The organism is Mesorhizobium sp. M1403, from assembly GCF_040317695.1.
In the GTDB taxonomy this organism is placed as follows: domain Bacteria; phylum Pseudomonadota; class Alphaproteobacteria; order Rhizobiales; family Rhizobiaceae; genus Mesorhizobium.
The window spans coordinates 278,567-335,132 of sequence record NZ_JAMYKY010000002.1 but is presented as its reverse complement, the minus strand read 5'-3'; the positions used below and the strand labels follow the sequence as shown (position 1 = coordinate 335,132).

At 60.5% G+C, this 56,566-nt stretch carries 53 protein-coding genes, 1 tRNA gene and 4 pseudogenes (2 of these 58 cut by a window edge); 24 read left to right on the top strand and 34 right to left on the bottom strand.

Translation table 11 applies throughout. The features are described from left to right. The 4 genes from NKH01_RS06320 to NKH01_RS06305 form a co-directional block, all read right to left on the bottom strand. A protein-coding gene (locus NKH01_RS06320) for a UDP-glucuronic acid decarboxylase family protein (RefSeq protein ID WP_353019576.1) crosses the window boundary here: on the bottom strand, positions 1-65 show its beginning. 889 nt of this gene lie to the left of the window's left edge; only the first 65 of its 954 coding nucleotides appear in the window; the start codon lies at positions 63-65; the stop codon falls past the left edge of the window. Between the two features lie 109 nt (positions 66-174). Beyond that, on the bottom strand, positions 175-933 hold the full coding sequence (locus NKH01_RS06315; protein ID WP_353019829.1) for a glycosyltransferase family 2 protein: 759 nt from the start codon (positions 931-933) through the stop codon (positions 175-177). 18 nt (positions 934-951) lie between these two features. Then, the gene (gene gmd / locus NKH01_RS06310) at positions 952-2,046 is read right to left on the bottom strand and encodes a GDP-mannose 4,6-dehydratase (protein WP_353019573.1); all 1,095 of its coding nucleotides are present in this window, start codon (positions 2,044-2,046) and stop codon (positions 952-954) included. Positions 2,047-2,278: 232 nt separating this feature from the next. Further along, entirely contained in the window at positions 2,279-3,445 is a 1,167-nt protein-coding gene (locus NKH01_RS06305; RefSeq protein ID WP_353019571.1) for a sugar transferase, read from the bottom strand. A 1,555-nt stretch (positions 3,446-5,000) separates the two neighbouring features. On the opposite strand from NKH01_RS06305, the gene NKH01_RS06300 reads away from it, so the two are divergent. After that, on the top strand, positions 5,001-5,204 hold the full coding sequence (locus NKH01_RS06300; protein ID WP_353019568.1) for a hypothetical protein: 204 nt from the start codon (positions 5,001-5,003) through the stop codon (positions 5,202-5,204). 329 nt (positions 5,205-5,533) lie between these two features. On the opposite strand, the gene NKH01_RS06295 is transcribed toward NKH01_RS06300, so the two are convergent. From NKH01_RS06295 to NKH01_RS06285, 3 genes are all read right to left on the bottom strand, one after another. Then, positions 5,534-6,853 carry a UDP-glucose dehydrogenase family protein gene (locus NKH01_RS06295; RefSeq protein WP_353019566.1) on the bottom strand — a complete coding sequence of 440 codons (1,320 nt, stop codon included), beginning with the start codon at positions 6,851-6,853 and terminating at the stop codon, positions 5,534-5,536. Between the two features lie 143 nt (positions 6,854-6,996). Then, positions 6,997-7,539: a transcription termination/antitermination protein NusG gene (gene nusG, locus NKH01_RS06290; protein WP_353019564.1), complete on the bottom strand. Its 543-nt coding sequence runs from the start codon at positions 7,537-7,539 to the stop codon at positions 6,997-6,999. Positions 7,540-7,940: 401 nt separating this feature from the next. After that, positions 7,941-8,531, bottom strand: a complete 591-nt coding sequence (locus tag NKH01_RS06285) for a biotin transporter BioY (protein ID WP_353019562.1) — start codon at positions 8,529-8,531, stop codon at positions 7,941-7,943. A gap of 114 nt (positions 8,532-8,645) precedes the next feature. On the opposite strand from NKH01_RS06285, the gene NKH01_RS06280 reads away from it, so the two are divergent. After that, positions 8,646-9,554 carry an MBL fold metallo-hydrolase gene (locus tag NKH01_RS06280; RefSeq protein WP_352917117.1) on the top strand — a complete coding sequence of 303 codons (909 nt, stop codon included), beginning with the start codon at positions 8,646-8,648 and terminating at the stop codon, positions 9,552-9,554. A gap of 13 nt (positions 9,555-9,567) precedes the next feature. Here the strand turns inward: NKH01_RS06280 and NKH01_RS06275 are convergent, their stop codons facing one another. Together NKH01_RS06275 and NKH01_RS06270 are read right to left on the bottom strand one after the other, a co-directional pair. Continuing rightward, positions 9,568-10,353, bottom strand: a complete 786-nt coding sequence (locus NKH01_RS06275) for a DUF1499 domain-containing protein (protein WP_353019560.1) — start codon at positions 10,351-10,353, stop codon at positions 9,568-9,570. Between the two features lie 83 nt (positions 10,354-10,436). Further along, positions 10,437-12,065, bottom strand: a complete 1,629-nt coding sequence (locus NKH01_RS06270) for a fatty-acid--CoA ligase (RefSeq protein WP_352917113.1) — start codon at positions 12,063-12,065, stop codon at positions 10,437-10,439. A 178-nt stretch (positions 12,066-12,243) separates the two neighbouring features. On the opposite strand from NKH01_RS06270, the gene NKH01_RS06265 reads away from it, so the two are divergent. Both NKH01_RS06265 and NKH01_RS06260 read left to right on the top strand, forming a co-directional pair. After that, a complete protein-coding gene (locus NKH01_RS06265) occupies positions 12,244-12,630 on the top strand; it encodes a hypothetical protein (protein WP_352549027.1) in 387 nt (128 codons plus the stop codon). Between the two features lie 125 nt (positions 12,631-12,755). Further along, entirely contained in the window at positions 12,756-13,145 is a 390-nt protein-coding gene (locus NKH01_RS06260; protein ID WP_353019558.1) for a DUF427 domain-containing protein, read from the top strand. Here NKH01_RS06260 and NKH01_RS06255 read toward each other — a convergent pair whose 3' ends face one another. The 7 genes from NKH01_RS06255 to ppdK form a co-directional block, all read right to left on the bottom strand. Next, positions 13,146-13,883, bottom strand: coding sequence for a polysaccharide deacetylase family protein (locus tag NKH01_RS06255; protein WP_353019556.1), 738 nt, complete (start codon positions 13,881-13,883; stop codon positions 13,146-13,148). Between the two features lie 140 nt (positions 13,884-14,023). After that, positions 14,024-14,530, bottom strand: coding sequence for a glycosyltransferase family 9 protein (locus NKH01_RS06250; RefSeq protein ID WP_353019554.1), 507 nt, complete (start codon positions 14,528-14,530; stop codon positions 14,024-14,026). Beyond that, a complete protein-coding gene (locus NKH01_RS06245) occupies positions 14,415-15,116 on the bottom strand; it encodes a glycosyltransferase family 9 protein (protein ID WP_352917105.1) in 702 nt (233 codons plus the stop codon). Before NKH01_RS06245 ends, NKH01_RS06250 begins: the two co-directional genes overlap by 116 nt. Positions 15,117-15,601: 485 nt before the next feature. Then, positions 15,602-15,775 carry a hypothetical protein gene (locus NKH01_RS06240; protein ID WP_353019552.1) on the bottom strand — a complete coding sequence of 58 codons (174 nt, stop codon included), beginning with the start codon at positions 15,773-15,775 and terminating at the stop codon, positions 15,602-15,604. 167 nt (positions 15,776-15,942) lie between these two features. Then, positions 15,943-16,110, bottom strand: a complete 168-nt coding sequence (locus NKH01_RS06235; RefSeq protein ID WP_352465313.1) for a hypothetical protein — start codon at positions 16,108-16,110, stop codon at positions 15,943-15,945. A gap of 497 nt (positions 16,111-16,607) precedes the next feature. Next, entirely contained in the window at positions 16,608-16,793 is a 186-nt protein-coding gene (locus NKH01_RS06230; RefSeq protein ID WP_353019550.1) for a hypothetical protein, read from the bottom strand. Between the two features lie 202 nt (positions 16,794-16,995). Further along, on the bottom strand, positions 16,996-19,671 hold the full coding sequence (ppdK, locus tag NKH01_RS06225; RefSeq protein WP_353019547.1) for a pyruvate, phosphate dikinase: 2,676 nt from the start codon (positions 19,669-19,671) through the stop codon (positions 16,996-16,998). 186 nt (positions 19,672-19,857) lie between these two features. Here ppdK and NKH01_RS06220 point away from each other — a divergent pair. Both NKH01_RS06220 and NKH01_RS06215 read left to right on the top strand, forming a co-directional pair. Further along, a pseudogene (locus NKH01_RS06220) lies at positions 19,858-20,199 on the top strand (VOC family protein). Positions 20,200-20,322: 123 nt separating this feature from the next. Continuing rightward, a tRNA-Gln gene (locus NKH01_RS06215) sits at positions 20,323-20,397 on the top strand. A gap of 204 nt (positions 20,398-20,601) precedes the next feature. Here the strand turns inward: NKH01_RS06215 and NKH01_RS06210 are convergent. After that, positions 20,602-20,805 (bottom strand): integrase core domain-containing protein, encoded by a 204-nt coding sequence (locus NKH01_RS06210; protein WP_353019544.1) that lies wholly within the window; start codon positions 20,803-20,805, stop codon positions 20,602-20,604. A 173-nt stretch (positions 20,806-20,978) separates the two neighbouring features. Here NKH01_RS06210 and NKH01_RS06205 point away from each other — a divergent pair, with 173 nt between their 5' ends. From NKH01_RS06205 to NKH01_RS06190, 4 genes and pseudogenes are all read left to right on the top strand, one after another. Further along, positions 20,979-21,317, top strand: a complete 339-nt coding sequence (locus NKH01_RS06205; protein ID WP_353019542.1) for a VanZ family protein — start codon at positions 20,979-20,981, stop codon at positions 21,315-21,317. 95 nt (positions 21,318-21,412) lie between these two features. After that, a pseudogene (locus tag NKH01_RS06200) lies at positions 21,413-21,874 on the top strand (SIS domain-containing protein); the annotation flags it as partial. 40 nt (positions 21,875-21,914) lie between these two features. Continuing rightward, entirely contained in the window at positions 21,915-22,643 is a 729-nt protein-coding gene (locus tag NKH01_RS06195; protein WP_353019540.1) for a hypothetical protein, read from the top strand. Between the two features lie 591 nt (positions 22,644-23,234). Next, positions 23,235-23,450, top strand: a complete 216-nt coding sequence (locus NKH01_RS06190; protein ID WP_353019538.1) for a hypothetical protein — start codon at positions 23,235-23,237, stop codon at positions 23,448-23,450. A gap of 21 nt (positions 23,451-23,471) precedes the next feature. Here the strand turns inward: NKH01_RS06190 and NKH01_RS06185 are convergent, their stop codons facing one another. Then, positions 23,472-24,293, bottom strand: a complete 822-nt coding sequence (locus NKH01_RS06185) for an FkbM family methyltransferase (RefSeq protein ID WP_353019535.1) — start codon at positions 24,291-24,293, stop codon at positions 23,472-23,474. 812 nt (positions 24,294-25,105) lie between these two features. Here NKH01_RS06185 and NKH01_RS06180 point away from each other — a divergent pair. Beyond that, positions 25,106-27,295, top strand: coding sequence for a calcium-binding protein (locus NKH01_RS06180; RefSeq protein ID WP_353019532.1), 2,190 nt, complete (start codon positions 25,106-25,108; stop codon positions 27,293-27,295). 112 nt (positions 27,296-27,407) lie between these two features. Here the strand turns inward: NKH01_RS06180 and NKH01_RS06175 are convergent, their stop codons facing one another. Continuing rightward, positions 27,408-28,061: a hypothetical protein gene (locus NKH01_RS06175; protein ID WP_353019529.1), complete on the bottom strand. Its 654-nt coding sequence runs from the start codon at positions 28,059-28,061 to the stop codon at positions 27,408-27,410. 45 nt (positions 28,062-28,106) lie between these two features. Here NKH01_RS06175 and NKH01_RS06170 point away from each other — a divergent pair, with 45 nt between their 5' ends. Next, entirely contained in the window at positions 28,107-28,457 is a 351-nt protein-coding gene (locus tag NKH01_RS06170; RefSeq protein ID WP_353019526.1) for a helix-turn-helix transcriptional regulator, read from the top strand. A 720-nt stretch (positions 28,458-29,177) separates the two neighbouring features. Here NKH01_RS06170 and NKH01_RS06165 read toward each other — a convergent pair. Beyond that, complete coding sequence (locus NKH01_RS06165) at positions 29,178-31,148, bottom strand: acyltransferase family protein (RefSeq protein ID WP_353019524.1); 1,971 nt, start codon at positions 31,146-31,148, stop codon at positions 29,178-29,180. 51 nt (positions 31,149-31,199) lie between these two features. Next, positions 31,200-31,322: a hypothetical protein gene (locus NKH01_RS06160; RefSeq protein WP_353019522.1), complete on the bottom strand. Its 123-nt coding sequence runs from the start codon at positions 31,320-31,322 to the stop codon at positions 31,200-31,202. A gap of 34 nt (positions 31,323-31,356) precedes the next feature. Here NKH01_RS06160 and NKH01_RS06155 point away from each other — a divergent pair, with 34 nt between their 5' ends. From NKH01_RS06155 to NKH01_RS06120, 8 genes and pseudogenes are all read left to right on the top strand, one after another. Further along, on the top strand, positions 31,357-31,641 hold the full coding sequence (locus NKH01_RS06155) for an N-acetylmuramidase domain-containing protein (protein ID WP_353019521.1): 285 nt from the start codon (positions 31,357-31,359) through the stop codon (positions 31,639-31,641). Between the two features lie 529 nt (positions 31,642-32,170). Then, on the top strand, positions 32,171-33,358 hold the full coding sequence (locus NKH01_RS06150) for a magnesium transporter (protein WP_353019519.1): 1,188 nt from the start codon (positions 32,171-32,173) through the stop codon (positions 33,356-33,358). Positions 33,359-33,850: 492 nt separating this feature from the next. Next, the gene (locus tag NKH01_RS06145; RefSeq protein ID WP_353019517.1) at positions 33,851-35,122 is read left to right on the top strand and encodes a tetratricopeptide repeat protein; all 1,272 of its coding nucleotides are present in this window, start codon (positions 33,851-33,853) and stop codon (positions 35,120-35,122) included. 11 nt (positions 35,123-35,133) lie between these two features. Next, positions 35,134-35,946 carry a FecR family protein gene (locus NKH01_RS06140; RefSeq protein WP_353019515.1) on the top strand — a complete coding sequence of 271 codons (813 nt, stop codon included), beginning with the start codon at positions 35,134-35,136 and terminating at the stop codon, positions 35,944-35,946. Positions 35,947-35,961: 15 nt separating this feature from the next. Then, positions 35,962-38,007 (top strand): CHASE2 domain-containing protein, encoded by a 2,046-nt coding sequence (locus NKH01_RS06135; RefSeq protein WP_353019513.1) that lies wholly within the window; start codon positions 35,962-35,964, stop codon positions 38,005-38,007. Positions 38,008-38,755: 748 nt separating this feature from the next. Then, positions 38,756-39,001, top strand: coding sequence for a type II toxin-antitoxin system VapB family antitoxin (locus NKH01_RS06130; protein WP_023722247.1), 246 nt, complete (start codon positions 38,756-38,758; stop codon positions 38,999-39,001). After that, complete coding sequence (locus NKH01_RS06125; protein ID WP_352451707.1) at positions 39,001-39,429, top strand: type II toxin-antitoxin system VapC family toxin; 429 nt, start codon at positions 39,001-39,003, stop codon at positions 39,427-39,429. The genes NKH01_RS06130 and NKH01_RS06125 overlap by 1 nt, the downstream gene beginning before the upstream one ends. Positions 39,430-39,586: 157 nt before the next feature. Further along, positions 39,587-40,252 (top strand): annotated as a pseudogene (locus tag NKH01_RS06120) (IS5 family transposase); the annotation flags it as partial. Positions 40,253-40,276: 24 nt separating this feature from the next. Here NKH01_RS06120 and NKH01_RS06115 read toward each other — a convergent pair. The 7 genes from NKH01_RS06115 to NKH01_RS06085 are packed head-to-tail and all read right to left on the bottom strand — an operon-like array spanning position 40,277 to position 46,539. Next, positions 40,277-41,068 (bottom strand): sugar isomerase domain-containing protein, encoded by a 792-nt coding sequence (locus tag NKH01_RS06115; protein WP_353019511.1) that lies wholly within the window; start codon positions 41,066-41,068, stop codon positions 40,277-40,279. Between the two features lie 36 nt (positions 41,069-41,104). Next, positions 41,105-41,875: a GntR family transcriptional regulator gene (locus tag NKH01_RS06110; protein ID WP_353019509.1), complete on the bottom strand. Its 771-nt coding sequence runs from the start codon at positions 41,873-41,875 to the stop codon at positions 41,105-41,107. Then, positions 41,872-42,747 (bottom strand): ROK family protein, encoded by an 876-nt coding sequence (locus NKH01_RS06105; RefSeq protein ID WP_353019508.1) that lies wholly within the window; start codon positions 42,745-42,747, stop codon positions 41,872-41,874. Before NKH01_RS06105 ends, NKH01_RS06110 begins: the two co-directional genes overlap by 4 nt. Then, a complete protein-coding gene (locus NKH01_RS06100) occupies positions 42,744-43,481 on the bottom strand; it encodes a PIG-L deacetylase family protein (RefSeq protein WP_353019507.1) in 738 nt (245 codons plus the stop codon). The genes NKH01_RS06105 and NKH01_RS06100 overlap by 4 nt, the downstream gene beginning before the upstream one ends. Continuing rightward, positions 43,478-44,311: a carbohydrate ABC transporter permease gene (locus NKH01_RS06095; protein WP_353019828.1), complete on the bottom strand. Its 834-nt coding sequence runs from the start codon at positions 44,309-44,311 to the stop codon at positions 43,478-43,480. The genes NKH01_RS06100 and NKH01_RS06095 overlap by 4 nt, the downstream gene beginning before the upstream one ends. A gap of 2 nt (positions 44,312-44,313) precedes the next feature. Then, positions 44,314-45,246, bottom strand: a complete 933-nt coding sequence (locus NKH01_RS06090; RefSeq protein WP_353019505.1) for a carbohydrate ABC transporter permease — start codon at positions 45,244-45,246, stop codon at positions 44,314-44,316. A gap of 27 nt (positions 45,247-45,273) precedes the next feature. After that, entirely contained in the window at positions 45,274-46,539 is a 1,266-nt protein-coding gene (locus tag NKH01_RS06085) for an extracellular solute-binding protein (RefSeq protein WP_353019503.1), read from the bottom strand. 327 nt (positions 46,540-46,866) lie between these two features. Here NKH01_RS06085 and NKH01_RS06080 point away from each other — a divergent pair, with 327 nt between their 5' ends. From NKH01_RS06080 to NKH01_RS06065, 4 genes are all read left to right on the top strand, one after another. Further along, positions 46,867-48,159, top strand: a complete 1,293-nt coding sequence (locus tag NKH01_RS06080; RefSeq protein ID WP_353019501.1) for an ABC transporter substrate-binding protein — start codon at positions 46,867-46,869, stop codon at positions 48,157-48,159. 43 nt (positions 48,160-48,202) lie between these two features. Continuing rightward, a complete protein-coding gene (locus NKH01_RS06075) occupies positions 48,203-49,093 on the top strand; it encodes a carbohydrate ABC transporter permease (RefSeq protein ID WP_352813366.1) in 891 nt (296 codons plus the stop codon). After that, on the top strand, positions 49,090-49,962 hold the full coding sequence (locus NKH01_RS06070) for a carbohydrate ABC transporter permease (protein WP_353019499.1): 873 nt from the start codon (positions 49,090-49,092) through the stop codon (positions 49,960-49,962). Before NKH01_RS06075 ends, NKH01_RS06070 begins: the two co-directional genes overlap by 4 nt. 167 nt (positions 49,963-50,129) lie before the next feature. Then, a complete protein-coding gene (locus tag NKH01_RS06065) occupies positions 50,130-50,810 on the top strand; it encodes a hypothetical protein (RefSeq protein ID WP_353019498.1) in 681 nt (226 codons plus the stop codon). 40 nt (positions 50,811-50,850) lie between these two features. Here NKH01_RS06065 and NKH01_RS06060 read toward each other — a convergent pair. The 6 genes and pseudogenes from NKH01_RS06060 to NKH01_RS06035 form a co-directional block, all read right to left on the bottom strand. Next, positions 50,851-51,461: pseudogene (locus NKH01_RS06060) on the bottom strand (DUF6088 family protein); the annotation flags it as partial. Positions 51,462-51,765: 304 nt separating this feature from the next. Beyond that, positions 51,766-52,644, bottom strand: coding sequence for an SMP-30/gluconolactonase/LRE family protein (locus NKH01_RS06055; RefSeq protein ID WP_353019496.1), 879 nt, complete (start codon positions 52,642-52,644; stop codon positions 51,766-51,768). A 35-nt stretch (positions 52,645-52,679) separates the two neighbouring features. Continuing rightward, positions 52,680-53,642 (bottom strand): 3,5-dioxohexanoate:acetyl-CoA acetone transferase, encoded by a 963-nt coding sequence (kce, locus tag NKH01_RS06050; RefSeq protein WP_352885141.1) that lies wholly within the window; start codon positions 53,640-53,642, stop codon positions 52,680-52,682. Next, a complete protein-coding gene (locus tag NKH01_RS06045) occupies positions 53,639-54,586 on the bottom strand; it encodes a 3-hydroxyacyl-CoA dehydrogenase (RefSeq protein ID WP_352846283.1) in 948 nt (315 codons plus the stop codon). Before NKH01_RS06045 ends, kce begins: the two co-directional genes overlap by 4 nt. 10 nt (positions 54,587-54,596) lie before the next feature. Beyond that, entirely contained in the window at positions 54,597-55,403 is an 807-nt protein-coding gene (locus NKH01_RS06040) for an SDR family oxidoreductase (protein ID WP_353019492.1), read from the bottom strand. 13 nt (positions 55,404-55,416) lie between these two features. After that, positions 55,417-56,566 carry the 3' portion of an ABC transporter permease subunit gene (locus NKH01_RS06035; RefSeq protein ID WP_353019490.1) on the bottom strand. The gene runs 923 nt beyond the window's last position, so the window shows 1,150 of its 2,073 coding nt (coding positions 924-2,073); its start codon lies off the right edge, out of view; its stop codon occupies positions 55,417-55,419.

The following is a 56,566-nucleotide window of genomic DNA, read 5'->3' as shown; positions in this document are numbered from 1 at the left end:
GACCCCAGAAAACCGGCGCCACCGGTCACCAGAATGCGTTTTCGGCTATCATAAATACGGGCCATTGTGCCTTACTCGCTGAGGTAACATAATGCTGAAGCAACCCGGCTCAGCTCGGTCCGCCCATCGTGTCCGGCAGATAAAACCATGATGCGCGTTGACGCCACTGAAGGGCTACGGTCCCATTCGTGCTGCAATGAACTGACCGACCTTCCGAGCCGGCTTCGCGACCAGCGCATAGTCGACCGGACCGGAACCGAGCCATTTGCGCCTCGAATGCAAGGCTTCGATGTTGTGAGCTAGGTGAGACCGAATGCCCTTGGTGCTCTCACCGCCTTGCATCATGTCGATCATGACCTGATCGATGACAACGGATCGGAATCCAAACAACTCGATGGCACGGAGCATCCAGTCGTAGTCAGATGCGACTTTCAGTTCAAGGTCGAAGTCGCCCACAGTGTCCGCGACTGTGCGCGTCACATAGAATGTGGGGTGAGCTGGCATCCATCCGGTCCGAAAGCCTTTCGAAGGCTTTGGAGTCGCTCGCCATCGACGCACGACGCGCTTGGTCAAATGATTTTCAACAAAATCCAGATTCCCATGCGCAACATCACCTTCTTGCAATGCCTTTGAGATTCTGCTCAGCGCGAAGGGATCATGATAGCAATCGTCCGAATTCAGGACTCCGACTGCGTCTCCGGTGTACAGGCGCAGTCCCTTGTTCAGGGCATCATACATGCCCCGATCAGGTTCACTCACCAGACGCATCTGTTCCTGTGGATAGGAACGGACAATACTCAATGTTTCATCCGATGACGCGCCATCGACCACGATCAGCTCCTTGCTTTCGTGGCTCTGGGAAAAAAAGCTGTCAAGCGTATGCCTGATTGTCGCTGCGGAGTTCCAGCAAACGGTCAGGACCGAGATCTTCATTTCAGGCAAGCGCAGGGCCTACTGTGCTGCTATCCGAATACGATCTTCGTCCAAACGGCGATGCTGGAATTCTTGTCTAACCGCTTCCAGGTCCGACGCCACCATCTCCTGCACCATGGCCGCCAGGGATGTGGTGGCTTTCCAGCCGAGAATTCTTTCAGCTTTCGAGGGGTCACCGAGCAGAAGCTCGACCTCTGTCGGCCTGAAATATCGCGGGTCGACTTCGACCAAAACGGCGCCGGATTTTGTATCGATGCCTTTTTCGTCGACACCCGAACCAGCCCATCCAATCTCGATACCGACCTCGGCAAAAGCGAGTTCCACAAAGCGACGAACCGAGTTTTTCACCCCAGTTGCCAGCACATAGTCGTCCGGCGCATTCTGCTGGAGAATCCGCCACATCCCTTCAACGTAGTCGCGCGCATGCCCCCAGTCGCGTTCGGCAGAGAGATTGCCAAGATACAGCCTGTCCTGCAGCCCCAAGCTTATCGCCGCGGCCGCACGGGTGATCTTACGCGTCACAAACGTCTCGCCTCGCAGAGGGCTCTCGTGATTGAACAAAATCCCGTTAGAGGCGTGCATGTCGTATGCTTCCCGGTAGTTTACCGTGATCCAGTAGGCATAAATCTTGGCGGCAGCGTAAGGTGAGCGGGGATAAAAGGGGGTGGTTTCCCTCTGAGGAACTTCCTGAACCTTGCCGTAGAGTTCGGATGTCGACGCCTGATAGAGCCGTGTCTTCTTGGCCAGACCGAGCAGTCGGATCGCCTCCAAAAGACGCAGCGTTCCGAGCGCGTCGGCATTCGCCGTATACTCCGCAGTCTCAAAGCTCACCTGGACGTGCGATTGCGCCGCAAGGTTGTAGATCTCATCAGGCTGCACTTCTTGCACTATACGGATAAGGTTGGTTGCATCGGTCATGTCGCCGTAGTGCAGCGAGAGCCGTACGTTCTGGGCATGCGGATCCTGATAGAGATTGTCGATCCTACCGGTATTGAATGACGATGACCGTCGCTTGATGCCGTGCACATGGTAGCCTTTGGCGAGGAGCAATTCAGCGAGATATGCACCATCTTGACCCGTGACGCCGGTTATGAGCGCTACTTTTCCAGTCATTTTACTTCTCCGGCCATTTCAGAAATCCGATTGCAGGTCTTCTCCAATCGGCCAATGTCGTCTTTACCAAGCGGCGTCCCGTCTGCATTATAAGAGCCACCGGCTTGCTGCCTTCTTGGGATATGGATCGATTGGCTCAATCCAAAGTTTTGCACGTTTCACCTATTGTTTCTGGCTCTGAAACCACAGCCCAGTGCTCCGCCCGAAGGGGGACGGCCAGAACGCCGGGATATTATCGAGCACCAAATCCCGTCAACATGGTCCGAATGGTGCGAAACACGATCAAAACGTCAAGCCATGGCGAGAAATTCTTGATGTAGTAAAAGTCGTAATGGAGCTTTTCCAGCACATCGTCAACGGCAGCCACATGACCCTGATTGACCTGAGCCCATCCCGTAATACCGGGTCGAACAATGTGGCGATATCGGTAAAACGGCAATTCCGCTTCATACCAATTCGAGAGAACGAGCGCCTCGGGCCTCGGGCCGATCCAACTCATTTCGCCGCGCAAGATGTTTATGGCTTGGGGCAACTCATCGATCCTGGAATTCCGGAGAAATTGTCCAAAATGCGTAATGCGCGCATCGCCTGCCTTGGTGATTGCCTCCTCTTTCTCATCCCCAACAGCGGCGTTGATTTTCATCGTTCGAAATTTATAAACCTGGTAGACATTCCCCCTATATCCCATTCGCTTCTGCCTGAATAAAACCGGGCCCTTAGAATCAATCTTGATTGCGAGCGCCACCAATCCAAGCATTGGCAAAAAAATAATCAAAGCAGCCAATGCGGCAACCCAATCAATTGCTTGCTTTATTTTCAGGTAGGCTTGATTTGGGTTCAACGAACCCAAAGTATTTTCGGAGAGATGTTCGATCTTCACACGGCCTGTCAACGATTCGCTGATTTGTTTGACGTGATAGACCGGCGTTCCGGAAAGAGCGCGATCGGCGATATACCGCTCCCATTCATCGGAGAGATCGGCACGAAGGTCGGCGACGACGCCGCTTATACGGTCAATGACAGTGTCGGGGGAGTCAAGCCAATACCAATTCACGCCGTCTATCTCTCCAAGACGATCGACGGTCCCGCCTGGAACCACGGCGAGACTGTAAGGGTCCAAGTGTCGGCTCAAGATGTTCAAGCCAAAATACCAAAGGATTGAGAGCGTCAGGCTGCCGGCTGCCTGAAAAGTGCTATAGTCAATTCGAAATAAGAATATCACTAAATACACAAGCCCATAGGACATAGAAAAGGTAGGAAATATATAGCCAGCAGCCGCGACGCCAGGCAAATTTCCTATTCGGCGGAAGAAAAAAAATCCTAAAGTATGGGCAATGACGCCAGCTAAAATCGTGATCTGGATATTGGAATAGTACAATATATTCGGATTAATCAGCATCCTAGTCAGTGCGGGACTCAGAATCGCGAAAACCAACCCACCAAGGAGTTGAAATCTGATCCGGTGCAGCAGGTGCCGTTGATTTTGCGGCTTTATGATAGGAGCATTCAATTCAGATCGCTCTCTGATCGGTTAGCGAGAACTGGTCATGATGGCTGGCCTTCCCACGCAAGAAGCAGAAATTGAGCTTTCGCGTCTTCACACGCCCAAGCGAGCTCTTACGAAACGAACGAACGCTACCGCCGCAGCCACGACTTATATTCTGCCAACATCTATCGGCTGCAACTATGGCTACCGCACTCCCGGGTGAAACCCCGAGAGCCGACCTTGCACAGTTTTTCGCCCCAATCCCGCTCGGCAACGCGTCGCGATTAAGCGATTGCGACGAGTTCCCTTGAATCCAGGTCGACAGGGATCTCGCCATTCATGATGGCAACCAGAACGCGAGCCCTTCCGGCCGGATCGAGCCGGTCAAGGCGACCGGCGCTGGCAGACAAGGACGGCCTGTGAAACCCCTGTATCCGAAGATGCCGCTCGGCGACGTCTTCTTTCCCGGGAATACGCTGGCGGCATACCGGCGTGCTGCGGTGCCGATTGCGGGTGGTTGCAACGCTACAGTCGCCTCAACACTTGTTTTTTTCGGGCTGATCACGCGTCTCGCTCTCGGCAGTTTTCGGCATGGTTGATGTCAACGGTTACGACGGCGCAACGACACCGGCAAGCAGCTATCTCGCGGGGATGAGGGCGGTTCGTCGAAAAAATTCCTGCTAATTGTCCGTCAACTTCAGCTGTGCCTAAAAAGTCATCGAGCCGCTTTTTTTAGCTATCCAAGCGGCGGCATTGAGCAATTGCGTCGATGCGTAGCTGCCTGGTTACGCTGGCTCACGACGAATCGCCGGCTGTTCTGGTCCTTAATGCGTCGATTTGACCATAGTGTGACGGTATCGTTACCAAAGCGTGGTGGAGCAGATACCGGGAATTGACGCTGGTGACCAGCTGTTCATTGTTCATCATCCTAATGCCGGCCCGAATCGACGTTTTGACAAGCCGTCTCCGACAGGATCATTCCCCACGCGATCACTTTCCTGCGGTTGCGTGGACCGATCAGTGCCGCGCTCGGCCCATCGATCAGAGTTCAGCCACACTGGGGGGCGCTTGGCGTCATGGTGACAATCATCGTGGTGCTTGGCGGGCTGGTGTACTGTCCTATGCGGGAACAGACAAACGACCTGAAAGCCTCCGATTTGGAAACGGCTCGCACCCTCCAGATGCTATCCGCGGAGACGAACAAGACCATTCAAGCGCTGGCAGCAAACACAATTTCCCGGCAGGAGATGGACTGGCGACCTGAGCGTGGGGTGGACGACCGAGCCCGAGCGGATAAAGCCATAGATGATCTAGGTAGGTTCCCTATGTCGGTTGGAGCCCAAAACGGAGCTCGAGGCCGATTCGCGGAAGACCAATGCCGCCTTCGGCGCAACGAGCCTTACAATTCCCGATAAGCTGAAAATGAATTTCGGGATTTCGGAGGCGGCTCGAGGAACGTTGGGTCTCGATGAAGAAATTCAGTTTTCCTGCCGCTGCTGTCCGTCGATATTTACGGTTGGGCGTTCCGATGGTGACGGCGGTGATCCTGGCATGGTCGCTTGTGATGCTGCTTCCTGACGCGTCATCCACGACCGGCGCGCTGAACGGCAACGCGTGGCTTGCTGGCTACTTACGCGGGAGAGACACCGGCGCTTCACAGTACGATTTTTGACGATGGCCACGGCGGCGGTGTGGTGAAGAACGTGGGGCGATACGTCGGTTTCGAAACTGCCGTCTCGTCATACCAGCCAAGCGCGGCGCCTCGCACGCACTATCGAATGATTTGCAGATAGAGCCGACGGATCGGCCCTGCCACTCGACGACGAAGTCCTGCGCGATCATCCGCAAATCGTAAGACGCTTGTCTCGCTTTTCGTCTTGATGTTGATGGGAGTGGTCGCCCATCAACGGACATGCGACAGCAGGCGATCAGGGAGCCGCAGTAGCGGCTTCCGTTCTCTGCAGAACCCCAAGCAATTCGAACTCCAGGCTGCCGGGACGTTCACCTGGCAAGGTGCCGCTCTCGGCCAACGCTGGAATAGGTTATCCCTTCCCTCACGACGTCCTCGCCGCGGTAGACGTTTCGAAGGTCGACCATTACCGGTGTCGCCATAATTGCACGGAGCCGCTTCAGATCCAGCGACCGAAAGGCGTTCCACTCGGTGACAATGACGATCGCGTGCGCGCCGTCGGCCACCGTGTAGGCGCTTTCCCCGAATTCAATGCCCTTCATCATCTTGCGCGCCTGCTCCATGCCGACCGGATCATAGGCCTTGATCGAAGCGCCTGCATCTTGGAGTGCCTGAATGATGGCCAATGAGGGGGCGTCACGCATATCGTCGGTGTTCGGCTTGAAGGTAAGGCCGAGGATACCGACAGTCTTGCCGCGCACAGAACCGCCGCAGGCCTCGACCACCTTGCGCGCCATCGCCCGCTTGCGCTGGTCGTTTATCGAGACCGTCGTTTCTATAAGCCGCACGGGGCTTGCCGCGTCCTGCGCGGTCTTGACCAGTGCCAGCGTATCTTTCGGGAAACAGGAGCCGCCGTAGCCCGGGCCGGCGTGAAGGAACTTTGCGCCGATGCGATTGTCCATGCCGATGCCTCGCGCGACGTCCTGCACATCGGCTCCCAACCGCTCGCAGAGATCGGCAATTTCGTTGATGAAGGTGATCTTCATGGCCAGAAACGCGTTGCCGGCATATTTGGTAAGCTCGGCCGTACGCCGGCTCGTATAGAATATCGGCGCGACATTCAGCGAGAGCGGGCGGTAGATCTCGCCCATCACGGCTTTGGCCCGTTCGGCATCGGTTCCAACAATGATGCGGTCGGGCCGCTTGAAGTCCTCGATGGCCGATCCTTCGCGAAGAAATTCCGGATTGGAGACCACCGCAAAATCGGCGGCGGGATTTTGCTCGAGGATGATTCGTTCGACCTCATCGCCGGTACCGACAGGCACGGTCGATTTCGTCACCACGACCGTGAACCCCTTGAGTGCGCGGCCAACTTCGGCGGCCGCCTCGTAGACGAAAGACAGATCGGCATGGCCGTCGCCACGCCGTGACGGCGTGCCCACGGCAATGAAGACGACATCCGATTGAGAAACCGCATCCGCCAGATCGCCATCGAAACGCAACCGACCTTGCACGGTATTCGTGGTGACGAGTTCGTCGAGCCCTGGCTCGTAGATCGGTATCTTGCCGAGTTTGAGCATGGCAAGCTTTTCCGCATCACGATCGACGCAGCAGACCTGATGGCCAAAGTCGGCGAAGCAGGCGCCCGAAACGAGCCCTACATAGCCCGCACCAATCATTGTTATCCGCATATCGCCTACTCTCATCAGCGCCGACGAGACGATCTCGTCAGACAGCGCTTAGTCCCACCGAACGGCTACCGCACTCCCGGGTGAAACCCGAGAGCCTATCCTACAACAATTTACATCGCCTCGCCGCACCTCGATGCTTGCGACTATGCGATGGCTACAAGATCCCTGGCATCCAGATCGACAGGGATCTCGCCATTCATGATGGCAACCAGAACCCGAGCCCTTCCGGCTGGATCGAGCCGGTCAAGGCGACCGATCATTTCCGCGAACGGGCCGGAAAGGATCCGAACCGAAGCACCGGCTGCGAGGCCGCCGCTGAAATCGAGCAAGCCATGCCTGCCGGTCAACGCAATGAAGCGCTCTACCAGACCGGAGGGGACAGGCAAAGGCCGGTCCCCTTGCATGACCAGGGAGCGCACACCGAAGGTTCCGTTGATCGAGCGCCAACGTTGCAACGCGACGTCAAGGGCTATGAACATATAACCGGGGAAATAAGCCACAACTCGTGTTTCGAGACGCCGGGCATGACGCACCGTTTTCTCGCAGCGCGGCACAAAGGGCTGGAATCCCTGGATCCGGAGATGCCGCTCGGCGACATGCTCCTTCCCGGGAAAGACGCTGGCCGCGTACCAGCGCGTTGCCGGCGCGGCGGTCGGTTTAGGCGACAGGGTTGTTGCCTTGCTCATTGTTTTTTCCGCGCTACTCACGTGTCTTCCTTCGGCGGTCGGCGGCTGATCTCAGGTCAACGGTTACGACAGTGTGTGGATACCAGCAAGCAACCAAGCCACTAGAGTCAAGGCGGTTGGGTTAAGAATTTCCTACACATTGTCCAGAAATTTAGCTGTGCCTAAATAATCACCGAGCCGCTTTCTTTTTCAGCTGGCGGAGATGCTATGTCGAGCAATTTATTTCCATACGCAGGTGTTTGGTTAGGCTGGTCGTGCCGAATCGCCCGTTGGTTCTGGTACTTAGTCCGTCGACTTGAAGCTAGTGTGACGGGCTTGCCGAGTCATGGGGGTCAGGCAACAACATGGTGACAGCGATGCAACGTGCAGTTCTGTTCTGACTTCAGTTCCGCTCGACCGGCTCACGACCGCTTCAACAGCGACCAGACGGCCGGCACCAGGCTCGCGGCCAGCGCAACCTTGATCAGATCGCCGACGATAAAGGGCAACACCCCGAACTGCCAGGATTTTTCCGGGCCGATCAACAGCGCCAGCCAGGCAAAGCCCATTGCCATCATGACGATCTCGGCCACCAGCATGGCATTGAAGAGCTTGATAGGATGGCGATCCCAGCCACGGTCGGCAGCCCAGCCGACGATCGCCGCCATGATGACGAAGCCGGCTAGATAGCCGCCGGTCGAACCGAGCATGTAGGCAATGCCGATACCCTTTTCGGGTGTGCTCTGGAAGACCGGAAGGCCCAACGCGCCCTCAGCCATGTAGAGAAGCAGTGTGGCGACGCCAAGGCGCATGCCGAAGGAGGCAGCGATCAGGAAGACGGCGAGCGTCTGCATCGAGATATCGACCGGTCCGAGCATGACCTTGGTCTTGGCAGACAAGATCAGCAGCAGAGTTCCGGCGATCGCCAGCAAAAGCTGTCCTGCCAGCCGGGCCGCGCCCTTTTCAGGCAAAGCGAGAGAAATGAGCGGACGCATCGTCGTTTCAATTGCCATAGTCTTCCCCGTTCCGGATTGCCGCCGAACGCGGCCTTGCGTTTTCCTATATTGGCTTCCGTGCTATGCGGCAATCGGTTTTGCCCTCGCCCCAAAAAAGGTCGCGACGTTCGCATGGCGCTGAAATTCGATACACGCTTCGATCCGGCCTACGGCCAGGGCGTAGCCGTTGCGCCCGACGTACTTCGGATCACCGCACGGAACCCAAGCCCGTTCACCTTTCACGGAACCAACAGTTATATCGTCGGGCGCGAGACGCTGGCGGTGATCGATCCCGGTCCGGATGACCAGGCGCATCTTCGAACACTGGTCGAAGCGATCGGGACCAGGCCGGTCAGCCACGTCTTCATCAGCCACACGCATCGCGACCATTCGCCGCTGGCGGCGCGATTGAAGCAGCATACCAGTGCGGTGGTTCTGGCGGAGGGCCGGCATCGCCCGGCGCGGCCGTTGCGCACCGGCGAGGTCAATCAGCTCGATGCCAGCGCCGACACCGACTTTGTTCCTGATATCGCGCTGCCGGACGATATGGTGATCGACGGCGACGGCTGGGCGATCCGGACGGTGCTGACGCCCGGCCACACCGCCAATCACGCGGCCTTCGCGTTGGAGGGAACCGGCATCCTTTTCTCGGCCGATCACGTCATGGCGTGGGCAACCACGATCGTCGCGCCGCCGGATGGCGCGATGGCCGACTACATGACATCGCTCGATCGGCTGATCGAACGTGACGACCGGCTGCTCCTGCCCGGTCATGGCGGGCCGGTGACCGAGCCGCGCAGCTTCATGCGCGGATTGAAAACGCATCGCAAAATGCGCGAACGGGCAATTCTGGAGCGGATCAACAGCGGCGACCGGACAATCAAGGACATGGTGGAGGCGATCTATCGAGACACCGACCCGCGCCTGCATGGCGCGGCCGGCCTGTCGGTGCTTGCCCATCTCGAAGACCTGGTGGCGCGCGGTCTGGTCCACACCGATGGCGCACCGGCTATCGACGGCATCTATTCACCGGCAAAGTAGTACCCTTCCGATATCATTCCGCCGGCGCCACGCCCACCTGGCCGGCGACTTCCTGGTCGAGTTCGGCAAGGAAATCGGTGATGCGCGCTGCGTTGTCGCCAAGGTCGTGGCGGCCGTAACGCGAGGCCGAGCGCATATCGACGATGACCGCATCGCCGTCATCGGTCACGCGGATGGCGACATCGGCGGGAAGGGCAAGCAGCAAGCTCTTGGCCAGCGCATCGACCGTCACGTCGCTTTGCCCTGCTGCGTCTGGAAATGGCGCCGTGAGCTGCCAGCCGCGCCGATCGAGCACGGTTTTGACCGCCTCCAGAACGCGATCGAAAGGCAAGGTGTAGCTGCGTCCGGTAACAAGCGGATAAGCTTCGATTTGCAGGCGCTGCTCGCCGGGCGTCGGCGGCAAAAGCTCATTCATGTCCGTTGTCCGGGTAGAAATATCGAGCGCCGGCGGGTCGTCAAAATCAGTCGAGATGTCGCGCAGCGGCGGATAGGTCACCGCCCAATAGGCCGCGACAGCGTAAGGGATGAGCACCAGAAGCGCCAGCAAGGCGCCGGCGGTCAGGTCATGGCCGCCGCGATCACCGAAATTCCACAATCGCGCAAAGGCAAACCCGGCAAACAAAAGCGCAAACGCGGCCAGCAACGCGACAACGCCGAGCACCCACAGGAAAGCCGGCGTCTCGACGAGATCATATCGGTGGCCGATGAGAACCGTCAGCAGCAGGACCGCCGAAAACGCGCCGGCGCGCCGCGACCAACCGGCAGCCCTCGATGTCTGTCGCTCGGCAATTACCGTCATTGCTTTCCGCGCTGCCCCAACCCGAACAAAGGCATAGTGCCTTTCAGCGGCGGCTTGAAGGCGCAAAGACGCCGCATCTCCGGTCAATCCGTCGGCAGGTGATAATCCCGGAACTGCTGACGCAGGGTAATCTTCTGGATCTTGCCGGCAGCGGTGTGTGGGATTTCACCGACAAAGGCGACGTCGTCCGGCATCCACCACTTCGCCACCTTGCCGTCCATGAAAGCGAGAATATCCGTCTTGGTCGGCTCCCTACCCGGCTTGCGCACGACCACGAGCAAAGGCCGCTCGCCCCATTTGGAATGCGGAATGCCGATGGCGGCGGCCTCCGCCACGTCGGGATGGCCGACAGCGAGGTTCTCGAGCTCGATGGTCGAGATCCATTCGCCGCCCGACTTGATCACGTCCTTGGCGCGATCGGTGATCTGCATGTAGCCGCCGGGGTCGATATGCGCGATATCACCGGTATCGAACCAGCCGTCTTCATCGAACTGTTCGGATCCGATGCCGCCATAATAGGCGCGCGCGACGGCCGGCCCGCGGACCTTGAGTCGGCCGAAGGTCTTGCCGTCCCATGGCAGTTCGTTATCGTCGTCGTCCGTTACCTTCATTTCGATGCCGAACGGCGTAAAGCCCTGCTTCTGCTGGACGGCGAGGCGGGCGTCACCCTTCAGCCCAGCATAGTCCGGCTTCAGGGTGCACAGCGTGCCGACCGGCGACATCTCGGTCATGCCCCAGGCGTGGACGACCTGGACATCGTAATTGTCCTGGAACTTCGTCGTGATCGCGCGTGGACAGGACGCGCCGCCGATGACGACTTTCTGCAGACAGGGCAGTTTCTTGCCGGTCTCTTCCAGATGCTGAAGGAGCATCATCCACACCGTCGGCACGGCGGCGCTGAAGGTCACCTTCTCGGTGTCGAGCAGCTCGTAGATCGAAGCGCCATCCATCTTGCAGCCGGGCATGACCAGCTTGGCGCCAATCATCGGCGCGCTCTGGGCAAGACCCCAGGCATTGGCGTGAAACATCGGCACGACCGGCAATATGGTATCACGCGACGACAGGCCCATGGCGTCGGGCATCGCTTCTATCATGGCGTGCAGCACGTTCGAACGATGGCTGTAGAGGACGCCCTTCGGGTCGCCCGTCGTGCCCGAGGTGTAGCACATGCCGGCGGCGGTGTTTTCATCGACTGTCTTCCAGGCGAAGTTGCCGTCGGCTTGAGCAAGCCATTCTTCATAGGCAACGACATTGGGCAGCGCAGTCTCGGGCAAATGCACCTTGTCGGTCAGCACGATAACCTGCTTCAGCGACTTGACCGCGCGGGCGATCTTTTCAAGCAGCGGCAGGAAGGTCAGGTCGACGAAGATCGCCTTATCCTCGGCATTGTTCATGATCCAGGTGATCTGCTCGGGAAAGAGCCGCGGGTTGAGCGTGTGATAGATCGCGCCGACACCCATGATGCCATACCAGGCCTCGATGTGGCGCGCGGTGTTCCAGGCCAGGGTCGCGATGCGGTCGCCAAGCCCGAAACCGTCACGCTCTAGCCGCTCGGCGACCTTCAGGGCACGAGCATGGATTTCGGCATATGTGCTGCGCACGATCGGCCCCTCGATCGAGCGCGACACGATCTCGCGGCTGCCGTGCTGCCGCTCGGCGTTGTCGATCAGCTTGTGGCAAAGCAGCGGCCATTCCTGCATCAACCCGAGCATCTTGGTCCTCCCGTTATTTTTTTGCGCCATTGTGGGACGAACCGGCGGATTGTCCAGCCAGAACCGCGCTGGAGCGGTGCATAGAGCCAAATGAGGCGAAATTCGCCACAATCCGGCCATGCTCGGCGTTAACGTTGATTAACAGGCGGGGCGCGATTGGCGAATGAAAGAGGTTCGCATGGACGCGCAGCTCGACGACAAAACCCTCGAAAATACGCTTGCCGAAAGTCTGGCCGATCTGGTGGCGGCCGATGTCGCGCAGGCCGATCTGGTGCCCGACGCCAAAACCGTTTCCGAAGATGAATTCGTCGAGGTCGTCGGTGGCGCCCTCGAAGCGGTCGGCGGCACGCTCTTGTTCAAGATGTGCGTCGAGAACGAGGGCGAAAGCCAGCACGTCGCTGCCGCCTGCGTCGGCGATGTCGGCAATCGCCAGTTCCTGCTGCTCACCTTGCCTGCCAGCGGTGGTGCGCTGAAGGTCGAGACCACCTCGAAAAGCACCAATCCGGTGGCCGGCATTGCCGCCGCCTATGCAGGGCTGATGGACGCATTCCAGGCCGCCGCCTGAGTTTTCGGCGAAGCGGAAGAAAGAGGCGAGACTTCCCCCCGCGGGCGACGCCCGCCTGGTGGCAGGCAGGTCTTGCGCAAGGCTCTTGCCAGACACATTTTGACGGTGAGGCAAGGAGATCCGACATGGACCAGATCGCAAACCCGTCACCCGGCTTTCAGCGCAATCCGGGCAAGATCATCACTATCGAGCCTTACAAGGGTACCGTGACGGTGCGCGCCGGCGATACCGTCCTCGCCTCGTCCAGCAAGGTCAAGGTGCTGACCGAATCGCCCTATTCGCCTGTTTTCTACATTCCGTTCGACGACATCGACTTCAAGCAGCTTGGCAAGACGGAACACTCGACCTATTGCCCCTATAAGGGCGATGCCAGCTATTGGAGCGTGCTGCCCGCCGGCGATGCAGGCGAGGATGCGATGTGGGCTTATGAGCGACCGTTCGACGAGATGGCCGATATCCGCGACCACGGCGCGTTCTATCCGAACAAGGTGACCATCGAGACCACGCCCGACTGATCAGTCGGTGGTGCCTTCATCGCCGACGCCGTCGGCATCGTCGAGCCGCACGAAGGTGAGGCCCTTGGCCTTCAGCGCCCGAAGTCCCTGCACCACGCCTTCGCCGGCCGTATGGGTCGGCTGGTTGATATGAGCGATGATGACGTCGCCGTCCTTTGCCGCGGCAATCCGCCGGGCGGTCTCTTTTGCGCCGAGCAATGAGCCGCCGTCGCCGTTGATTGAGAATCCGGCGATCTTGAAGCCAAGCTTGCGTATCATCGCGATTGCCGAGGGGCTGTATTCGGCGGTTGCGCCGCGAAACCATTTCGGCGCCGGCTCGCCGGTCACGGCAAGAGCGGCAGCACCCGATTCGACCTCGGCCAGCACGGCCTCCGGGCTGCCGGCACTGCGAATGCCGTAGATCTTTTGCGGCGTGTCGACGGCCGGGACGTGGCGGCCGCCATGGTTTTCCAATTCAAACAGTTCGGGATGCGCCCGCATGATCGCAACGGCGGCGGCGTTGTGCTTCAGCCAGATGCCGGTGACGAAAATGGTGGCGGGAATCTTGTTTTCCACCAGCGCCGAGAGAATCCGTGTGTCGGTCCTTCCGCCGCACGCATCGAGCGTCAGCGCGACGCGGCCGCTGCCCTCCTCGGCCTTGATGTGCAGCGTCGGTGCGACGAGCGACTGGGCGTTGCCAGGAGAGACAGCCCACAGCGACATCGCAACGGCGCAAAAATCCTTTTGGAACAGGCGCATCGATTATTTCCTGGTCGGCCGAATCAAAGTTGAAGCGGCGACCCCAAGACCGGCATCAAGGCGGAAATCGGGACGATGCCCCTGCAAAAGCGTCGGCAGCGGCAATTTGACCGCCGGCCTGACCTTTGGCAAGCGCGAGGTCACAATGCGTGCTCTACGTCCTTAACCGCATGTGAAAGGATCGCGCGCACCGCGTCGACCACTGCTTTGACCTCAAGTCGCCAGACGCAGCAGGCCTTGCTTGGATCGGGACGGCGGCACAGGTCCGTGGCTATGCACTTGCAAGGCATGGAGGGCCGCGGCGTAACACTGACCACGCCGACAGGACCCCAAACTGCGGGGTCGGTCAGGCCGAAGAGGCCGACAACCGGCGTTCCCGCGGCGGCGGCCATGTGCATCGGGCCACTCTCGTTCCCCAGAAACAGGCGTGCCTGGCCGAGGACCGCCAGCAGCGTTGCCAGCGACAGCGCCCCGACCACGTTGACGACCGGCGAAGCGGCCTTGGCGACAATGCGCTCGGCAGATGCCCGTTCACCGGGGCCGCCGACAAGGCAGGAAGTCCAACCCGGTCTGTCGCGAGAGCTCGTCGATCGCCAGGGCAAAACGCTCCGGTTGCCATTGCCGCCCCCGGAAGCTCGCTCCCGCATGAACGGCTATGAAGGCGTTACGCCGGAGATGATGCCGGTCGAAAAGCGCCAATGCCTTGGCGGTCTCCAGCGGCAGCGGCTCCTGCGCACGCACCTCTACGCCAAGCGCCTCAAGAGGCGATAGATAGCGGCAGAGATAATGCTGGCCACCAAAGCCAAACGGCTTGGCCAAGACGTTGGCGGGCTGGCGTTCCAGCCAGCGCAACGGTTTTTCGGGAGGATCATATCCGACGCGGGTCTTGGCGTTGACGAGCCTGACGATGATGCGTGAGGTTTTGGAATCGGCCAGGTCGATGGTCAGGTCAAACCGGAATCGGCGCAGAGCGCGCACCATCGCGTAAAGCTCGCGACCACGCTCCAGTGGGGTGCCACGCATCCGGGCGCGCCGGAACGCCACCACGTCCGAGGCGATGTCATGAGCCGTCAGGAAACTGGCAAAGCTCGCCTCGCAAAGGAACACGATCCTGGCCTTTGGATATTCGAGGCGCAGGTTTCTGGCGAGCGCGGAGGCGAGGACGAGATCGCCGATGAATTTCGTCTGGAGGATGAGAATCGAGCGGACGTGCGTGGGCGGGTTCTGCAACATCTGTTTCTGGCACCGGAGCGGGTTCGGGGGCCGGAAACTGGGCAGAAACGATGTCGGGATTTGGAGCCGACACACACGCACGTTCGCGTGAATTCGGTTACAAATCGGTAAGGTCAGATGCCGGTGGACTCCAACCCCTATCCGCGGCCGTTCTTTGCAGCCTACACCGCGCTAGCGCGGCGAATCTATCGGTTCATGATCGATCAGATTTAAGTCGAGGCCGCGTCCAAGACCGACCTCACGGAGCCAGGCTACGGTGCGTGCTCCATGGCCTTGGCAGTGCGTGAAAGAGCTCACGCGGTGCGCCAACAAAGCGGGTTGACCTCCAACCGCCACGCGAAAAGTCTTGTTCGCGTTCAACCAGCAGCACTGTTCTTTGCCCACACAGCTAAAAATCGCACGAGCCCAGCTTCACGACCGGCTGTTACATGCTCGAACTCTGACTCCCACGCAAACACTGATCATGGCCAGAACGAAATGAATGTTCACCGGAGTTTGTCCTGCGTCTTCTGATGCAGGTCCTGGCTTTTCGACCACCAGACAAAATACAGCGAGCCCATCTTCATCACAGGCACGCGGCGGTCGCGTTCCCGAGCCCGCAACTCACGGTAGGTCTTCATCTTCAGAGTGCCGCCAGGCAACCTGATACGCACCGCCATCGGTCCAACTCCCGTTGTGCAACGCAGCAATTTTCGTGCAATGCGGTAGGTAGAGACCTCCGCTACGGACGAGTCAACAGCACCCTCATCAACTTATTTTGCAAGCTGGCCTGCTGAGGCCGGGGCGGGCTTTCCCAGGCGCATGCCAGGCCGAAAGAATCGAGGCGTCACCCTGGCGACTGATCGTCAACCAGGCGCTGGCGGTTCGACCACCAGGTGAAATAAAGCCGGCCGATCTTGACGACGGGAATGCGGCGGGCGCGCTCGCGATCGCGCAATTCGCGGTACACTTTCACCTTCAGCGTGCCGCCCGGCATTCTGATACGCACTGCCATCGCTTCCGCCGCCCCAAGTTGTGCAATGCAGCATCGCCTTCCGTGGCGGAAGAGTCAACGCCTGCCCGCTGACTTTTTCTGGGACTTGGCGAGCGGTCTTCGGAGGTTTGGCCCGCACGGCGGTTCCTGATCCTGCATGAAGCGTCATGTCCAGTCGGGATCGTCGGGTGCGGGCTATTTCCTGGGCGAGGATTTGTTGGTCGAGGATGGGCGATCGGACATCCCGCTCGGCCACCAGATGACGAAGTAATTGCCGACCTGCCAAACCGGCAACTCGCGCTTCTGCTCGCGACGCCGCAGCTCGTCCCTTTTCTTGATCTTCAAAGTCCCGCCCGGAAGCCTGATTCTTATTGTCACGTGTCCTCCCCGTACCCCCCAAGGTACGAACGATAGACGGGAACGGTTTCATCCCGGCTAAGTAATTTCGTCCAGGTCGAGCAATTTCGGGGCCGGTAGACGCAGCGCGCCGGACCACAGCGAGATCGCCGGAACCGGCTTCATTTGAAGAAATCCGCAATGCCGTTGATGGCCAGCACCACATAGACGATCGGACCGGCGATAAACGCACAATAAAGGCAGAGGATCGCCGCCAGCACCAGCAGCAGCGGCTTGTCGCGACCGACTGCGCGGAGCTCGGACCTCACCGACCAGCGGGTCGCAGCGGTTTGTTCATCATCAGACATGTGCACCATCCCGCGGCCATTTCACACGGCGGGTCGAAAACATCAACCTTCCTTGGTGCGCGGAGGAGTCCATTAGCCAGTGCTGCAAGCAGGCCGTCACGCTCCAAAGATCGCGGCGCGTGCCACGTCCGACGTCGGGCGGCAGGCATTTCCATGGATCGATGGTTCGCCAGCGTGTCTGTCCGACATCTTTGGTCTCTATTCACGCTCCGACTTTTACAGCTTGCACTGCCGCCTGCGCAGCAGCCAGCCTGGCTATTGGCACGCGGTAGGGTGAGCACGAGACATAGTCGAGGCCGACCTTCTCGCAGAAATGGATCGAGGCTGGGTCGCCGCCATGTTCGCCGCAAATGCCGAGCTTGATGTCGGGCCGCGTCGCCCTGCCCTTCTCGGCCGCCATCCGCACCAGCTCGCCGACGCCCTCTATGTCGAGCGACACGAACGGATCCTGCTCGATGATGCCTTTTTGCCGGTAGGTCTCGAGGAACGAGGCCGCGTCGTCGCGCGAGATGCCGAAGGTGGTCTGGGTCAAATCGTTGGTGCCGAAGGAGAAGAATTCGGCCGCCTCGGCTATGACGTGAGCGCGGATCGCGGCGCGCGGCAGTTCGATCATCGTGCCGGTCAGATAACCGATCTTGACGCCGGTCTCCTCCATCACGCTTTTGGCAACGGCATCGATGCGTGCCTTGACGAAGTCGAGCTCCTTCACCAGCCCGACCAGCGGCACCATGATCTCCGGCACCACCAGCGCGCCGGCCTTCCTGCCGGCCTCGACGGCCGCCTCGAAAATGGCGCGCGCCTGCATCTCGGCGATTTCGGGATACGAGACGGCAAGCCGGCAGCCGCGATGGCCGAGCATCGGATTGAACTCGTGCAGCGCTTCGGTGCGCCGCCGGAGCTTGTCCGGCGACACGTTCATGGCGGCGGCGACTTCGGCCACCTCCTCCTCGGTCTTGGGCAGGAATTCGTGCAGCGGCGGATCGAGCAGGCGGATCGTTACCGGCAGGCCGGCCATGATCTCGAACAGTTCGAGGAAATCCGAGCGCTGCATCGGCAACAGCTTGGCCAGCGCCGTTCGCCGGTCCTTTTCCGTATCGGCCAGGATCATCTCGCGCATGGCAATGATGCGGTCGCCGTCGAAGAACATATGCTCGGTGCGGCAAAGGCCGATGCCTTCGGCGCCGAAGGAGCGCGCCATGCGCGCATCCAGCGGCGTCTCGGCGTTGGTGCGCACCTTCATGCGGCGCGCGCCGTCGGCCCATTCCATGATGGCGGCGAAATCGCCCGAGAGTTCAGGCTGCAGCATCGGTACGGCGCCCTTCAGTACCTGGCCGTTGCCGCCGTCGATCGTGATGATATCGCCCTTGCGGAACGTCGCTCCCATCGCCATCAGCGTGCCGGCCTTGTAGTCGACGCGCAGCGAGCCGGCGCCCGAAACGCAAGGCTTGCCCATGCCGCGCGCCACCACGGCGGCGTGGCTGGTCATGCCGCCGCGCGTCGTCAGGATGCCTTCGGCCGCGTGCATGCCATGGATGTCTTCGGGGCTGGTCTCGATGCGCACCAGGATCGCCTTGCGGCCTTGCGTCTTGGCCTCCTCGGCGTCGTTCGATGAAAACACCATCTCGCCGGTCGCAGCGCCCGGCGAGGCCGGCAGGCCGACGCCGATAATGTCGCGCGCCGCTTTTGGATCGATTGTCGGATGGAGCAACTGGTCGAGCGAGGCCGGATCGATGCGGGCGACGGCCTCTTCTTTCGAAATCAGTCCATCCCTGGCCATGTCGACGGCAATCTTCAGCGCCGCCTTGGCGGTGCGCTTGCCTGACCTGGTCTGCAGCATCCACAATTTGCCGCGCTCGATGGTAAATTCGAGATCCTGCATGTCGCGGTAGTGCTTTTCCAGGCGGTCGGAGATACTGACGAAAGCCTGGAAGGCGTCCGGCATCAGTTTCTGCAGCGACGGCTTGTCGGAGCCGGCCGCAATGCGCGCCGCCTCGGTGATGTTTTGCGGCGTGCGGATGCCGGCAACGACATCCTCGCCCTGCGCATTGACCAGGAACTCGCCATAGAGCTGCTTTTCGCCGGTCGACGGATTGCGCGTGAAGGCAACGCCGGTGGCCGAGGTATCGCCCATATTGCCGAAGACCATGGCCTGGACATTGACCGCAGTGCCCCAGCTTTCGGGAATGTCGTGCAGGCGCCGATAGGTGATCGCGCGGTTGTTCATCCAGCTGGAAAACACCGCGCCGATGGCGCCCCAAAGCTGCTCATGCGGATCCTGCGGAAACGGCTTGCCGAGCTCCTCCTCGACCTTCGCCTTATAGAGCGCAATCACGCCTTGCCATTCGATGGCTGTCAGCTCGGTGTCGAGCTCATGGCCAAGCCCGCCCTTCTGGTCTTCGAGGATTTCCTCGAACACCTCATGGTCGAGCCCCATGACGACATCGGAATACATCTGGATGAAACGGCGGTAGCTGTCATAGGCAAAGCGCGGATCGCCTGAATCGGCGGCCAGTGCTTCGACCGTCTCATCGTTCAGGCCGAGATTGAGCACGGTGTCCATCATGCCGGGCATGGAAGCGCGGGCGCCGGAGCGCACCGACACCAAGAGCAGTTTCGAGGGATCGCCGAAGCGGCGCCCGGTCAGCCGGCCGATGTGGTCAAGCGCGACCGCAACATCCGCTTGCAGCGAGGGCGGATAGGTGTGGCCATTGGCGTAATAGGCGTTGCAGACCTCGGTGGTGATGGTGAAGCCCGGTGGCACCGGCAGGCCCAGGCTGCACATTTCGGCAAGATTGGCACCCTTGCCGCCGAGCAGATTGCGGTCGCCGGCACGGCCTTCCGCGGCGCCGTCGCCAAAGGTGTAGACCCACTTGGTCATGCTTGCTCCCCGGTTGCAGGAGATTGGAAATATAGGCAAATCGAGCGATATGACGCTGCAGTGCGAAAGGCAAGGCATCGGCCAAGCCGGCCGGCCTCTACAATCGATTAAGGAAAAGCTGCGCCGAAAAGACTTGCTTTTTGGAAAGCTTTGTTTTAGAACATACCATGAACAAAGCGCAGAACTATGAGAATGACCGGAAGGCTCGATTATCTGGAAATGCCGGCGACGGGCGGCACGCTGGACAGCGTGAAGGCTTTCTAAAGCGGGGCCTTCTCGTGGTCGTTCACGGATTACTGGCCGACCTATTCAGCCTTTGCCGAAGGGCCGGACGGCTGATTTCAGGCGGATGGCCAAGATGCACCGGGCAAGCCGCCCGTGCTCTATTCCGAAAGGCTGGAGAAAACATTGAGCGCCGTCGAGAATACCGGCGGCACCGTCGTCAAGGCGATCTTTTCATTGCCCGGCGGCAGGCGGCTCCATTTCGTCGATCCGGCTGGCAATGAAATGGCGGCGCGGGGTGAATAGGCCCGTTCAACGCGACGCTTTGCAAAACTGGTGGGGCGGTCGCGCATAGTCGATATGTCGGCATTGAGCTTTCTCCCGGCTCGTCCTATAAGGCCGCGCGCACAGCGGGCACGCTCCGGCTGTTGGGGCGTCGCCAAGTGGTAAGGCATCGGTTTTTGGTACCGACATTCCCAGGTTCGAATCCTGGCGCCCCAGCCAATTCTCAGAGGGTCCATTCTGGACACATGGGTGACAGATTGTACCTAAGACATGGCGAAGTGCACCCCTCGGGGGAGACAGAGATCAGTAACAGTTCTCCGTTTCTAAGATTGCGGCACGGGCTTCCCGCCGCAACCGCATTAGGCTGGCTTCATATTCATCCGGCGATCGATAATTGATCGCGGAATGTAGGCGCTGCTTGTTTTACACGGCGTCGATGAATTCGCCGATCCTGTTCCTTGCATCGCCGATGTCGCGATAGGCTCGGCCGTCGGCTTCCTCCTCCTTCAACGTTCGCATGAAGCGCTCGGCCTTGGCATTGTCGTAGGGATTGCCCACCCGGCTCATGCTCGGCTGGATGTCGTGTGCCGCAAGTCGTGCGGTGTACTCGGCACAGGCATACTGCACATCGCGATCGCTGTGATAGCCGTGGCAGCAAGTTCAGTCGATTTTAGCGACATGCGGTGCGATTGTTGCAGGGAAGATTTGTGCCAGATCATGTTGTTGGGCCCCTCCTGCCAAGGCTCAGTTGCGAGGGACCATTGTTGAACAAAATGAGATCGCACTCGGTCACCGTGAGAATGGCTTTTTTCGTTACGCTTCTTGCGGTTGTTGTGCTAGCGCTTCTGCTTGTGTCTCCTCTTAAGGAATTCGGACTGGACGCAGGTTTCCATTACGACAAACTAAATCACCGGATCGCTTTTGCCGTGTTGATGTTTGTCGGCGGCCTTGGTTGGCCTGAACGCAAAACAACTCTGATAATTTCCCTGGCTTTGATTGTCGCCGTCATCGAAGTCCTTCAAGGCACCAGCGTAAGACGGGATCTTAATATGCTTGATTTAGCTGCCGATAGCATTGGAATCGTGTGCGGCCTGGTAACCCTCAGCTGTGCCAATCTACTCACTCGACAGGCAGTCTAAGAATCATCTCATCCCTGCCTCCATATCGTGGATTGTTCACCATGTGATGACCACAAGGTCTTCAATGTGTGTGAAATCGCGCTCATTCGCCATGACGACCACTTGAAGCGGCCGCCGTTACGCTTGGCCTGGTGAATAGTGCACTGGGCCACGTCAAGCAAGCCGAGAGAACAGATTGGGAGCAGCCGGAAGTGATCTCGCACACGCTGGCGCATTATGTTGATTTCGTCGGCGGCGTCTCGAAGCCGCTCGAGCTGCCATTCGATTTCGCCAAGATCGACCGGCTGGCGATCTCGGCCTGCGGCACCGCTTATCTCGCCGGGCTGATCAGCAAATACTGGTTCGAGCGCTATGCGCGGCTGCCGGTCGACATCGATGTCACTTCGGAGTTCCGCTACCGCGAGATGCCGCTGTCGAAGAACGATGCCGCTTTCTTCATCTCGCAATCGGGTGAGACCGCCGACACGCTGGCGTCGCTGCGCTACTGCCGCAAGGCTGGCATGAAGATCGGCGTCGCCTCGACCAAGGCGTTCACCTGCCAGCTTTCCGTACTGGCCTAAGACGTTCGGCCGCGGCTGGACTGCGCGCGTCGCCGAGGTGCGCTCGATCGGCAAGGCATGGGCCACCGACGAGGTGCCGCAGGACGCACGTTTTGTCGCCGGTGGCCAGGCGAAGGCGTTCGTCGAGGATGCCAACGTTGCGCCCTCCTTGGCTCCGGCCGACCGGGCAACCGGCGGCGGCATCGGCGGCGGCTGCCTGGCCGGCACGCTGACCGAGCTCCAGAACCAGATCTCGCCGCTCTCCTATTCGAGCGAGTTGATCGGCAAGGTCGTCGTTGTCCTGGCGTGTGCGAGCGCCGTGCTGGTCATCGGCGGCATTGCCTATCGCAGGTACGTGACCCGCAAGGCACCTCGCCCAGGCGCTCGGCACGGTGCCGGTATGAGGCAGTTTCTCATCTCGGCCGCCGGCGCCGCCCTCGGCACCGGCTGGCGCTCGGCGTCGCGTTCGCGGTGCTGTGGTGGAGGCTGGCGCTGTGATCGGCATCGTCACGCTCATCGCCGGCACCCTTGGCGTCAACCGCCAGCTCGCCGGCATGATCGCCGTAGCTGCAACCATTCTCGTCGCCTCCGGCGCGATCTGGGGCGGCTACGAACTCATCAGGCACAAGGTGCGGACGAGCTGCGCGCCAAGATCGAAAAGGAGAATACCGATGCGATCCATAAGGGCGTTGACGCTCGCACGTCTCTTGACCAGTGCATCGACGCGGACGGCGTATACGACTTCAAACGTCAGCGGTGTAACGCCGCTACGCTCGGCCCTCGGTAACAGCTTGCCGGGCGCGCAGGGCAAGAGGGCAAGACGGTGGCCAATCAGAACAGGATCGACCGTAGCATTGCGCCTGGCTGCGCCATTAAGCTCTACACGCCGGCCGAGTGCGACCGGCACAGCGAAGCCAGTGCGGCGCGCCGGACCGAACTGAAATGATCACTGGCCGGATTGTCGAACGCTTTCGCGAGCGCGTCTCCGAATGATTTTGCGCTTCCTACCTGTTCATCTGGAGCGCGACGTTGCTGCATCCCAGCGACGCCTTTTCCGCCCCAGGCTATGCGTTCGTTCGCTAGTTTGGCGAGAACGAGATGGGTTGGACGCTTGGCGCATCGGCCTTCATCACGGCATCTTGAGCGCCGGGCTAGGCCTCAATATCCTGCTTTCCCTGCTGGCGCTCTACTGCCTCTACTGGATCGCGGCGGATAAGCGGACAAATGGTGATGGACAGTGCAGGCATACCCGAATGGCTCATGTGGATCGGTGCGTAGATAGGTTCCATGCTGCAGCGTTCGTCTTACGCATGGCCTGGAAGTCAGCGGGCGCGAGAAAAACAGAAAAAAGGTCTGGACACCGGAAAGACCTTCACACTTGACGCAGCGCATTGTCGACAGCTCCTCCGTCAACAAGCACCTAACGTCAATCGAAGCGGCTATCGTCGAGACAGTTACGCAGCGCCTCGATGCGGAGACGACCAGGCAACTAGGTAACCGCATGGTCGAAGCAGTGAACCGCCTCGTCGACGAGACCAGCGACCTGCGCCGCGAAGTCGGGGATTTGGCGAAGGAAGTCGCCAGGCGCAAGTGATCCGCGCCGAAACAGCTAGAGTCAATCAGGTTGTTGCGCAGCCGAACGCACGAAATAAGCGTCATAGTGAAACGTTGCTGTAGCAGGAATGGCTGTCTCTTCTATAAAGCCGTTTCGGCTCATGATTGATCTCGCGGATAGAACGTTTTGAACGCTGCTATCATTTAGCGTTGACAGTTCGATTATTGCATCTGTTATTCGGGGGAACAACCCAGCCCGCTCGATAGTAGTAAGTACGTCTGCCTCGCTGCCTTCAACGTCAATCTTAATTACGATACGTTCGGTGGACTTTCCAAGCAGTAGACCCAAGTGCATCGGGGAGACCACGAATGCAAGAACTTCATGGTCCACGCGATCCCTCGTTTTCTCGACTACATGCGACACTCCAGAATGCTTAGGGTCGAATGACATAGCAACAAAACCCGCATCAGAGGTCGAGACAGCCCCGCAAATCGGCGTTACTTTCGCTGCTTCATTGATTGCTATGTTCTGGACCAGAACAGAGAACGTTGACGGAACTGGCTCGATAGCAATGACCTGATCACATTCTGGCCGGGCAGCAGCGAGCAAGCTGTACAAGCCAGCATTTGCGCCAATGTCAAGGAAGACAAACGGCCCGTCGATTGCGTGGAGCTTGTCAGAGATAAATGATCCGTAATGTCCTAACGCAGAGGCGATAAACGTCAAATCACCCCGTCGCTTCATCATCCTCGGACCATAGAAAGTCTTAACCGACTTGGTTGGGGTCGTAAAGATGGCGGCCTTTCGTACGAGATCTATGATGCGCGAAGCCGTTAACGGTCTGTTTTTGTACATTATTGGAGATTTGGTCCGTGCGATCATGGTGTAAGTCCTTCGGCTTTCGAACGCGTTTGCGTGCGAGGCTAGCTCGTCCCGCGCAACGCATTCTAGACTAGTTGAGCGGTAGCACGGCGAGATGCAGCCGACCAGCGGCGGCTTTTGACCGGCCCCGTAAAAATCTTTGCGCTCGCCAACCTCGTCCACAGATACTGGACTATGAACTCAGACGGCGGTTCGAGCCGGACTGTCAGCATCGGGCTAAGGGCGATGCGACACGTAGTTGCTGGCGCGATGAGGTAGAGGCACTTACTCACAACTTTGCTAATAGAAAGCTAATAGAAAGCGGCCTCCCAGCGGCAGATGCCAAAAGTGACGATCTCCCGTATCGCTCATTCGAGGATCTGATCCGCCATCAGATGAACACCGGCTCACATTTGTCCACAACAAATTAGGCGAGTTCACAGAGACGGTGACTCGGCCATACCTCTAGCTTAATTTTCGGCAGTATCGCCAATAAGTGGTTGGCGCGCCGAATCCTTATAATTCTTTTGACATAATTTGGTCTTTCTAGAGTACCACCCAAGTTATTTTCAGTTTTCTTCTTCTACGTTGTTTTTCTACGTTAGTTTTGGTATAAGACAAATCTGAATATCGTCATACAATGCCGGTAAAATATTTCCCATCAATAATAAATTCGACACATATCGGTAGAATTTCAAATCCGGGGTGCGACAATCCTGCCACCGATCAACCATTCTATCAGGGCGTGCAGGTATGTGATTTGGCGCTAATATACACCTTCTAGTAGGCAGACATCCGCGGGGGCGCTATCGAATCAAAATGAGGGACTATGGATGGCGACTCTCCATTACACGTCGGGCGGGTCCGGCACGGACATCGCAAAAGCCGGATTCAATCTGGCTAGCGTGCAATATGTTGACCAGGTCAACGAGATGCCAGAGGGCATGAAAGGCTTGGTCTACCTCGACGAGGCCAACGGCGTAACCCAATCCTTTATCGACAAGGTTACTCCTTTCCTCGGCAATCCTAACGTATTTGGGTTCTTCCTTGTCGACGAGCCGGATCCCACCGGCCAGTGGGGTACCTACGCCTCTGCCGCGAATCTGAAGGCAGAATCCGACTGGATCCATGAGCATTTTCCAGGCGCCAAGACCTACATCACAATGATGAGCTTGGGGACGTCGGCGAATCCGGATTTTAGGGGCACGTACAATCCCGCTAATACGGGTATCGATTACTACGGCATAGATGTCTATCCCGTCCGCACGGATGGCCCGGTCGACTACAACATGATCGACAAATTCGTCGCCGCCGCTCAGGCATCGGGCATCCCGACGAGCCAGATCGTTCCGGGCTACCAGGCGTTTGGAGGCGGCGAGTATAACACCGACATGGGTGGCAAATATGTCGTGCCCACCGCCGCCCAGATGGAAACCATGATGGAGCACTGGGCCAAGCTGGTTCCGTCACCCGCCTTCGACTACGCATACGCCTGGGGGTCGCAGCGAGGCGACACCGCGCTCGAGAGCTCCCCGGAACTGCAGGCCGTTTTCCGGGACCACAACCTTGCGACGACGGGGACCACTCCGCCTCCCGTCGACACAAGCGACACCTTGTATGGCACCAGCGGCGACGATGTGTTTCACGGGGCCGGCGGCCACACAATGATCGGCTATGCCGGCAATGACACCTATTATGTCGACGATGTCCGCGACAAGGAGGTTGAAGCGGCGGGCGGCGGCACAGACAAAGCATTCGCCTCCGTAAGTCATGCCCTTGCTGCCGGCTCCGAGATCGAGCTTCTCGCCGCCAGCAGCCCGTCCGGCACGACGGCGATCAACCTGACCGGCAATGCGTTCGCCCAGACCATCCAGGGCAATGCCGGCGCTAATATCATCAACGGGGGCGGCGGCGCTGACAAGATGGCCGGCTATGGGGGCAATGACACCTATTACGTCGACAATGCCGGTGACAAGGTGATTGAGGCGGTAGGCGGCGGCACTGACAAAGTCTTCAGTGCGATGAGCTATGCCCTTGCTGCTGGATCATCGATCCAGCTTCTCGCGACCACGAACGCGTCCGGCACGACAGCCACTAACCTGACTGGCAACGAGTTTGCCCAGACCATCCAGGGCAATGCCGGCGCCAATGTCCTCAACGGCCTCGGCGGCGCCGATACGATGGCCGGCTATGGGGGCAATGACACCTATTATGTCGACAGTGCCGGTGACAGGGTGATTGAGGCGGTAGGCAGCGGAACGGACAAGGTGCTCGCTTCGGTGAGCCATGCTCTTGCGGCCGGCTCGTCGATCCAGTTTTTGGCGGCCACGAACGCATCCGGCACGACGGCAATCAATCTCACAGGCAACGAGTTCGCCCAGACCATCCAGGGCAATGCCGGCGCCAATGTCATCAACGGCCTCGGCGGCGCCGATACGATGGCCGGCTATGGGGGCAATGACACCTATTATGTCGACAATGCCGGTGACAGGGTGATTGAGGCGGTAAGCAGCGGAACGGACAAGGTGCTCGCTTCGGTGAGCCATGCTCTTGCGGCCGGCTCGTCGATCCAGTTTTTGGCGACCACGAACGCATCCGGCACCACGGCAATCAATCTCACAGGCAACGAGTTCGCCCAGACGATCCAAGGCAATGCCGGTGTCAATGTCATCAAAGGCGGCGGCGGTACCGACATTTTGACCGGCAACGGAGGCGATGATGCTTTCGTATTCAATAGCGCTCTTGGAGCCGGCAATATCGACAGGATAACCGACTTCAACAAGGCCCAGGACGAGGTTCAGCTCGATCACGTCATTTTTGCCGGGCTAAAGCTGGGTGGCCTTTCATCCGATGCTTTCTTTGCTGGCACCGCCGCGCATGATAGCTCCGACCATATCATCTACAACAGCTCAACCGGAGCGCTCTCTTTCGACAGCGACGGGATTGGCGGCGCGGCTCAAATACAGTTCGCCACCCTCTCTCCAGGTATGTCGCTTGCGGCAGGTTCATTCCTTGTGATCTGAGCGACCAAAACGGCGGACCTTCAACTCGAGCGGTCCGCCCTCCGTCTTTGGTCAGCGGGCAGTTCGATGGTGATCTTGACCGGCCGGTCAATAGCGGAGCGTCTCAGATTGGTCATGAATGCTTCTCCAAAGCTTTGGCGATACGCGCCAGATCGTTGAGCGCCGAGCGGATTTGCGGCCACGGGAACTCGAAGCATTCCTCCCAGGCCTCACCCTCGCGCAACACGGCATCGAGCTTGCCCGCCACACCGGCGAGCGTCGTGGCGGGCGTGGTTGAGAACGCTTCCAGCAGATCCTGCGCCCGCTCACCAGCCTCGCGCTCGGCTTTGACTGCTACGGTGTAACGGGTCTCCTCGGCAGCCGCGTCCCAGCGTGCCTGATGGGCCGCGAAATCAGCTTCGGCCTTCTGGCGAAGAGCCGCCACATCTGGCCCTTTGCCGAGCACTTCATTGAGCTCCTCGATCGAGTGGACCGTCACGTCCTTACCAGCGGTCAGGCGGACGGTCACACACGGCAAGCCGACGCTCTCGACAAGCCTCGTTTCCAGTCGCTGCTGCCTGCGGCAAAGCCGCTCGGTTAGGTCGTGGGCTGTCTGCCATTCCCGCCAGAGCGCTAGCGCTGGGTCGGGCGGCATACTCATTGCAGCTTCGTTGCCGGCAAACGCACTGTTCTCAAGCATCACAGTTGTGGATGTTATCATCCCTCCTGCAAGCACTTGCCTGCGGGTGACGAAAGGCAGAGTCGTGTTATCGTCGGAATCAGCCATGATCCGAGCTCCTCAGCAGCTTGGGTTGTGGTCAGGCCGAGCGGGATGGTGGAAACATCCTGTTCGGCCGCGAACAATGTCGCTAAATTATTTGGCAATTTGACAAACAGTGCACGCATTGTCAATGCGAGAGGTAAATATTTGACTTATAGTAAAATATCTGCTGCACAGTGTCGGGGCGCTCGCGCTATGTTGGGGATGAGTCAGAGCGAGCTCGCGGAAGCCGCCCAGGTATCACGGCCCACCGTAGTTGATTTTGAGCGAGGCGCCCGGGTCCCACATCGGAACAATATTGCAGCTCTCAGGCAAGCATTAGAGGCTGCCGGTATCGAGTTCATCCCCGAGAACGGCGGCGGGCCCGGCGTGCGGCTTGCGGGGCGATCTGACGGCAGATGATCTCTACAGAAATGAGTCAGTCTGGCACCTTGATCAGTCATGAGTAAACCTTGTTTTATAATGGCTTTTGCCCAAAATGCCTCTCTGTTTCTCGGCAAGCTCGAACAACGCTCACGCCGTGAACCATGTAGCGGAAAACGAACTGGCGGGTCAGCGCCACAAGCGTCTCGGCTCCCTCAGGGACAATACGGCCGCCCGCTATGAGGTCGAGGGTCGTCGTCCCAGTTCGACGGCTTCGACGCTATATCGGCAAAGCTGCGAAAGTCCGCCGCAAGGCTCTCCAACCTGCCATTGGTAGAGATGAATTGAAACCTGCTGCGATGATGTTGCTCACACGCGTCTCCGAGGGTGGGCACCTGCTACGAATTCGGCGGGAATTCCGGGCCGGTCCGGATCACTTTCGGCGAAATGGCAATCCCACGGCGACGCCATTCTGGCAATTGAGCGTCGTTCGGCCCCTTCAGCATGCGATCGGCGGGCTACCCCTACCACGGTTGGCCTACATTAACTCGCAGTGGGCCGCAACGACTCGAGTGCCTCAAAGCGGACGCGGGCCACAAGCTCCTTAGGAGGACTCTTACTTGCAATCACTCTTAATGTAGAGAACCCTAACGGCTTAAGCCAATTCCGTCCCTGTCATAGCCGCGGGCAAGATCATTCTGCGATGGTCCAAGTTGGTGACGCCAAGCGGCCATGTCGCCGGAACAGACTGGACGCCGGTTACTGCACGACGACGTGACTGGCCGTCAGATCTCCAACTGACGAGGACACCTCCTTCGCGAAAAGCGGGGCGATGATATGTCCAGCCGCGCGCGAAAGGTGGGTCGCGTCGAGGTACAGGATGTCATCACCGGCTTTCAGCGGGCACTCTTCGGCCTTGCATAAGATCGGGATTATGGGGACGAACTGGACGGTCGGCGGGAGCAGATCGGCGAGGACTTGGTTGTTCCGCCAATGCTGGCGTGCTGGCATGATGGAGCATGACGCACCGTCCTCCTTCAGGAAGTTGGCTCGGATCAGACAGGTTAGCACGTCTGTAGGCGGTTCTGGAGCCGGACCTACCACAGCGGTCTGTATGCCATGGGCCGCAAGCGTGGCGGCGGTGTCTGTTATCGACCGCGTGAAGTTGGCTTTTGAACTCTCTGTTGACGGCCATGAACCGTCCTTGGATAGATAGCTTCCGCCAACTCCGGAGTAGGTGTTCCACCTGCCGGCCATGATCACCAGTTTGATGTTGGGATCGGCAAGGATAGACTGGAGGGCCGCCGAATTGAAGGCTGGGCAATCGGCGCGCATTGGGCTTGACGGGAGCATTTGCATTTCTGGAAACGGAGCGCACCCGGCCTTCGTGATCTGCCTGACGCCAACGCCCGTTGCCTTGGCGGCTTCCTCGAGAGACGAAGCCAAATGAGCGGCGTGAGAATCGCCCCAAAGGACGACAGCCGCGGGAGAGCTACCGAGAATGCATTCGCCCGCTTTGGGGATGAGCGCGCCCCGCATGAGGCAGGTTGAAGCCTGAAACGCGGCGCTCTCTGCCTTGACCGCCTGAACGACTGGACCAGCAGCCGGGCCTCTGCTGGGGAACCCTGCGCCCTTGATGACGATCAGAGAAAGACCGCAAGCCACACCTATGGCGCCAATGGCCGGCGTCGTGCATTTCCATAGGGCAGCTTCCCGCTTCTGCCGGAAGGGACGCTCCACAAATCGCCATGAGAGCGCCGAGATCAGCAGCGCGGCAATGACGATCGCGGCCCGCTCGGAAACAAGCAATTCCCGGTTCTCATAGATCCCGGCAAATACCAGCAGCGGCCAATGCCAGAGGTAAAGGGAATAGGAAATCAGCCCGACGAAAGCGGCCGGAGAAACGGATAGCGCCCGCGAAACGGCTGGCTGGTAATGAATTCCGGCGAAGATGATAAGCCCGGCACCAAGGCACGGCTCGAGCGCATAGATGCCGGGGAATGGCGTGTCGTGGTCGATCGTGAACAGGGAAGCAATGATAAGCGCCAGACCGCTGGATGAGAGGATTTCTGCGACGGTTTGGCCTAACTTTATGGAACGCACTGCAGGCAGCGCGATCAGACCGCCAAGCAGCAGTTCCCAAGCCCGCGTTGGGAGCATGTAAAATACGAATGGTGCATCAACCGGGAGCCAGAACTGGGCGGCGGCGATCGACAGAACGCCCAAGACCAAGACGAAGCTCAAAGCCCACGTCTTGAACCATCTCATAAAGATCATGATCACCAGCGGCCATAGAAGATAAAATTGCTCCTCAACCGCGAGCGACCACGTATGCAGCAGCGGGAGCGATTCGGCGGCGGCAGTAAAATAATCGGTATTTCGGTAGAAATAGAGGTTCGCAGCCGAAAGTGCGGCGGCAATTGCGCTCTTGGCGAACGCGACGACCTCTCCCGGCGGCAGCACAAACCACGCCATCACGAAGCAGGTCGCGAGCATGGCGAATAGGGCCGGGAAAATGCGGCGAACGCGGCGGTGGTAGAACTCCACCAGTGAAAACGAGCCACCCCAGATCCGCTCGATGATGTCTGAGGTGATCAGGAATCCGGAGATGACAAAGAAGATGTCGACCCCGACAAACCCGCCGCTGATCGCAGAAAACCCCGCGTGATAGAGCACCACAGGAACGACAGCTACGGCCCGAAGGCCGCTGATATCTGCTCTGTACTTCATGCCGCATCCCCTGGAATCGCGGCAATCTAAGCATGCTCCGGCCCTAAAAAGTCAATCCCCACAACTCAGAGGTTTACCAATGACCTTCCTTTCAAAGGCGCCGAGAAGCGTCTTGACGATGTAGACCTGCCAAAACTCGGCATCCGCATTGGAGTAGGAGAGGATGAAATCCATGCTTTCCTGGATGTTGTGAATATTTGGTCTGGCTTTGATTACCGGGGGCGACCGTCGATCCTCTTTGAGCCGCACCGTTTCCACCGCAACCTGTCCGACGCCAAGCGAGCGCCAGCCGTACGGCAGGGCTGGCGTATGCGAGTGGGGCGAGAAGCCAAAACCTCGCGACAGCTACCCGCGCCTGAAGGCAGCTTGTGTAATCGATGAAACCGCCGCGCTGAAATCCGCCTCATGGGGTTTGGGACAGTTCTCGGTTAGAATTTCAAGGCTGCGGGGTACGACCCGCGCAGAACGTGGTGTCCGGCATGATGGTGGATGAAGAATTGCAGTTCGCCGCATAAGCATCCTGCGTTGGGTCCGGAGGGGATAGGACCGATACGATGCCACGAGCGAGGCAAAACATTCGACATATGTTTCCGCAGGCCCTGCCTTTCCAGCATGTCCGGCCTTCACATTGTTTATTGGCGCCGACCGGACCGCTCAAGACGATCACGTGGTCCAGGAAGCTGTGGTATTCGCATCGGTCCGGCTAGATACTTCAGTGTCGTGCCACTTTTAATAAAACCAGGCCGCTTGGAAGATTGAAGTCTTGATTGGTTGCGGCGTGCTCGCAGACCCTGGGAAAAAACGGTGAAGTTCGCAACACGTTAAGATCTCGGCGACACGCAGACGTTACAGCCCGCCTTTATGTACGCCGCAACAGCTCAGATTTGTCTGGGTTCAGTGCACTCGGCGCCCGAGGCGATGATTTCGGGATCGAGGCGCTTGGGCAACTGCGCGCCAGACAGAGCGATCCGATCCGTGTCATACTGTCAGAGGCAAGACACTAGCAATGGGGGCGGCGGCAGATGAAGGAAGAGAACGACGTTGATAAGCTGGTGCGCACGCTGCGTGCTCGAGCACCTGATGACGCGGCGGAACTGCTTGCCCGAGAGTCTCCCGAGTTCATCCGCGACACACTAAAATTGTTGCCGGACAGGCACGCCCGCAAGGTGGCTGAGCATCTGCCACCGCATATGCGTCCTATCAAGCCTGATACCGGTGGCAAGGATTTCGCGATCCCCGACTCGCTCGTCGAGTTAATGGACCCGATTCCCGCCAGCGTCCCTGTCGGCACGACGGTTGCTGCCGCAGTGGAAGCTGTCAGACGCACCCAGGTGCCGACCGAGCTCACTTATCTCTACGTCACGGAGGGCGGTGATAAGCTGGTTGGCCTGGTGGTTCTGCGCGATCTGATGCTGAGCGAAGCCGACGCGATGGTCGATCAGATCATGCTGCCCAGGCCGTTCGCGCTTAATGTCGCTCTCTCTTTGAGCGATGCATGCAAGGCGGCGGTACGCCGTCACTACCCGGTCTATCCCGTGGTGGACGCGGAGAACCGGCTGCTCGGGCAGGTCCGCGGCTGGCGGCTGTTCGAGCAGCAAATCATCGAGATTTCCGCCCAGTCTGGCCAGATGGTGGGCGTCCAGAAGGAGGAGCGTTCTTTTACGCCGCTGTTTTCAGCCTTTTTGAAGCGTCATCCGTGGCTGCAGCTGAACCTGCTGACGGCCTTCATGGCCGCTTTCGTGGTCAGCTCGTTCACAGGCACGATCGAGAAGATCGTCGCCCTGGCGGCATTCCTACCGGTCTTGGCCGGGCAGAGCGGAAACACCGGCTGCCAGGCACTGGCTATGACGCTGCGTGGCCTTGCCCTGGGCGATGTAGACAAACGGCCGAAGCTGCACCTGGTGATGAGGGAGGGCGCGCTCGGGATCGCCAACGGCGTGCTCGTCGGTCTTGTGGCGGCTGCGGCGATGTGGTTCTACGCCTCACGGCAACCGGAGTCGGCGGCCCAGGCGCCCATGCTGGCACTTGTGATCCTGCTCGCCATGTCCGGATCGTGCCTCATGTCCGGAATCTCCGGCGTGCTGATCCCGCTGGGCCTGCGCCGGGTCGGCGCCGATCCGGCGGTCGCTTCGGCGATCTTCCTCACCACCGTGACCGATATCGTAGGCATGGGTCTGATGCTGGGGCTGGCCACCATGCTCGTTCTGTAGCAAGGCGCGTCCGGTGACGCGTCCCTGGGGAGATGGGGTTCCTATAAGCTGACCTCGTCGGCGGTCAACGAAATTGCGAAGGCCAGGCCGCAATCGCGCACACGTCGTGAGAAGCACCTTCCGGCAGCTCTCCGACCCCTTGCGCAACGCGACGGAAGACCTTTGGATGAGCCGTGAGTGACCTTGAAACCTCATTCGGTGACCAGATACGCGCAGAATCGCGCAAACAATATTAATCTTGTCGGCTGTGCGATCCGCCACTGATGATGATTTGAGTTAGTTGCCACTGGTGCCGAATACTTCAATTACGTACAGCAACGCTGAGAAGATGTTTTGACAACCAGCGCAGCCGAAATAGGAATAAAGCCGATAATTTGTTGCGCAGCTGCAACAGCTGCTGAGACTCGCATGGTCTGGTGACAGTTCAGTCGCCTTTTTCTTGTAGTCGTGCTAAATCCTTCGCACTAGTCGGGTTTGGGGTGGGTTCTCGGCATGCAATCTTCGTTTCCAGCTCTCTTTGGCTTCGCCGCGGCGCTGCTTTGTACCGGCGTATTGCCGGCCGGCGCGCAGGGTCTTTTTTCGGCCTATGAGGATGCTTTTTCAGCCCGCATCGCCAGTCCGGCCGACAACGGAACGCTCGCCCAATTCGTCACGGTTGCCGTTAACGCCGGGCAGTACGATCAGGCGATCTCGTCAATCGAGCAGTATTTGATCAAATATCCCCGCGATGCGCGCGCCCGGCTGGCGGCCAGCCGGTTGTACTATCATGTCGGCTCCTATGAATTGGCTCGGCGGCAGGTGCAGTACGGCATGGAAGTCGGCGGCCTGACCGCAAGTGAGCAGCAGGAAGCTGTTCGCCTGCTCGCCCGCATCGAGCGCGCGTTGCGTGGCGTCACCTGGGAACTCGCCCTGACCGGCGGCGTGTTCAGCGCATTTACCGATTTTGGGCCCGGCGGGGCGCAGGACGACGACAGCTTCGTCTCGCCCTATGGGCGGGCGGAAGGCTTTGTCCGATGGGACCTCGGCACGCCAAGTGCCGACGCTCTCGTTCTTTCGGGGTCATTGACGGCGACACAGCGCTTTTTCACGCCAGACCTGTCGGTTCCGGGTGGCAAGGAGACCTTCATCCACGGCAACGCCGCGATCACCTGGGACAAGGGATTACCCAACAGTGGGATCGATTCGCTGCGCCTGCTGCTTTCCGCGTTCACAGTTACGGATCGCTTCGACAGCGATATCCAGGAAACCGGCATCGGCGTCAGTGGGCGCTTTCTTGTGCGCCCGACGGTCGAGACGACGCTCTTCGCCGGTGGCGGCTACATCGATCTAGGCGCCTCGCAAGGCATTTTCGCCGATAGCAGGCTTTTCTATGAGGCAGGCGGCAGCTACCGCTTCCGCAATGGCCAGGCGCTCGGACTGCGCTTTGTCGGCTCGAATGACTTCGCCTCCGGATCTGAAATCGGCCGCAGCTACACGGGCGAGGTCCGCTATGGCGGCCTGTTGATGAACGTACCGGATCTTTTCGCATGGTCGCACCAGGTCGCTTTCTCGGCCGGACATAGCGACGCTCCCGATCTGTCCATCGGCATCGGCACAAGTATCAAGAGCGACTTCTGGCGCATTGCCTCGGAAAGCGATTTTCAGCTGACGGAGTCGCAGAAGATCAGCGTCGATCTTGCCTATCGCGAAACCAACTTCGACATCGCCAGCCGCGACCGAAAATCGTTCGAAATGCTCATGAGCTACACGTTGACGCTCAATTGAAAGAGGCCGCGATGAGGACCCCGTACCGTCAGATCGCCATTTTTGTCGCCTGCCTTGCCTTTGCGGCACCATCTGCCGCTGAAACGGTCGGGTCGATGACGGCCTACCAGACCAACATCGTCCGCAACAACGGCGGGACAATGAACGTCGGCGCGGGCGTCGAACTCGGCGACCAGCTGCGCAGCAATCCCACTGGTCTTGGAATGCTGGTGTTCCGGGACGAATCGAGCGCCAAGATTGGTCCGAACACCAGCCTGACGATCGATGAATTCGTCTACAATCCGGGATCCGGATCGGGAAAGATCGACATCGGGATGAACAGCGGCCTGGCCCGATTCTATGGCGGCCAGGTTTCGAAAGGCGGCGTCATGCAGGTTGCGACGCCGCACATGGTGCTCGGGGCCAGAGGCGGCATCATCGAAGTGCTGGTGGCAGCCGGCCAGACCGTCGGCATACTGCGCGCCGGCCGCATGACCTGCACGATGAATGGCAAACGGCTGGTCATCACAAACCCGGGCTTCGCCTGCACGTCGGAAAATGGCAAGCTGCTGACCGGCTACGGCGGAATCGACACCTTCCCGATATTGGACAGCATCGACCGGATTGCCGGCACCGGCCTGCCAGGCGCACCGGGTCCGGGATTGGACGTAAGCGCGCTTTGTGCGTCGGCACTCGGCGGCTCGCTCAAGGTCTGCGAGTCCAGCGATGGCGCATTGCCAGGAGTGGTCATGGAGTTCCCCGACAGCCCAACGCCACCTGCCGGTGGCGGGGTGAAGGATGAGGGCGATGGCAATGGCGAGGGCTGCGACTACTACTGCAATTAGGCCCGGCCGCACGACATGAGCCTTTTGGCCGGTTGGCGCTGGGCTGATTGGCGGCAAGCTGGCAGGCGCAAAATATCCGGCCTTGTGGTCGTGCTCCTGCTGCTCGCTTGCCATTTGGCTTTTGACGGGCCGTTGTCGCGCCTGCGTGAGCGGACGTACGACTTCTACCAGTTTCTCGCCCCACGCCAGGCGACGAGCAATCCTGTCGTGATCGTCTCGATAGACGACGCCAGCCTCAAGGCACATGGGCGATGGCCCTGGAACCGTGGCCTCTTGGCCGATCTGGTCGATGGCATCACCAAGTCCGGCGCGGCGGTGGTCGGGCTTGCGCTGGTACTCCCCGAGGCCGACACCTCGCCTGAGGGCATCGGCGGAGACAAGCGCCTGGCAGCGGCGCTGGCCAAAAATCGAACGGCGCTTGCCGTCAGCCTAGGCAATGAGGCGACGGTTTCAGAAGCAGAACCCAAAGCCGGCTGGTCGATCGTCGGGCAGGTACCCGATACACTTCCCGGCTTCACCGGCCTGACCGGCTCGCTTGCCGAATTCTCGAACGCCGCCGCGGGCCTCGGCGTGATTCGCACCTTGCCCGATCCCGACGGCGTACTGCGCCATGTGCCGCTGCTGTGGCTTCGCAATACCGCTCAAGGCGTGCAGCTGTGGCCGTCCTTCGCGCTCGAGCTTCTGCACCTTTACGCCGGGCAGGACGGCTACATAGCCCGGATGAATGCCGCCGGGTTCGACGCACTCAGGATGGCCGGCGCCATCGTGCCGCTCGAGCCGGAGGGGAGCATCCGCCTCTGGGAAACCGCCACGGATACGCCCCGTATATCTGCCAGCACTATCCTTTCGGGCGGCAGTGATCCGCGGCTGCGGGACGCCATCGCCATTGTCGATCTGTCGGCCGTGGGACTGACGCAGTACCTGCCCACCCCGACACGTCCAGCGCGACCAGGCGCGGACATCCACGCCGATGCAATCGGCCAGATGCTTGCCGGGCGCTACCTGGCTGAGCCAACGCACGCGCGTATGCTCGAGCGGCTCTGGTTTGTCCTCAGTGCCGTCGTTTTCATCGGACTTTCCGGAGTGCTCGCCTGGCGTGTCGTGCTTGGTGCCCTGGCTCTCGTGCTGCTGGCCGTCACGCCGTTCGTGTTCGGCGCTCTCGAATACAGCCTGCAGGGTGCACTCTATGACCCGCTGCAGCCGGCGCTTGCGACGATCCTGGTAGCCGGCTTCGAAGGCTATGTTCTCTACAGGCGCAGCGAGCAGCGCCGGTCCACCCTGGCACGGCAGTTCTCCCAGTATCTGTCGCCTTCCGTGGTGCAGCGCCTCGCAAGCTCGGACACCGAAGCGATCCTGTCCGGCGAGAAGCGCGAGATCACGATCCTGCTCAGCGACATACGCGGCTTCACGACGATGAGCGAACAACTCGATACCCAGGAAATCGCCAAGGTGGTCAATCACTTCCTCGGCATTGCGACCGATGAGATCCTCAAGCGCGACGGCACCATCGACAAGTTCATGGGCGATGCGGTGCTCGCCTTCTGGAACGCGCCGCTTGATCAGCCGGACCATCGCGAGCGCGCGCTCGACGCGGGGCTTGCCCTGATCGAACGGGTGAAGCGTGAAGACGCCGCCTTCACCGCGGACGGCCACCCCTCCATCGCAATCGGCGTCGCCATCGAGACCGGCATCTGCTCGGTAGGCAATTTCGGCTCCGAGCGGCGCTTCGATTACACCGCGATCGGCTCCCCGGTGAACCGCACGGCACGGCTCGAGTCGACGACCAAGAAGCTGGGCATCCCCCTGGTGCTTGGTCCCGGCTTTGCGGCAGGAGCATCGATGCCGGTCGTCCAGGCAGGCGCCTTTGAGCTCCAGGGTTTCAAGGGCGAGGTGCCGGTTTTCACCGTTCCGGAGATGCAAGCTGCTCACCAAGGTATGAGCCGCGAAGTAGAGACCCAACGTGGTGAGCAATCTGGCGCCCCTGCCGTGGTGGTTGGTTCGCCGCCATCCGTGCAAATGGCACCGCCTGATCTTGCACCCCGAACCCGAAGCACACGCTGACCGGATCCAGCGGATGGCAGGGGTGCCGACCTGCTTTGTGAATTAATACTGCTGGGGAGGCCTAGGTGTCATCAAACGGCCCTTTAATTGCGGGTGGCTATCAATCCGGATCAGCGCGACAGCCGATGAGACGCGGATAGACGGCGAAGGGATCCGTCGAGGTAACCCCGGCAATGATTGTCGAGGCCGCCGAATTTTCGAGCGAGAAGATAGGCCGTGTTATCCAGTTCACCACGAATGCAGCACGGCTTCGTTGAGTTCTCCGGCGCCATCATGTGGAGGCAGCGCGTGGTTCAGATTGTTTATCCTCGCCGCCGGATCATGCGCTCGGGATGTTCCCAAGAGCATCCAGCCGTAGCACTCCCCGAGCTGCCCTAACGAGAGAGTTCGCTGGGCCGGGATTATGGCCGTTATGAACCTGACGCAATCGATGCAGCTGGCGCTGGCCTCGTCGGGCGCGTGGGCGGTCTATCGACATCAATCGGTCGCCGCGGATGTTGGGATGCGCAGGCGTCGGCGTACGTAGCGCCGATGCGCCTTGGGCATGTGGGCGTTGACAGTGACATGGCCGCAGCGACGTGTTTCAGACGCCGAGCAATTCCAAGGACTGAGCACCAGAACCGAACCTTCCGACGGATTTTCGCGAGCTGCATTCCTCCCTCCCCTCCTTATCAAAACCGCCGCTCGCGAATTCGCTGGCCAGTATATCTGCGATATGATATACATATATCACTCAGAGGATATACAAATGCCGCTCTTCATTCGCGATCCCGACGTCGATGCCATGGCCGTCGAGCTGCAGCAGATTACCAACGCGCGCAGCAAGACCGAGGCCGTCAGAACCGCCTTGCGCCATGAGATCGAGCGCAACCGCGGCAGCGTCCCGCTGCGCGAGAGACTTGCCAAAGTCAAGGAAATGGCGCGGCGGATCGGGCCGGCCAACCCTGATTTCGATATGAAGAAATTCACCGACCAAATGTGGAGCGACGACTGATGTTCGTCGATGCCTCGGTGATCGTTGCCATCCTGAACGAGGAACCTGGCGCGGAAGAACTGGAAAAGCGGCTCGCGGCCGCGACCAAGCCGCTGTATATCTCCCCGCTCGTCCGGTTCGAGGCAGTCCAGGGTCTCGCGCGAGCATCGGCCGAAGCCATCAAAAAGAACGCCAAGCCCACGGCCGACATGCTGGCGCAAGCCCGTGATACCGTCGACGCCTTTTTGATCGAGATCGCCGGCAAGGAAATCATGATATCCGGCGACATCGGCGACCGGGCGATCGAAGCCAGCATGAAATACGGCAAAGCAGTCGGGCACAAAGCCGATCTCAATTTCGGCGATTGTTTTGCCTACGCTTGCGCGAAGGCTCACCGGCTTGCCCTGCTTTACAAGGGCAATGACTTTTCACAAACTGATCTGGCGTAAGGCTTTCCTGGCCTTGCATCGCGGCGCGAGAGCCGATGGGCCCTTTTGCATGCTTTGGGCGAATCGTCGTCTTTCATGGTTAAACGCAATATCACGAGGAACGTTCGCTGCAGCACTGGTTTTCTTCGGCACGATCACCGTCCAGGCACAGCGGGCAGACGGCATCTTCTGGGTGCTGCGATCGGGTGCGCCATGCCGCGATCTTCCAGGGGGCGATACGGCCCACGCACCACCTGCTACAATCGCTTCGTTCGATGGCGGAAAGCAGGTGTGTGGGACCGCCTCATGCATGGCATCACCAAAGCCCACGATGCAACGGTGCAGATGATCGATACCTCCATTGTTCGCGTCCATCAGCAAGGCGCGACAGCAAAAAGGGGGATCGAGATTATTGTCTCGGTCGTTCCCGATGCGGGCTGACGACCAAAATCCATGCTCTTGTCGACGCCGAAGGCAGGCCGATCAAGCTGACGCTCACGGCAGGTCAAATGAGTGACATCGCCTACGCAGCGGACTTGATCAAGGATTTGCCCGAGGGTGCCATGCTGCTCGCCGACAAGGGCTATGATGCCAACGCCTTGCGCAATGCCGTCACCGAGCAAAAGGCATGGGCCAACATCCCGCCCAAGGCCAACCGCAAGGACCCGATGTGCTTCAGCCCCTTTCTCTACAAGGCCCGCAACCTCGTCGAACGTTCTTCAACAAGGCCAAGCAGTTCCGTCGCATCGCAACTCGATATGACAAGCTAGCAGAAAACTACCTTGCTGCCCTGAAACTCGTGTCAACTCGCATCTGGCGACGCGGTGATGAGTCTACGTCCTAGCGTTTTGCGTGCCCTGCCCGGTTGTCATTCGCCGCGCATGGTCGCCTGGAACGTCGGCAGGTGCTTCTTCTGCGCCTCGAGCATTTTCTCGCGATAGACGCCATAGATGACGTCGGTGTCGTGCAGTGTGACGCCGGCAATTGTCGGCGAGGCAAAAACCGGCAGTTCGATGCCGCGTTTCGAAAGCGCCTCGGCGGTGCGGGCGATCAGCTCATGCGCCAGGATCATGGCAAGCACGGTCGACGAGCCGGACACCGGTCTACTCCAGCCCTCGACCGGCACGATGGCATCCTCGATCGGCGAGCAGGTGTCGATGACAAGGTCGGCGGCATCGGCAAGCCGCTTGCCGGAAGAGTGCGTCGCCGGCTTGTCGAGATTGTTCTTGCTGGTCACCGCAACAACGAAGATGCTGCGTTTTTTCGCGTAAAGCGCGGTGTCGATGCCGGACGAATTGCGGCCGCTGTGGCCAAAGATGATGATCGAATCGCCTTTGTTCAGCGGCTGGTGGTCGAGGAATTTCTCGGCGTATTTCTCGGTCCGCTCCAGCCACAGAAGTTCGCGCACGCCGCCGGCGCCGAGCACGTTATGCCACATGACACGCGGGTCGGTCAGCGGATTGAAGCCGACATAGCTGCCGTAGCGCGGAAACACTTCCTGGACCGGCAACACCGAGTGGCCCGAGCCGTAAAGATGAACCAACCCGCCGCTCTCGAGCGTGTCGGCAAAGCGGCTGGCCGCTTCGCCAAAGGCTTCGGCATTGGCTTTCGAGGCCTGTTCGATGAGGGCGGCAAGGCGGGGTATGTAAAGATCGGACACGTCGGTACTCCTGTTATGGGTCGGCTTGGGTATGGCTCAGCTTCTTGCGGTTGGCGCGGCGCGACCGGCACGCAGCGTCGAGCGGATTTCGTAGCGGTCGCCACGCATCACCGAGACGGTGAATTCGAATGGGCCGCGCTCGTCGGTAGTGATGCGCTCGACCACGAAAGCGGGACTCCCCGTGGGCAGATCGAGCAACTCTGCATCCGCCGCCCCGACCGCGCCGACACGGTAGTTTTCGCGCGCTGCGACTGGCACGATGCCATAGTGGCGTTCCAGTGCTTCGTAGAGCGAGCCCTGCAGCAGGCCGGCATCGAGAAAGCCGGGCACGCGCGCGGCCGAGAGCTGCGCCGTCTGGATGCCGATCGGCTCGTTGTTCCCGAGCCTGAGCCGCCGGATGCGCACCACCGGGTCGCCCTCCTCGATCTCCAGCGCTCCGGCCGCGGCGACATTGGCGGTGGTCAGGCTGCAGTCGAGCAAGCGAGAGCCGGCGACCACGCCCATATTGCCCATTTCCTGGGTGAAGCTGGTCAGTTCGCGGGTGCCGGCGACCAGCGTAGTGGAGCGCACGAAGGTGCCACGGCCATGTTCGCGCCTGAGCAGCCCGTGCTCCTCAAGATTGCGCAGAGCGTGGCGCAGCGTGATACGGCTCACCCCGAACAGGGCGCACAGTCTGTCTTCGGCCGGAATCTGGTCGCCGGTCGCCCACTCGCCGCTCTTGACGATGGCGCGGATGGCCTCTTCCACCTGATACCAGAGCGGCTCGGGCCTTCGGCGGTCGGGTTGCTGAAAGCTCGGCTCGCTCATCTTATCTGCCTCCACTGTGCTCCGGCGAGACCGGCCAGCGAGGCGCCGACGAGACCGGCGCGGGAGCCGAATTCGCCGGACCGCAGAACGACATCGCGCAGATGCGGCGGCAGCTGACGCTGCAAGGCCGAAAGCAGCGGCGGCCCTACCACGTCCAGCGCATCGGCAAGACCCCCGGAAATCAGAATCGCCTGCGGATCAAGCAGCGCGACCGCACCCGCAAGGACAGTGCCCAGCCGGCGCGCCGGCAGCTCCAAGGCGTCAAGTGCGGCCGTGTTGCCAGCCCGCGCGGCCTCGATCAGCCTGCCGCCATTGGCCAGCCCGATCTGGCGCGCCGCGGCGTCGAACGCCCGCCCGGAAGCGAAGCGCTCCAGCCAGCCGCTGCGGTCCTCGCCTTCATCCTCGATGTCGGCGCAGGCCCAGCCGAATGAGCAGGCGCCGCCACGTGCGCCTGCAACGATGCGGTTGTTGGCCAGAACGGCGGAGCCGATACCGGTGCCGATCGCCAGCAGGATGGCATCGGACAGGCCTTTTGCGGCACCTTCGACCGCTTCGGCCAGCATGGCGACCTGCGCGTCATTGCCAATGGCAACAGGCAGACGAGGAAACAAGGCCGCGATGTCGATGCCGTCGAGATAGGGCAGGTTCGGAATCCAGCGGCAGACCGAGCCCTCGACAAGTCCGGGCACCGCAAGCCCGAGGGCGTCGACCGGACCGGCCTCGGCGCGCAAGGCACCGATACGGGCGACGAAGGCATCCAGGCTTGTCGGCGCAGGCTCGCGGCTCAGCATCTCCAGCCAGCGAACATCGCCGCTATGGATTGCGGCGCGCAAATTGGTGCCGCCAAGATCGATAGCCAGAATGCGTGTCATCGAGAGCCGCTCCGATTGGCCGGCGCGAACAGGCCACTGCCGGCTTGCCAGGACTGCGAGGCCGCCGCAAAACCCTGCGCGTAGCGCGTGCCGCGCAGGCAGCCGCGAAGCCGATAAAGCGCACTGTAATAATCGACGTAGGGGAAACTGCTCAGGCCGCGTGCCAGTTCGTATTCCCGCACCGCCTCGCTCCAGGCCTCGAAGCCGTCGCTGACGTCGACGAGGTGTTCGGGGCGAAAGCCTTCGTCGTCCTCCCAGTTTTCGCCGAACAGCAGCAGTTGCGGTGTGTGTGCAGCATGGTCGCGCTTCAGCGTCGGCAATGCCGCAAAAAAAATACCGGTCTGTGTCAGTCGGGCCGCGGCGCGATGGTCCTTGTGCCAGCTGCCATGCCAGTGAGTGATGACGATTTGCGGCTTCACCTCGCGCACAACATCGCAAACCTTGAGCGCCGTCTCGTCGTCGCAGGGCAGGAAGGCGTCGTGCAGCCCGAGACTGCGCATGGCAACGCCGAGCCTGGCTGCGGCCTTTGCGGCCTCCTCCTGCTTCTGGACGCAATAGTACTCGGGGGCGAGGCTTGGATGGCCCTGCTCGCCCATGCTGAGATGCAGCAAGGTGACTTCGGCACCGCCTTGCACCGCCGCCGCCGCCAGTGGACCGGCAATCACCTCGGCATCGAAGGCATGCGCCCCGACGACCAGAATCGAGCGTGCGGCATAGACCTTGTCCTCGATCATTTCGCGCCTCCCCCGGAGCCGACGCCCTCGCGAATCTGGCGGGCAAGCAGACAGTACATGATCAGGATGGGCGCCATGGAGATGGCAAGCGAGGCGAACACGAGGCCCCAATCCGTGCGGAACTGGCCGACAAACACGCTGATGGCCAGCGGCACGGTCTTGTAGCGGTCGTCGAAGATGAAGATCAGCGGGAAGAAGAAGTCGTTCCACACGGCGATAGCGGTGAAGATGGCGACGATCGATACGGCTGGCTTCACCATTGGCAGCACGATCTGGAACAGAATGCGCGCCTCGCCGGCCCCATCCATGCGCGCAGCCTCGTCGAGCTCGGACGGCAGTACCCGCATGAAATTTGCGAAGATGAAGACGGCGAAGGGAATGCGGATGGCCGAATAGACGAGGATCAGGCCGATCAGCGAATCGAGCAGGCCAAGGTTGCGCATCAGCGTGAACAGCTCCACCGAGGCAAGCCGGATCGGCAGCATGATGCCGGACAGGAACAGGCCGAGCATGATACCGTTCCAGCCCAGCCGATAGCGGCTCAGCGGATAGGCGGCCATTGCCGAGACGATAATCGTCAGGATCACCGCACCGCCGGTGACGATCAGGCTGTTGATGAAATTCTGGCCGAGATCGGCGCGCGTCCAGGCCGCAACGAAATTGTCGAAGGTAAAGCTTTGCGGCAGGCCGAGCCTGTTGTCGTAGATCTCCGCCGTGGTCTTGAAACAGGAGACGACGAGAATATAGAGCGGCAGCAGCACCGCTGCGGTCCACAGGACCAGCGCCGTCCAGCCGGGCAGCCGAGCAAGCTGTCGAGGGATGGCGAGCATATTCACAGTTGCACCGTGCGGCGGTCGAAGAAGCGCAGCATCACAAGCGTGCCGATGCTGAGGATGAGAAACAGCAGCGTTCCCAGCGCAAGCGCCAGGCCTATATCGGTGATACCGACCGCGCCTTCGGCGCCGAAAGCGAGCCGGTAGAAATAGGTCACCAGCGTGTCTGTGGAATAGCTCGGATTGCCCTGCACGCCTTGCATGACATAGACGATGTCGAACTGGTTGAAGGTGTTGATGAACGACAGCGTCGTCAACGTGCCGACGGCCGGCATCAGCAAAGGCAGGGCAACCGAGACCAGCATGCGGCCGCTGCCGGCGCCATCCAGCCTGGCAGCCTCGAATATCTGGGACGAAATCTGCCTGAGGCCGGCGGTGTAGATCAGCACCGGCAGGCCCATCCAGTTCCAGGCGTCGACGGCGATCAGCATCACGAGTGCCGTGTGGCTGTTGCCGAGAACCGTCAGGCTGCCTTGATGCAGGCCAAGGCCGTTGAGCATCCATTCGATGGTGCCGCCGGGCGCCAGCAGCAGCCGCCACAGGGCGCCGACGATGACCGGGCTCAGCACCGCCGGGAAGAAGAAGACCGACTGGAAGAAGGCCGCCCCTTTGGCGCGCAGGAACAGCAGCCAGGCCAACAGCAGACCCAGGCCGTTCTGGAAGAGCATGATGCCGAAGAACCAGGCGACGTTGTGCCAGAGCGCTCCGTAGAGCCGCCCACCGCTCGGGAAAACGAACAGGCGGGTAAAATTCGAAACGCCGGCGAACTCCAGCATGCGCAGGCCCCTCCAGACGAAGAAGCTGCCCCACAGCGACATCAGCAGGGGATAAAGGACAAACAGCGCATAAACGGCCAATGCCGGCACGATGAACAGCACAGCCATGCGCTGCTGGGTGCGCTGAAGGCTGCTTTTGCGGCGACGGGTGATCATGTGCTGTTTCGCGCAGGGTGTGACGGCCTACTGCTTCGGCTTGAACCAGCTGCTGACGGCGGCCTGCATGTCCGCCGCCAGCTTCTGCGGCGTGATGTTGCCTTCGACCATGTCGATGATCTCGGACTGCAGGATCGAGGAGGCCGTAGGCGTCTGCCAGCGGAAGCCGACAAGCGTCAGATAGGGTGTGGAATTCTTCGACATCTCCATCATCGTGGCGAGTACCGGGTCCTTCACGGTGACGTCGGTACGGGCCGGCGGCCAGCCCAACTCGTCGGCGAAGAGCTGCGCGAACTCGGCCGAAGCCATGAAGTTGAGCACCTTGATCGCTGCCTCCTTGTTGGTGCTTTCAGAGACCAGACCATAGGAGCCGTCTGAAAAGGCCGAGGTGTAGAGCTTGGTGGCAGGATCGTCGGCGGGGAACGGGAAGATCGAGAATTTCAGCTTCGGGTTCTGCGCCTTGAAGCTGCCGTTCTCGAACGAGCCGCCGAAGAACATGGCCGCCTTGCCGCCGATGAATTGCTGTGTCGAGGTGGTGTAATCGACCCCGGCAAAGCCGTCGGAGAAATATGGCTTCAAGTCGGCATAGCGTTTCAGGGCAGCCACGTAGCGCGGATCCTCGAAGGTCGCCTTGCCGCTCATCATTTCGTCGTAGAAGCCCGGGCCATAGATGGTCGGGCCGACAACACCGACGCCGATCTCCAGCGCCCAGGCGGAGCCGTTGGCACCGCCGGCGGCTATTGGCGTTATCCCCGCCGCTTTCAGCTTCTCGCAGGCGGCGACGAAATCTTTGTAGGTCTTGGGAATGTCGATGCCCTGGGCGGCGAAGATGTCTTGATTGTAGAAGACGCCCATCATCGGCACCGAATAGGGCACGCCATAGGTCTTGCCGTCGGCACGGCCACGAGCGCCGCCCAGCGCGCTATCGGGCATGTTCTTCAGCTCCGGCACGCTGTCGTCGAGCGCGTCGAGATACCCACCCTCGATGAACGGTTGCAGTTCGCCGTAAGCCTTGAGCTGAGCGATATCAGGCCCGCGGCCGCCACGCAGCGCCGTGCTCAGCCGGTTCTGGTAGTCGGCGTCGGGGGTGAACTGGATGTTGACCTTAATGCCGGGAGTCTTGGCCTCGAAGGCGTCGAAGATGCGGCGCATCGCAGCCTCGTCCTCGGTGCGCCAGCTCCACAGGGTCACGGTGTCGTCGGCCTTGGCCGGCAGTGCGGTGAGGACCCCGGTGCAGACTGCGGCAAAGCCGCCGATCAGGCCGAGTGTGGCGCGTCGATGAATTGAAAACATGCTCAGTCTCCCATTCTGTCGATATTGTCATCCCCACGGCGGTTCAAAAGCCGCAAGGCAGTCATAGCTTTTCTCATGTCATTATAACGACATGACTTCGATCGCAAGAGCCTTGCGATATGTTCGGGCATGGCCGGCAGGGAGAAACAGCTCGAACCATTCCAGATAATTGCCTGTTTTCAAAGTATGATCCCGCACCTTTGTGGACCCGCGGTGAGAAAACGCCGCAGTACCGGCAGAAGCTCTCCACGAAGATAGCGCTTGCATCGTTGCTTCGAGTTGTCATAACGTCATCGACATCGCTGTGCGGCTATGCGGAGGGTCCGGATGTCTTTGGCTTGGATTTCGAAACTGGCACTGGCTGCAGGGCTGCTGGCGTCGCCCACCATTGGTTGGGCCCAATCGGTCAACATTTCCTATCTGACCCACTGGTCGCCCGAAACGGTCGCTTTGCTGGACGCCGCGGCCAAGGACTACGCCAAGATCAATCCGAATGTGACCGTCACCGTGCGCGCCGTCCCCTTCGGCGACCTCCTGACGACACTGCGTTCCCAGGGCGGCAGTTCCGATGGGCCGACGATCGGCGGCATCTACGATTTGTGGCTGCCCGAACTGGCGCGAGACAAACTGGTCGCGCCGGCCCCCGACACGGTTGCCGGCGAGGTCAGGAGTGCGTGGCCGGCCGGTGTCGTCAGCGCAGCCTCCGTTGGTGGCACGCTCTACGGCATTCCAAACGAGATCGACGTCTATGCGCTGAACTACAACAAGGAACTGTTCAAGCAGGCAGGCATTACGGCCGCGCCGAAAACCTGGTCCGAATTGAAGGATGCGGCCCAGAAGCTGACCAGGAAAGATGCCGGCCAGCAAGGTTTCGGCATGATCAATTCCTGGGCGGCGGGCGTCGTCCATCCGTTCGCCTCGCTGCTGGCCTCCAATGGCGGCGAGCTGGTCAAGGACGGCAAACCGGTGCTCGACAGTCCTCAAGCCGACGAGACTTTCCAGCTCTACGAGGACCTGATCAAGTCCGGTGCCAGCGATCCGGCGATGGCCACGGCCGACGCCAACACAACCGGTCCCTTCCTCGACAATTTCGTCTCCGGCAAGACCGGCATGATCATCATGGCCAACTGGTGGGAAAGCGCATTGAAGAGCGGCATGGGCGACAAGTTCTCCAATATCGCCACCGCACCCATCCCGGTCGGTCCGAGCGGCGACAAGCCGCACTCGATCTCCTATTCGTGGATGACCGTCGTCAACGCCAATGCCGGTGAGGCCGAGCAGAAAGCGGCCTGGGATTTCCTGGCATGGCTGAACAGTCCGAAGTCCGGCAAGAACGGCGCCTCGGCAATGTCGGATATTCTGATGTCGATGGGCATCCTGCCGACGCGGACCTCCGACATCGAAGCCCATAAGGACAAGCTCGGCTCCGAGTTCCTGTCCGGCTATGTCAGCGTCCTTGCCGACGCCAAGCCCTTCCCCGTCGTGCCGGGAGGCCAGGAGTTCAGCGAATCGCTGCAGCAGACGCTCGAGGCGTTGCAGTATGGTCAGCTCTCGGCCAAGGATGCGCAGGCGAACGCGCAGGCCGATGCCGTCTCGATCCTGGAGCGTGCCGCCAAATAACGAAGGCGCTGTCTCGAGAGCCCGACGCTTTGGAAGCAGAGCGATGATCAAGACCTATCGTGCCTCGGCGGGCACCATGCTGGCGCCCGCCGTGACATTGATCGGCGTTTTCATCCTGCTGCCGATGCTGCTCACCATCTGGCTCTCATTCCAGGACTGGTCGACGCAAACACCTTTTTCCAATGCGGGCTTCATCGGCTTCGACAATTTTCGCGAAATATTCGGGCCGACCTCGGTCGGGCGGGACTTCAAGCGAGCGCTGCTCAACACCGCGATCTACACGGCAGTGTCGGTGGTCCTCATCCTGCCCCTTTCGGTATTGTTCGGCTTGATGGTCTACCAGCGCGAGGTCGCAGGCGGCACGGCGCTGCGGACAGTACTGTTTTCCACCTATATGGTGCCGATGATAGCTGTGACGCTGGTCTGGTCGAAGCTCTATTCGCCGAGCGAAGGGCCGCTCAACCAGATGCTCGGCCTCGCCGGCATCGGCCCGCAACCCTGGCTATCCTCGCCAAGATCGGCGTTGATCTCGATCGTCGTCCTCAATGTCTGGCAGCAGATCGGCTATTTCACGGTGCTGGCGGTTGCTGGGCTGACTCAGATCCCGGGCAGTCTTTACGAGGCGGCGACGTTGGACGGCGCCAACCGACGCGAACAGTTCCGCTTCATCACTTTGCCGCTGCTGCGCCGCACGCTTCTGTTCAGCGCAGTCATCGCCATCATCAACGCCGTGCAGGTGTTCGAGCCGGTCGCGCTGATCACCCAAGGCGGGCCGGTCGGCTCGACCAACGTGCTGACCTACCATATCCGCCGAGTCGGCATCGAGCGCGCGCAAGGCGGGTTGGGCTCGGCCATGGCAGTGATGCTGATGCTGACGCTGATCGTCGTTGTGTGCGCGCTGTTTGCATTTGCCAACCGGAAGGATGACGAATGAGCGCGTCGCGCCGCTCAGGATCGAGCCGGTTGGCGCGCAAACGCCTAGCGGGCCGCAGTGCGCTGCTCGCCACGCTGATGCTGCTGGTTGCCGTGGCCTCCGCCTTTCCGCTGTTGTGGATGGTGCTCTCCAGCCTGAAGACGCCGGCCGAAACCATGCAGGTGCCGCCAGTGTGGATACCGCGCACGCCGAGCCTCGAAGCGTATGAGAAAGTGTCCGGCGTCATCAATGTCGGCCGCTCGATGTGGAATTCGCTGGTGATCGCCACGATCACCACCGCCGGCATTCTGGTCACCAGCATGATGGCTGGCTATGTCTTCGCCAAGCACCACTTTCCCGGCCGCTCGCTGCTGTTTTCGGTGCTGATCGCCACCATGTTCCTGCCGCCGATCGTCACGCTGATCCCGCTGTACCGTCTCGTCGGATCAATCGGCCTGAACGCCAGCCTTGCCGGCATTATCGTGCCCAACCTCGCCAATGCGTTCGGCATTTTCCTGATGCGCCAGTTCATAGCCGGCGTGCCGGACGACCTGATCGACGCCGCACGGATGGATGGGGCGTCGGAACTCCTGATCCTGTTCAAGATCGTCGCGCCGAGCGTGGCGCCGGCAATCGCGGCACTGGCGCTGTTTGCCTTCGTCTACCACTGGAACAGCTATCTCTGGCCGCTGACGGTTCTACAGGGCAATGCACACGACTATCCTATCGTTATCAGCCTGAGCCGCCTGCTCAGCTATAACAGAGGCGCCCTCAATACGGGACTGGTGATGGCTGGCGCCACACTTGCTGTGCTGCCGCCGTTGGTGCTCTTCGTCTTCCTGCAGCGCTTCTTCGTGGATTCAATCGTCGGCTCGGCGGTCAAGGGGTAGCGTCGGCGGCACGGCCGGCGTCCGCCTGGCCGTCATCGGGACGCGCTCTGCAAGCTCCAGGCAATCAGCGAACTTGGACGCCAAATGCCCACAGCTTAGCTGCACCTGTGATACCGGTTGTTGTGCTACATATGTAACCATGCTCATCACCCCAGGAGCGGGAGATCATGGCACTTACCCATGAGACTATTGAACTGTCGGGATTTGGCGTCCTCACCGGAAGGCCGAAGGAGGTTGGTGACCGACTTGATCGCCTAACTGCCGAGCTGGTCATAGCAGTAACGGTCGAGGATGGGAGTGAACCTGCTGTGCGCGGCCTCGCGGACACGCTCGTCAGCATTGCGCCTCTGGTGCGTACGATCCTGATGAGTCGCCAGCGCGAAGCCATAAGCACGATAATCGACGCCCTGGTCCCTGACGTACTCCCTCCGCAACACGTGCTCATACAAGCGCGGATGGCGGCCGAGGCGAGAAGAGAAGTATTGGAAAGCGGCGGTTGGCTGACCGCTCCTCAAGTCGCGACAATGGCGGGGTTCAGCACGAGCAACCCACGTGCGCAGCCCAACAAGTGGAAAAAACAAGGCCGCATCTTCGCAGTTCGGCATCGGGGTGTAGACTATTTTCCCGGCTACGCTCTGGATATTGCAGCTGGATATCGGCCCACTAAACGGCTCGCTAAGGTTCTGAGTGTGTTTCGCGGGAAAAAGGATGCCTGGGGGCTCGCCTATTGGTTTGCATCGATCAATAGCTTCCTTGGCGGCAAACGTCCGCAAGATGTGCTCGCCTCGGACCCCGAACGCGTTCTTTCAGCTGCCGTGGATGAGTTAGCACGCGCACCACATGGCTAACCGACGCGGCTTGGCGCACGAAGCTATCCATGAGCCGCTCCGATGGTGAGTCGCCAATGGCGCTTAGTATCGGACGCATCCAAGCCGCGCCTGTATGGCGGTTGAGACGAGTCTCTTTTTGTTACTCAGGGACAGTTGGCGCGACGCGATCTGAACGACATCGGCGGCCCGTGATGGCCCGAGATGCCGCAACGCCTGAACGACTGTTCCCGCAGCACTCCCCGGTGCTATCGGGTGTTTGGGCGACGCATGGCGCAGGTCGATAACACGCTTTCCGAGCACCACGCGACGGGATGGACCATCCGTGAGATATGAGGTTCGGGCGGGAACTTGGCTGGTCAGACCAAGCGCATTGGCCGCATGCGTCCCGGCGACCTGCACATGAGAGCCCGTCTCCCTGGCCAGCGCCTGGGCAACATAATCGGGCGACGGGGAAAGCGCCCCAAGTTTTGGATGCAGTTTCGGGAAATCGTAAAGTCCGCGGGCGAGACGCCGCAACCTATCTCTTTTGACGAGGCGCGAGAGCGCCTGATCGATCGCTGACCGTCCCGCCAGATCAAGAAAATCGCTGGGCGTGAAAACGCTCCCGCGCCCACTACCGCGGGCGCGCCTCAAGATCCGATCAGGAACTGAGGAAACGACCATCTTCATGCGTCAGAAAATAACGCATCTTTTACTGACATTCATCGAAAAAATAGGCATCGCTGTCTGGTTGCTAGGTTTCTCAACAGAGTGCGAGAGCCCAACCAAGCGCCGCGGACTCAGTTGGCGGGCCGCAGCGACAGAGGACTCGGAGACGGCTTGTCCGTGAGAACCTGTTGTTGAAACGAATTCGGGCGCGAGGGTCATGCCGGCCACCGGTCACGCCCGTCGGATGGCAGCCTGCTACAGACTGAGTACTGCGGAAAGCTGCCGAGACGATGACCGCCACAAAGTGACGGCTCGATGCCGAGCTTCACGCAGCAAATCTTGGCTCCGGAACTCCCGTTACGCCGAGGCCGGTGATGGCAAAAAGGCTGCCGCGTAAAACTCCGTCGCCCGGAAAGCGCGGCAGCGGCGGCTTGGCCATCGACGTGACGTACAGGGTATCGAGCTTCGGCCCGCCGAACATGACGCTGGTGATCTTCTTGACGGGCATGTCGATGATGCGGTCGACGCTGCCGTCGGGCGCGTAACGCACCAGCCTGCCGTCATAGACCAGCGCGTTCCAGAGGAAGCCCTCGGCATCGACAGTTGAGCCGTCGGCCGCCCCTCCCCGGCTGGTATCGACGCGGGTGAAAGTGCGCCGGTTGGTGGCGGCACCGGTTTCGATATCATAGTCGTAGGCCCAGATCTCGCCGGTCCAGGTGTCGGCGAAATAGAAGGTGCGGTCGTCTGGACTCCAGCACGGGCCGTTCGAGCAGATGATGCCGGAATCTATCCTGGTCACGGAGAAATCGGGATCGAGCCGGTAGAGCCCTCCGGAGGGTCCCTCTTCCATCGTGTCCATTGAGCCCGAGAAGAAGCGGCCGCGCCGATCGACCTTGCCGTCATTGAGCCGGTTCATCGGCCGGTCCGGCTCCGGATCGTGGATCGGCGTCACCTCGCCGGTGGCGAAATCAAGCAGATGGAAGCCGCGCTGCAGCGACACCACCGCGCCACCGCCGTCCTTGCGCAACGCCATCGAGCCGATCTTCATCGGCACGTCCCAGCAACGGATCTCGCGGCCGTCGGCGGTCGCCCGAAACACGCGCCCATCGAAACTGTCGATCCAGTAGAGGCGCTCCTGTTCAACGTCCCACAGCGGTCCCTCGCCCAGCGTGGTTTTCACGTCCACCACGACCTCGATCTTCATGCCGTCCTCCTCTGTTCGAACCTTGCAGAAACCGGTCAGAACGCGACCTGGTCGCCGCCCTTCAATGACAGGATTTCGCGAGCCTCGTCGGGCGTCGCCACTTCCATGCCGAGGCCTTCGATAATCTTACGGGCAAGCACCACCTGCTCGGCGTTCGATTTGGCAAGCTTGCCCTTGCCGGCCCACAGACTGTCTTCGAGCCCAACGCGAATATTGCCGCCAAGCGCTGCCGATTGCGCGGCAATGCGCAGCTGGCTGGCGCCGGCACCCAGCACCGACCAGCGGTATTGATCGCCGAACAGGCGATCGGCGGTGCGCTTCATATGGGCGACGTCTTCCGGGTGCGTACCGATGCCGCCGAGCAGGCCGAACACGGACTGTACGAAGAACGGCGGTTTCACCAGCCCGCGATCGGCGAAATGGGAGAGGTTATAGAGATGGGCGATGTCGTAGCACTCGAACTCGAAGCGCGTGCCGTTGTCGTAACAGGTCTCCAGTATGTACTCGATGTCCTTGAACGAGTTGCGGAAGACCAGGTCACGCGTCGCTTCCAGGTGCGGCCTTTCCCAGTCGAACTTGAACGTTTCGTATTTGTCTACGAGGTGATAGAGCCCGAAATTGATCGACCCCATGTTGAGCGAGGCGACTTCCGGCTTGAACTGGGCGGCGGGGCGCACACGCTCCTCCACCTTCATATAAGGACTGCCGCCGGTGGTGATGTTGATGGCGGCATTGGTGCCTTGCTTGACGCGCGGCAGGAAACGCGCGAACGCCTCCGGCGTCTGGTCGGGCTTGCCGGTCTCAGGGTCGCGAGCATGCAGATGCAGGATTGCCGCACCAGCCTCGGCCGCCGCAATCGCCTCAGAGGCGATCTGGTCTGGCGTGACCGGCAGATAAGGCGACATGGTCGGCGTATGGATTGCCCCCGTCACCGCACAGGTGATGATGACCTTGCCCTTGGGCTGCTGAGCGCCGGGCTTGCGGCTTGTTTCCATCATCGTCCAAACTCCCGATCCGATTTTTTCTTGTGCGCCGCCAGCGCCATCAGCCGACGATCGCGCCAGACCTGCCGTTCGCCGAGTTCTTCCCGCGGCAGGCGCTTGCGGCGCTCGGCCTCGACCGTCTCCATGACCTCGCCGGCCCAGTCGACCCGACGCAGCATCTGCGGGAAGATTTTGGAATAGATCGTCTGGTAGCGTTCTACATAGTCGCGCACACCACCAGGCGCGTTGAGGTCGATCGTTTCGAACGGACCCATGAACGACCAGCGCAGCGCCAGCCCCTCGCGCAAGCCCGTGTCGACGTCCTCGACGCTGGCATAGCCGTCGGCGACGAGCCGGAACGCCTCCTCCAACAGCGCGCCCTGCAAGCGATTCATGATGAAGCCGTCGAGTTCGCGCTTCATCACCAGCGGCGCGTGGCCCGCTTCGACAAGAAAGGCGCGGGTCCTTTCCACCGTTTCGGCGGAGGTCCATGGCGCCGGCACGACTTCCGCTGCCGGGATGAGATAGGGCGGATTGATTGGATGTACGACGAGGCAGCGATGCCGCGCCTGCAGATGATCGGTGAATTTCGACGGCAACAGCGCCGAGGTGGAACTGGCGATCACCGCCTGCGGACCGGCAAGGGCGTCGATCCGGGAGAATACGTCACGCTTCACCTCCAGGTTTTCGGGTGTGTTCTCCTGGACGTGGACGGCATCGGCCAAGGCTTCTCCAAGCTCCGCCACAATGGTGATGCGGCCAAGCACGGCATCCACCGCCTGTCCCCGCAGCAAATCGTTTGCGGCGAGGTCGCCGAGCACGCCGGCGATATAGTCGCGCGCGCCGCTGGTCGCGGCCGCCGCCTGGTCCCACATGCGCACATCATGGCCCGCACGAGCGAAGCTGATCGCCCACGCTCGCCCGATGAAGCCGCTTCCGACAATTGCTACCTTCGCCATGATCGCCCCCTCACAGTGTCTCGACATTGCCGTCGACGCCAAGCGACTGGCCGGAAATGTTGACGCCCGCATCGGAAAGCAGGAAGGCCACCATTGCGGCGACATCGTATGGGCTGGTCATGCGGCGCAGCGAGATGTTCTGCAGATAGCGTTGTGTCATCTCCTCGTTTGACACGCCGAGCTGCTTTGCCCGGTCGGCAATGACCTTGTCGATGCGCGGCCCTTCGATGATACCGGGCAAGATGGCATTGACCCTGATCCCATGCGGTCCGAGTTCCTTGGCGAGGCTCTGGGTCAGGCCGACAACGCCGAACTTGGCAGCCGAATAGGGGGTGCGGAATGCGTAGCCATGGCGGCCGGCGGCCGAAGACATTGAGACGATCGAGCCGCCGCCCGCCGCCTTGATCAGCGGCACGGCACGCCGCGCGCACAGGAACTGGCCGGTCAGGCAGATATCTATGCAACGCCGCCAGTCTGCCGGATCGATCTCGTCGACGCCGCCGGTCGGCCCGGCAATGCCGGCATTGTTGATCAGGGCGTCGAGCCCGCCGAGCTTCTCCTCGACCGTCTCGAACAGCCGGTCGACATCGTCGTCGCGCGAAACGTCGGCCTTGACTGCGGCGGCGAGCGTAATTCTCTCTGGAGCAGCGGCCAGCGCCTCGTCGGAAATGTCGCAGATCACGACACGCGCGCCGAGCCGCGACAGTGTCTCGGCAATGGCAAAGCCGATGCCGCCAGCGCCCGCCGTGACCAGCACACGCTGGCCTTTGAGCCCGGTCAGGAATTCGTCCGCCGATGCGGGTGCGCTTGAGCTCATTGTTCCATTCCTTTCACTGAATTCGCCTTTCGCGCAGCGCCATGACGGCACCGAGCACCACCAGCCCAAACAGGATTGCCCGCGTCGCGTAAGGCAGCGTCGTGCCAGCGAGCAGCATCTGCAACGCGGTCAGGAGCAGCACCCCACCCAGCATGCCGAGATAGTGGCCGCGCCCGCCGGTGATTAGCGCACCGCCGACCACGACGACGGCGATGGAGGGCAGCAGATAATCGTCGCCCATGCCCAGGCTGGCCTGGCCGGAAAAGCCGGTCAGCATGATGCCGACGATCGCCGCGCAGACCGCCGACAGCACATAGACGAGGATGAGCGTGCGACCCACCGCGATGCCGGAGAGCTGGGCTGCGCGCAGGCTGTTGCCGATGCCGTAGATGCGGCGGCCGAAAGCGGTGCGGCCAAGCAGCAGCACGGCAAAGACGACGAAGGCGATTATGAACAGCACCACCGGCGTGATGGCGAATACCTTGCCGGTCATGAACCAGCGCAGCATCGGCGAGGAGAAGCCGGCCGGCGTGCCTTGGGAGTAGAGCAAAGCGAAACCTTGCAGAATGCCGTTGGTGGCCAGCGTCATAACGATCGGCGAGATGCCGAGAAAGACGATGCCGATGCCGTTGGCGAGACCGATCAGGCAAGCGACGACGAGCACCGCCGGCAGCGCATAGGCAAGTGCAGCATCCGACCCATTGACCATGCCGGCAAGCAGGATTCCTGAGAGGCCGATCGTCCACGGTACCGACAGGTCGAGCCCACCGGTGAGGATCACGCTGCCTTGCCCAAGCGCCAGGATGGCGAGAAAGCTCGACAGCACGAACAGCGAATTCCAGTAGCCAAAATTGACGATGGCGCGTCCGAGCCAGATCTGGGTGACGATGACGACGATGACAAGACAGACATAGGCCGGGAGCGCATAGCGCAGCGTCTCGGCATTACGGACATGGAAGGCAGGCTGCGGCGCCTGCTGCTCGCCGGCGCTGCCCCGCATGATTCTCAGCCGCCGGTCGGTGCGATCGATCTGCGAGGGCAGCATTCCGGCGCGCCACGCGGCCAGGCGAGCACGCAGCGCACGCAGTTGGCGGGCAAGCACGGAGCCATGCGACAGCGAGCCGGCAAGCACGGCAAGGATCAGGATCGTGCCTTCGGCGATC

Coding starts and splice junctions, on each gene's coding strand:
- NKH01_RS06315 (WP_353019829.1), bottom strand. CDS start 933: ATGAAGATCTCGGTCCTGACCGTTTGCTGGAACTCCGCAGCGACAATC.
- gmd (WP_353019573.1), bottom strand. CDS start 2,046: ATGACTGGAAAAGTAGCGCTCATAACCGGCGTCACGGGTCAAGATGGT.
- NKH01_RS06305 (WP_353019571.1), bottom strand. CDS start 3,445: ATGCTGATTAATCCGAATATATTGTACTATTCCAATATCCAGATCACG.
- NKH01_RS06300 (WP_353019568.1), top strand. CDS start 5,001: ATGAAGAAATTCAGTTTTCCTGCCGCTGCTGTCCGTCGATATTTACGG.
- NKH01_RS06295 (WP_353019566.1), bottom strand. CDS start 6,853: ATGCGGATAACAATGATTGGTGCGGGCTATGTAGGGCTCGTTTCGGGC.
- nusG (WP_353019564.1), bottom strand. CDS start 7,539: ATGAGCAAGGCAACAACCCTGTCGCCTAAACCGACCGCCGCGCCGGCA.
- NKH01_RS06285 (WP_353019562.1), bottom strand. CDS start 8,531: ATGGCAATTGAAACGACGATGCGTCCGCTCATTTCTCTCGCTTTGCCT.
- NKH01_RS06280 (WP_352917117.1), top strand. CDS start 8,646: ATGGCGCTGAAATTCGATACACGCTTCGATCCGGCCTACGGCCAGGGC.
- NKH01_RS06275 (WP_353019560.1), bottom strand. CDS start 10,353: ATGACGGTAATTGCCGAGCGACAGACATCGAGGGCTGCCGGTTGGTCG.
- NKH01_RS06270 (WP_352917113.1), bottom strand. CDS start 12,065: ATGCTCGGGTTGATGCAGGAATGGCCGCTGCTTTGCCACAAGCTGATC.
- NKH01_RS06265 (WP_352549027.1), top strand. CDS start 12,244: ATGGACGCGCAGCTCGACGACAAAACCCTCGAAAATACGCTTGCCGAA.
- NKH01_RS06260 (WP_353019558.1), top strand. CDS start 12,756: ATGGACCAGATCGCAAACCCGTCACCCGGCTTTCAGCGCAATCCGGGC.
- NKH01_RS06255 (WP_353019556.1), bottom strand. CDS start 13,883: ATGCGCCTGTTCCAAAAGGATTTTTGCGCCGTTGCGATGTCGCTGTGG.
- NKH01_RS06250 (WP_353019554.1), bottom strand. CDS start 14,530: ATGCGGGAGCGAGCTTCCGGGGGCGGCAATGGCAACCGGAGCGTTTTG.
- NKH01_RS06245 (WP_352917105.1), bottom strand. CDS start 15,116: ATGTTGCAGAACCCGCCCACGCACGTCCGCTCGATTCTCATCCTCCAG.
- NKH01_RS06240 (WP_353019552.1), bottom strand. CDS start 15,775: ATGGCGGTGCGTATCAGGTTGCCTGGCGGCACTCTGAAGATGAAGACC.
- NKH01_RS06235 (WP_352465313.1), bottom strand. CDS start 16,110: ATGGCAGTGCGTATCAGAATGCCGGGCGGCACGCTGAAGGTGAAAGTG.
- NKH01_RS06230 (WP_353019550.1), bottom strand. CDS start 16,793: ATGTCTGATGATGAACAAACCGCTGCGACCCGCTGGTCGGTGAGGTCC.
- ppdK (WP_353019547.1), bottom strand. CDS start 19,671: ATGACCAAGTGGGTCTACACCTTTGGCGACGGCGCCGCGGAAGGCCGT.
- NKH01_RS06205 (WP_353019542.1), top strand. CDS start 20,979: ATGGCTTTTTTCGTTACGCTTCTTGCGGTTGTTGTGCTAGCGCTTCTG.
- NKH01_RS06185 (WP_353019535.1), bottom strand. CDS start 24,293: ATGATCGCACGGACCAAATCTCCAATAATGTACAAAAACAGACCGTTA.
- NKH01_RS06180 (WP_353019532.1), top strand. CDS start 25,106: ATGGCGACTCTCCATTACACGTCGGGCGGGTCCGGCACGGACATCGCA.
- NKH01_RS06175 (WP_353019529.1), bottom strand. CDS start 28,061: ATGGCTGATTCCGACGATAACACGACTCTGCCTTTCGTCACCCGCAGG.
- NKH01_RS06170 (WP_353019526.1), top strand. CDS start 28,107: ATGGTGGAAACATCCTGTTCGGCCGCGAACAATGTCGCTAAATTATTT.
- NKH01_RS06165 (WP_353019524.1), bottom strand. CDS start 31,148: ATGAAGTACAGAGCAGATATCAGCGGCCTTCGGGCCGTAGCTGTCGTT.
- NKH01_RS06160 (WP_353019522.1), bottom strand. CDS start 31,322: ATGGATTTCATCCTCTCCTACTCCAATGCGGATGCCGAGTTTTGGCAG.
- NKH01_RS06150 (WP_353019519.1), top strand. CDS start 32,171: ATGAAGGAAGAGAACGACGTTGATAAGCTGGTGCGCACGCTGCGTGCT.
- NKH01_RS06145 (WP_353019517.1), top strand. CDS start 33,851: ATGCAATCTTCGTTTCCAGCTCTCTTTGGCTTCGCCGCGGCGCTGCTT.
- NKH01_RS06140 (WP_353019515.1), top strand. CDS start 35,134: ATGAGGACCCCGTACCGTCAGATCGCCATTTTTGTCGCCTGCCTTGCC.
- NKH01_RS06135 (WP_353019513.1), top strand. CDS start 35,962: ATGAGCCTTTTGGCCGGTTGGCGCTGGGCTGATTGGCGGCAAGCTGGC.
- NKH01_RS06130 (WP_023722247.1), top strand. CDS start 38,756: ATGCCGCTCTTCATTCGCGATCCCGACGTCGATGCCATGGCCGTCGAG.
- NKH01_RS06125 (WP_352451707.1), top strand. CDS start 39,001: ATGTTCGTCGATGCCTCGGTGATCGTTGCCATCCTGAACGAGGAACCT.
- NKH01_RS06110 (WP_353019509.1), bottom strand. CDS start 41,875: ATGAGCGAGCCGAGCTTTCAGCAACCCGACCGCCGAAGGCCCGAGCCG.
- NKH01_RS06105 (WP_353019508.1), bottom strand. CDS start 42,747: ATGACACGCATTCTGGCTATCGATCTTGGCGGCACCAATTTGCGCGCC.
- NKH01_RS06100 (WP_353019507.1), bottom strand. CDS start 43,481: ATGATCGAGGACAAGGTCTATGCCGCACGCTCGATTCTGGTCGTCGGG.
- NKH01_RS06095 (WP_353019828.1), bottom strand. CDS start 44,311: ATGCTCGCCATCCCTCGACAGCTTGCTCGGCTGCCCGGCTGGACGGCG.
- NKH01_RS06090 (WP_353019505.1), bottom strand. CDS start 45,246: ATGATCACCCGTCGCCGCAAAAGCAGCCTTCAGCGCACCCAGCAGCGC.
- NKH01_RS06085 (WP_353019503.1), bottom strand. CDS start 46,539: ATGTTTTCAATTCATCGACGCGCCACACTCGGCCTGATCGGCGGCTTT.
- NKH01_RS06080 (WP_353019501.1), top strand. CDS start 46,867: ATGTCTTTGGCTTGGATTTCGAAACTGGCACTGGCTGCAGGGCTGCTG.
- NKH01_RS06075 (WP_352813366.1), top strand. CDS start 48,203: ATGATCAAGACCTATCGTGCCTCGGCGGGCACCATGCTGGCGCCCGCC.
- NKH01_RS06070 (WP_353019499.1), top strand. CDS start 49,090: ATGAGCGCGTCGCGCCGCTCAGGATCGAGCCGGTTGGCGCGCAAACGC.
- NKH01_RS06065 (WP_353019498.1), top strand. CDS start 50,130: ATGGCACTTACCCATGAGACTATTGAACTGTCGGGATTTGGCGTCCTC.
- NKH01_RS06055 (WP_353019496.1), bottom strand. CDS start 52,644: ATGAAGATCGAGGTCGTGGTGGACGTGAAAACCACGCTGGGCGAGGGA.
- kce (WP_352885141.1), bottom strand. CDS start 53,642: ATGATGGAAACAAGCCGCAAGCCCGGCGCTCAGCAGCCCAAGGGCAAG.
- NKH01_RS06045 (WP_352846283.1), bottom strand. CDS start 54,586: ATGGCGAAGGTAGCAATTGTCGGAAGCGGCTTCATCGGGCGAGCGTGG.
- NKH01_RS06040 (WP_353019492.1), bottom strand. CDS start 55,403: ATGAGCTCAAGCGCACCCGCATCGGCGGACGAATTCCTGACCGGGCTC.